This window comes from Pseudorhizobium endolithicum, from assembly GCF_902153245.2.
Lineage (GTDB): Bacteria > Pseudomonadota > Alphaproteobacteria > Rhizobiales > Rhizobiaceae > Neorhizobium > Neorhizobium endolithicum.
The window spans coordinates 387,672-443,238 of sequence record NZ_CABFWF030000014.1 but is presented as its reverse complement, the minus strand read 5'-3'; the positions used below and the strand labels follow the sequence as shown (position 1 = coordinate 443,238).

At 63.8% G+C, this 55,567-nt stretch carries 54 protein-coding genes, 1 tRNA gene, 1 pseudogene and 2 riboswitches (2 of these 58 only partly in view); of the genes and pseudogenes, 40 read left to right on the top strand and 16 right to left on the bottom strand.

Annotated elements, in window-relative coordinates; genetic code table 11:
- A pseudogene (locus RTCK_RS17265) lies at positions 1 to 631 on the top strand (P1 family peptidase) (it extends 370 nt beyond the left edge of the window).
- Here RTCK_RS17265 and cobD read toward each other — a convergent pair.
- A complete protein-coding gene (cobD, locus tag RTCK_RS17260) occupies positions 621 to 1,646 on the bottom strand; it encodes a threonine-phosphate decarboxylase CobD (RefSeq protein ID WP_142593758.1) in 1,026 nt (341 codons plus the stop codon). The pseudogene RTCK_RS17265 and the gene cobD sit on opposite strands and share 11 nt — an antisense overlap.
- A 7-nt stretch (positions 1,647 to 1,653) precedes the next feature.
- On the opposite strand from cobD, the gene cbiB reads away from it, so the two are divergent.
- Positions 1,654 to 2,622: an adenosylcobinamide-phosphate synthase CbiB gene (gene cbiB, locus RTCK_RS17255; protein ID WP_142593698.1), complete on the top strand. Its 969-nt coding sequence runs from the start codon at positions 1,654 to 1,656 to the stop codon at positions 2,620 to 2,622.
- On the opposite strand, the gene RTCK_RS17250 is transcribed toward cbiB, so the two are convergent.
- Genes RTCK_RS17250 through RTCK_RS17235 form a run of 4 tightly spaced genes read right to left on the bottom strand, consistent with a single transcriptional unit; the run spans position 2,606 to position 5,622 of the window.
- A complete protein-coding gene (locus tag RTCK_RS17250; protein WP_142593697.1) occupies positions 2,606 to 4,063 on the bottom strand; it encodes a cobyric acid synthase in 1,458 nt (485 codons plus the stop codon). The two genes, cbiB and RTCK_RS17250, sit on opposite strands and share 17 nt — an antisense overlap.
- Before the next feature lie 2 nt (positions 4,064 to 4,065).
- Positions 4,066 to 4,680, bottom strand: coding sequence for a cob(I)yrinic acid a,c-diamide adenosyltransferase (gene cobO, locus RTCK_RS17245; RefSeq protein ID WP_142593696.1), 615 nt, complete (start codon positions 4,678 to 4,680; stop codon positions 4,066 to 4,068).
- Complete coding sequence (locus RTCK_RS17240) at positions 4,677 to 5,435, bottom strand: CbtA family protein (protein ID WP_142593695.1); 759 nt, start codon at positions 5,433 to 5,435, stop codon at positions 4,677 to 4,679. Before RTCK_RS17240 ends, cobO begins: the two co-directional genes overlap by 4 nt.
- A 10-nt stretch (positions 5,436 to 5,445) precedes the next feature.
- Entirely contained in the window at positions 5,446 to 5,622 is a 177-nt protein-coding gene (locus RTCK_RS17235) for a CbtB domain-containing protein (protein ID WP_142523695.1), read from the bottom strand.
- Positions 5,623 to 5,658: 36 nt separating this feature from the next.
- A riboswitch (cobalamin riboswitch) is annotated at positions 5,659 to 5,851 on the bottom strand.
- 60 nt (positions 5,852 to 5,911) lie between these two features.
- Positions 5,912 to 6,119, top strand: a riboswitch (cobalamin riboswitch).
- A gap of 115 nt (positions 6,120 to 6,234) precedes the next feature.
- Between RTCK_RS17235 and RTCK_RS17230 the strand changes: the two genes are divergently transcribed.
- The 7 genes from RTCK_RS17230 to RTCK_RS17200 are packed head-to-tail and all read left to right on the top strand — an operon-like array spanning position 6,235 to position 14,412.
- On the top strand, positions 6,235 to 6,612 hold the full coding sequence (locus tag RTCK_RS17230) for a DUF1636 family protein (RefSeq protein ID WP_142523694.1): 378 nt from the start codon (positions 6,235 to 6,237) through the stop codon (positions 6,610 to 6,612).
- Entirely contained in the window at positions 6,609 to 7,646 is a 1,038-nt protein-coding gene (gene cobW, locus RTCK_RS17225) for a cobalamin biosynthesis protein CobW (protein WP_142593694.1), read from the top strand. Before RTCK_RS17230 ends, cobW begins: the two co-directional genes overlap by 4 nt.
- A gap of 11 nt (positions 7,647 to 7,657) precedes the next feature.
- A complete protein-coding gene (cobN, locus tag RTCK_RS17220) occupies positions 7,658 to 10,981 on the top strand; it encodes a cobaltochelatase subunit CobN (protein WP_142593693.1) in 3,324 nt (1,107 codons plus the stop codon).
- A complete protein-coding gene (cobG, locus tag RTCK_RS17215; protein ID WP_142593692.1) occupies positions 10,978 to 12,291 on the top strand; it encodes a precorrin-3B synthase in 1,314 nt (437 codons plus the stop codon). The genes cobN and cobG overlap by 4 nt, the downstream gene beginning before the upstream one ends.
- Entirely contained in the window at positions 12,288 to 12,917 is a 630-nt protein-coding gene (locus RTCK_RS17210; RefSeq protein WP_142593691.1) for a precorrin-8X methylmutase, read from the top strand. Before cobG ends, RTCK_RS17210 begins: the two co-directional genes overlap by 4 nt.
- A complete protein-coding gene (locus RTCK_RS17205; protein ID WP_142593690.1) occupies positions 12,914 to 13,651 on the top strand; it encodes a precorrin-2 C(20)-methyltransferase in 738 nt (245 codons plus the stop codon). Before RTCK_RS17210 ends, RTCK_RS17205 begins: the two co-directional genes overlap by 4 nt.
- The gene (locus RTCK_RS17200) at positions 13,648 to 14,412 is read left to right on the top strand and encodes a precorrin-3B C(17)-methyltransferase (RefSeq protein WP_142593689.1); all 765 of its coding nucleotides are present in this window, start codon (positions 13,648 to 13,650) and stop codon (positions 14,410 to 14,412) included. Before RTCK_RS17205 ends, RTCK_RS17200 begins: the two co-directional genes overlap by 4 nt.
- On the opposite strand, the gene RTCK_RS17195 is transcribed toward RTCK_RS17200, so the two are convergent.
- A complete protein-coding gene (locus tag RTCK_RS17195; RefSeq protein ID WP_142593688.1) occupies positions 14,391 to 15,143 on the bottom strand; it encodes a cobalt-precorrin-6A reductase in 753 nt (250 codons plus the stop codon). The genes RTCK_RS17200 and RTCK_RS17195 overlap by 22 nt on opposite strands.
- 1 nt (position 15,144) lies before the next feature.
- Between RTCK_RS17195 and cbiE the strand changes: the two genes are divergently transcribed.
- The 3 genes from cbiE to cobM are packed head-to-tail and all read left to right on the top strand — an operon-like array spanning position 15,145 to position 17,557.
- Positions 15,145 to 16,395 carry a precorrin-6y C5,15-methyltransferase (decarboxylating) subunit CbiE gene (cbiE, locus tag RTCK_RS17190; protein ID WP_142593687.1) on the top strand — a complete coding sequence of 417 codons (1,251 nt, stop codon included), beginning with the start codon at positions 15,145 to 15,147 and terminating at the stop codon, positions 16,393 to 16,395.
- A complete protein-coding gene (locus RTCK_RS17185; protein WP_185928032.1) occupies positions 16,392 to 16,778 on the top strand; it encodes a cobalamin biosynthesis protein in 387 nt (128 codons plus the stop codon). Before cbiE ends, RTCK_RS17185 begins: the two co-directional genes overlap by 4 nt.
- Positions 16,775 to 17,557, top strand: a complete 783-nt coding sequence (cobM, locus tag RTCK_RS17180) for a precorrin-4 C(11)-methyltransferase (RefSeq protein WP_142523684.1) — start codon at positions 16,775 to 16,777, stop codon at positions 17,555 to 17,557. Before RTCK_RS17185 ends, cobM begins: the two co-directional genes overlap by 4 nt.
- On the opposite strand, the gene RTCK_RS17175 is transcribed toward cobM, so the two are convergent.
- Positions 17,533 to 18,642: a cobalt-precorrin-5B (C(1))-methyltransferase gene (locus RTCK_RS17175; RefSeq protein ID WP_142593685.1), complete on the bottom strand. Its 1,110-nt coding sequence runs from the start codon at positions 18,640 to 18,642 to the stop codon at positions 17,533 to 17,535. The genes cobM and RTCK_RS17175 overlap by 25 nt on opposite strands.
- A gap of 53 nt (positions 18,643 to 18,695) precedes the next feature.
- Between RTCK_RS17175 and cobA the strand changes: the two genes are divergently transcribed.
- Positions 18,696 to 19,487, top strand: coding sequence for a uroporphyrinogen-III C-methyltransferase (cobA, locus tag RTCK_RS17170; protein WP_142593684.1), 792 nt, complete (start codon positions 18,696 to 18,698; stop codon positions 19,485 to 19,487).
- Entirely contained in the window at positions 19,484 to 20,806 is a 1,323-nt protein-coding gene (locus RTCK_RS17165; protein WP_142593683.1) for a cobyrinate a,c-diamide synthase, read from the top strand. The genes cobA and RTCK_RS17165 overlap by 4 nt, the downstream gene beginning before the upstream one ends.
- Positions 20,807 to 20,847: 41 nt before the next feature.
- Here RTCK_RS17165 and RTCK_RS17160 read toward each other — a convergent pair.
- Positions 20,848 to 20,934, bottom strand: a tRNA-Ser gene (locus RTCK_RS17160).
- Between the two features lie 290 nt (positions 20,935 to 21,224).
- On the opposite strand from RTCK_RS17160, the gene rplU reads away from it, so the two are divergent.
- From rplU to RTCK_RS17140, 4 genes are all read left to right on the top strand, one after another.
- Positions 21,225 to 21,536: a 50S ribosomal protein L21 gene (gene rplU / locus RTCK_RS17155; protein WP_142593682.1), complete on the top strand. Its 312-nt coding sequence runs from the start codon at positions 21,225 to 21,227 to the stop codon at positions 21,534 to 21,536.
- 37 nt (positions 21,537 to 21,573) lie between these two features.
- Positions 21,574 to 21,843, top strand: a complete 270-nt coding sequence (rpmA, locus tag RTCK_RS17150; RefSeq protein ID WP_142593681.1) for a 50S ribosomal protein L27 — start codon at positions 21,574 to 21,576, stop codon at positions 21,841 to 21,843.
- Between the two features lie 133 nt (positions 21,844 to 21,976).
- Positions 21,977 to 22,618, top strand: coding sequence for a GNAT family N-acetyltransferase (locus RTCK_RS17145; protein ID WP_142593680.1), 642 nt, complete (start codon positions 21,977 to 21,979; stop codon positions 22,616 to 22,618).
- The gene (locus RTCK_RS17140) at positions 22,615 to 23,193 is read left to right on the top strand and encodes a GNAT family N-acetyltransferase (RefSeq protein ID WP_142593679.1); all 579 of its coding nucleotides are present in this window, start codon (positions 22,615 to 22,617) and stop codon (positions 23,191 to 23,193) included. The genes RTCK_RS17145 and RTCK_RS17140 overlap by 4 nt, the downstream gene beginning before the upstream one ends.
- Positions 23,194 to 23,231: 38 nt before the next feature.
- Here RTCK_RS17140 and RTCK_RS17135 read toward each other — a convergent pair whose 3' ends face one another.
- Positions 23,232 to 24,095 (bottom strand): endonuclease/exonuclease/phosphatase family protein, encoded by an 864-nt coding sequence (locus RTCK_RS17135; protein ID WP_142593678.1) that lies wholly within the window; start codon positions 24,093 to 24,095, stop codon positions 23,232 to 23,234.
- Positions 24,096 to 24,191: 96 nt separating this feature from the next.
- Here RTCK_RS17135 and obgE point away from each other — a divergent pair, with 96 nt between their 5' ends.
- From obgE to RTCK_RS17085, 10 genes are all read left to right on the top strand, one after another.
- Entirely contained in the window at positions 24,192 to 25,250 is a 1,059-nt protein-coding gene (gene obgE, locus RTCK_RS17130; RefSeq protein WP_142593677.1) for a GTPase ObgE, read from the top strand.
- The gene (proB, locus tag RTCK_RS17125; protein WP_142593676.1) at positions 25,247 to 26,422 is read left to right on the top strand and encodes a glutamate 5-kinase; all 1,176 of its coding nucleotides are present in this window, start codon (positions 25,247 to 25,249) and stop codon (positions 26,420 to 26,422) included. Before obgE ends, proB begins: the two co-directional genes overlap by 4 nt.
- Positions 26,415 to 27,701 carry a glutamate-5-semialdehyde dehydrogenase gene (locus RTCK_RS17120; protein ID WP_142593675.1) on the top strand — a complete coding sequence of 429 codons (1,287 nt, stop codon included), beginning with the start codon at positions 26,415 to 26,417 and terminating at the stop codon, positions 27,699 to 27,701. Before proB ends, RTCK_RS17120 begins: the two co-directional genes overlap by 8 nt.
- 43 nt (positions 27,702 to 27,744) lie before the next feature.
- Entirely contained in the window at positions 27,745 to 28,344 is a 600-nt protein-coding gene (locus tag RTCK_RS17115) for a nicotinate-nucleotide adenylyltransferase (protein WP_185928031.1), read from the top strand.
- A gap of 65 nt (positions 28,345 to 28,409) precedes the next feature.
- A complete protein-coding gene (gene rsfS, locus RTCK_RS17110) occupies positions 28,410 to 28,877 on the top strand; it encodes a ribosome silencing factor (RefSeq protein WP_142593673.1) in 468 nt (155 codons plus the stop codon).
- A 93-nt stretch (positions 28,878 to 28,970) separates the two neighbouring features.
- Positions 28,971 to 29,453, top strand: coding sequence for a 23S rRNA (pseudouridine(1915)-N(3))-methyltransferase RlmH (rlmH, locus tag RTCK_RS17105; RefSeq protein WP_142593672.1), 483 nt, complete (start codon positions 28,971 to 28,973; stop codon positions 29,451 to 29,453).
- Positions 29,454 to 29,606: 153 nt separating this feature from the next.
- Positions 29,607 to 30,935: a murein hydrolase activator EnvC family protein gene (locus RTCK_RS17100; RefSeq protein WP_235988739.1), complete on the top strand. Its 1,329-nt coding sequence runs from the start codon at positions 29,607 to 29,609 to the stop codon at positions 30,933 to 30,935.
- Positions 30,925 to 32,250, top strand: coding sequence for a S41 family peptidase (locus RTCK_RS17095; protein ID WP_142593670.1), 1,326 nt, complete (start codon positions 30,925 to 30,927; stop codon positions 32,248 to 32,250). The genes RTCK_RS17100 and RTCK_RS17095 overlap by 11 nt, the downstream gene beginning before the upstream one ends.
- A 66-nt stretch (positions 32,251 to 32,316) precedes the next feature.
- Positions 32,317 to 33,498 carry a divergent polysaccharide deacetylase family protein gene (locus tag RTCK_RS17090; RefSeq protein WP_142593669.1) on the top strand — a complete coding sequence of 394 codons (1,182 nt, stop codon included), beginning with the start codon at positions 32,317 to 32,319 and terminating at the stop codon, positions 33,496 to 33,498.
- Between the two features lie 27 nt (positions 33,499 to 33,525).
- A complete protein-coding gene (locus tag RTCK_RS17085) occupies positions 33,526 to 34,056 on the top strand; it encodes an RNA pyrophosphohydrolase (RefSeq protein ID WP_142593668.1) in 531 nt (176 codons plus the stop codon).
- Between the two features lie 12 nt (positions 34,057 to 34,068).
- Here the strand turns inward: RTCK_RS17085 and RTCK_RS17080 are convergent, their stop codons facing one another.
- Entirely contained in the window at positions 34,069 to 35,241 is a 1,173-nt protein-coding gene (locus tag RTCK_RS17080; protein ID WP_142593667.1) for a LysR family transcriptional regulator, read from the bottom strand.
- Complete coding sequence (locus RTCK_RS17075) at positions 35,238 to 36,125, bottom strand: NAD(P)-dependent oxidoreductase (RefSeq protein WP_142593666.1); 888 nt, start codon at positions 36,123 to 36,125, stop codon at positions 35,238 to 35,240. The genes RTCK_RS17080 and RTCK_RS17075 overlap by 4 nt, the downstream gene beginning before the upstream one ends.
- 154 nt (positions 36,126 to 36,279) lie before the next feature.
- On the opposite strand from RTCK_RS17075, the gene RTCK_RS17070 reads away from it, so the two are divergent.
- The 4 genes from RTCK_RS17070 to RTCK_RS17055 are packed head-to-tail and all read left to right on the top strand — an operon-like array spanning position 36,280 to position 39,715.
- Positions 36,280 to 37,017, top strand: coding sequence for a PIG-L deacetylase family protein (locus RTCK_RS17070; RefSeq protein ID WP_142593665.1), 738 nt, complete (start codon positions 36,280 to 36,282; stop codon positions 37,015 to 37,017).
- 11 nt (positions 37,018 to 37,028) lie between these two features.
- On the top strand, positions 37,029 to 37,982 hold the full coding sequence (locus tag RTCK_RS17065) for a VOC family protein (RefSeq protein ID WP_142593664.1): 954 nt from the start codon (positions 37,029 to 37,031) through the stop codon (positions 37,980 to 37,982).
- A 1-nt stretch (position 37,983) separates the two neighbouring features.
- The gene (locus RTCK_RS17060; RefSeq protein WP_142593663.1) at positions 37,984 to 38,655 is read left to right on the top strand and encodes a 4-carboxy-4-hydroxy-2-oxoadipate aldolase/oxaloacetate decarboxylase; all 672 of its coding nucleotides are present in this window, start codon (positions 37,984 to 37,986) and stop codon (positions 38,653 to 38,655) included.
- Positions 38,648 to 39,715, top strand: a complete 1,068-nt coding sequence (locus tag RTCK_RS17055) for a 4-oxalomesaconate tautomerase (RefSeq protein ID WP_142593662.1) — start codon at positions 38,648 to 38,650, stop codon at positions 39,713 to 39,715. The genes RTCK_RS17060 and RTCK_RS17055 overlap by 8 nt, the downstream gene beginning before the upstream one ends.
- A gap of 44 nt (positions 39,716 to 39,759) precedes the next feature.
- Here the strand turns inward: RTCK_RS17055 and RTCK_RS17050 are convergent, their stop codons facing one another.
- Positions 39,760 to 40,800 (bottom strand): class I SAM-dependent methyltransferase, encoded by a 1,041-nt coding sequence (locus RTCK_RS17050; protein ID WP_142593661.1) that lies wholly within the window; start codon positions 40,798 to 40,800, stop codon positions 39,760 to 39,762.
- Between the two features lie 289 nt (positions 40,801 to 41,089).
- On the opposite strand from RTCK_RS17050, the gene RTCK_RS17045 reads away from it, so the two are divergent.
- Positions 41,090 to 43,120: a putative bifunctional diguanylate cyclase/phosphodiesterase gene (locus RTCK_RS17045; protein WP_142523658.1), complete on the top strand. Its 2,031-nt coding sequence runs from the start codon at positions 41,090 to 41,092 to the stop codon at positions 43,118 to 43,120.
- Positions 43,121 to 43,155: 35 nt separating this feature from the next.
- Here RTCK_RS17045 and RTCK_RS17040 read toward each other — a convergent pair whose 3' ends face one another.
- The 4 genes from RTCK_RS17040 to RTCK_RS17025 all read right to left on the bottom strand — a co-directional run bounded on the left by RTCK_RS17040 (position 43,156) and on the right by RTCK_RS17025 (position 48,736).
- Complete coding sequence (locus RTCK_RS17040; RefSeq protein ID WP_142523657.1) at positions 43,156 to 43,986, bottom strand: phosphatase PAP2 family protein; 831 nt, start codon at positions 43,984 to 43,986, stop codon at positions 43,156 to 43,158.
- A gap of 524 nt (positions 43,987 to 44,510) precedes the next feature.
- Entirely contained in the window at positions 44,511 to 46,115 is a 1,605-nt protein-coding gene (locus tag RTCK_RS17035; RefSeq protein WP_142593660.1) for an acyl-CoA dehydrogenase family protein, read from the bottom strand.
- 6 nt (positions 46,116 to 46,121) lie between these two features.
- The gene (locus RTCK_RS17030) at positions 46,122 to 46,883 is read right to left on the bottom strand and encodes an SDR family NAD(P)-dependent oxidoreductase (RefSeq protein WP_142593659.1); all 762 of its coding nucleotides are present in this window, start codon (positions 46,881 to 46,883) and stop codon (positions 46,122 to 46,124) included.
- A complete protein-coding gene (locus RTCK_RS17025; RefSeq protein WP_142593658.1) occupies positions 46,880 to 48,736 on the bottom strand; it encodes a feruloyl-CoA synthase in 1,857 nt (618 codons plus the stop codon). The genes RTCK_RS17030 and RTCK_RS17025 overlap by 4 nt, the downstream gene beginning before the upstream one ends.
- Before the next feature lie 117 nt (positions 48,737 to 48,853).
- Here RTCK_RS17025 and RTCK_RS17020 point away from each other — a divergent pair, with 117 nt between their 5' ends.
- The 7 genes from RTCK_RS17020 to cas3 all read left to right on the top strand — a co-directional run.
- A complete protein-coding gene (locus RTCK_RS17020) occupies positions 48,854 to 49,657 on the top strand; it encodes a crotonase/enoyl-CoA hydratase family protein (RefSeq protein WP_142593657.1) in 804 nt (267 codons plus the stop codon).
- Position 49,658: 1 nt separating this feature from the next.
- Positions 49,659 to 50,138, top strand: coding sequence for a MarR family winged helix-turn-helix transcriptional regulator (locus RTCK_RS17015; RefSeq protein WP_142593656.1), 480 nt, complete (start codon positions 49,659 to 49,661; stop codon positions 50,136 to 50,138).
- The gene (locus RTCK_RS17010; RefSeq protein WP_142593655.1) at positions 50,125 to 51,000 is read left to right on the top strand and encodes an amidohydrolase family protein; all 876 of its coding nucleotides are present in this window, start codon (positions 50,125 to 50,127) and stop codon (positions 50,998 to 51,000) included. Before RTCK_RS17015 ends, RTCK_RS17010 begins: the two co-directional genes overlap by 14 nt.
- 42 nt (positions 51,001 to 51,042) lie before the next feature.
- On the top strand, positions 51,043 to 52,158 hold the full coding sequence (locus RTCK_RS17005; protein ID WP_142593654.1) for a C4-dicarboxylate TRAP transporter substrate-binding protein: 1,116 nt from the start codon (positions 51,043 to 51,045) through the stop codon (positions 52,156 to 52,158).
- A gap of 65 nt (positions 52,159 to 52,223) precedes the next feature.
- The gene (locus RTCK_RS17000) at positions 52,224 to 52,739 is read left to right on the top strand and encodes a TRAP transporter small permease (RefSeq protein ID WP_142593653.1); all 516 of its coding nucleotides are present in this window, start codon (positions 52,224 to 52,226) and stop codon (positions 52,737 to 52,739) included.
- The gene (locus RTCK_RS16995) at positions 52,736 to 54,043 is read left to right on the top strand and encodes a TRAP transporter large permease (protein ID WP_142593652.1); all 1,308 of its coding nucleotides are present in this window, start codon (positions 52,736 to 52,738) and stop codon (positions 54,041 to 54,043) included. The genes RTCK_RS17000 and RTCK_RS16995 overlap by 4 nt, the downstream gene beginning before the upstream one ends.
- 35 nt (positions 54,044 to 54,078) lie before the next feature.
- Positions 54,079 to 55,567 carry the 5' portion of a CRISPR-associated helicase Cas3' gene (gene cas3, locus RTCK_RS16990; protein WP_142593651.1) on the top strand. 761 nt of this gene lie beyond the right edge of the window, so only the first 1,489 of its 2,250 coding nucleotides appear in the window; it begins with the start codon at positions 54,079 to 54,081; its stop codon lies beyond the right edge, outside the window.

Here is a 55,567-nt window from a genome sequence, read left to right as displayed (position 1 = left end):
ACGCGCCCTATGCGAGATGGGCTATGCGGCCTTTCAGGCCGCCCGCACTGGCCTCTTCGAACTTGGAACGGTCGGTGCCGGGACAGGTGCGACGACCGCCACCCTCAAGGGCGGCCTGGGATCCGCAAGTGCCGTGACTGCCGGGGGCCACATCGTCGCCGCTCTCGTGGCAGTGAACGCGCTCGGCTCGGCCACCGTCGGCGACGGTCCGCATTTCTGGGCCGCCCCGTTCGAACTGGAGGAGGAGTTTGGAGGCCTGGGCTATACGCGTGAAGTGGACAATAGCATGCGGATCAAGGGATTGAGTGTCCCGGCCACGACGATCGGTGCGGTGGTCACCGACGCGGTGTTGACGAAAGCCCAGGCTCATCGTCTGTCGATCATGGCCCATGACGGCCTGGCACGCGCGATCTTGCCGGCCCATCTTCCCTTCGATGGCGATACGATGTTTTCGGCAGCGACCGGCGCCAAGCCCGTCGCGGATATGCAGGCGCTGATGGAGATCTTCCACCTCGCGACATTGGTGACGGCGCGTGCCGTCGCGCGTGGGATCTATGAGGCAACCACCCTGCCCGTGCCCAAGGCGCAATCTGCCTGGCGCGACCGCTTCGGCCCGTATTTCAAACAGTGACTTCCCACAGCGCTTGTTCCAGGCGCTGCCACTGGTCCTCGGCCGGCAGCCCGATGCGCAGATCTTCCGGACGATCGCCGAAACGGCGGATGAAGACGCCCTTTTGCCCAAGGACGTTGAATATCGTCTGGGCCTGCGGATGCCGGATGTACCGGAAAAGGGAGGTCCCACCCGCTACGGAGATTCCTCTGTCGGCCAAGAGAGCATCGAGACGGCCAGCCTCCCGATGCAGCCTCTCCCGCATAGCCGCTCGCCATGCGCCATCTGCCAGCGCCTCGCTGGCGATGTGCAGGGCCGGCCCCGAGACGGACCAGGGACCGAGTTCACCTTTGATACGTGCCGTTACGTCCGGATGCGAGATCGCGAAGCCCAAGCGGACCCCGGCCATCCCGTAGAACTTGCCGAACGACCGAAGCACGAGCAGTCCGCCGGCATCCACCGCATCGGTTACGCCGGAGTGAACCGAGACGTCATGGAACGCTTCATCAACGACCAGAAGGCCGCCCTTCCGCCGCATGCTGGCCGCCAGTTCCAGAAGTTCGGCCTTCGGTATCGTCCGACCCGTCGGGTTGTTGGGATTGACGACAACCGCGAGGTCGGCCTCCGCGAGTTGCCCCACATCCTCGACCTCCCTCACGGCGTATCCTGCCATGCGGGCGGCCCTGGCATGCTCCGCATAGGTCGGCGAGAGGATCGCCGCAAGCGATCCCCGCCGAACGAGCCGGGCCACGATCGGCAGCAGGATCTGCGTTCCCGGTCCCGCCGCCACATGGTCGGGCGTTGGTGCGCCATAAGCCTCGGCTGCCAGTTGCCTGAGGCGTTCTGCAGCCTCCGCTTCGGGCAGCCGTGAGAAAGCGCTGGCTGGTAATGGGGAATATGGATAGGAATGCGGATTAATGCCGGTGGAAAGATCGATCCAGGGTTGGGGCGCTTCAGGAAACAGCGCGCGGGCCTGGGCAAGGTTGCCACCGTGTTGAAGCGGACCGCCTGCAGATACTCCAGCCTCGAATGCCATCGGCACCATGTACCTCCTTCTCGCCTTCCTTGCCCTGTTGACCGAGCGGGTGATCGGCTATCCAGAATGGATCTACCGTCTCATCGGCCATCCCGTCACCTGGATCGGCCGGCTGATTTCAGTCCTGGACAGCGCCTGGAACAGGGATGACCACGGTTTTGGACGCCGCAAGCGGCGGGGTATCTATGCGTTGATCGTTCTGTTGACCCTGGTGATCGCCACGGCGCTGCTGACGGAACGCATGTTTGCGGCCTTTCCGCTCGGCTTTATCCTGCTGGTACTGATCGCGGCCACCCTCCCGGCGCAGAAGAGTCTCGAACATCACGTGGAAGCCGTCGCCGTGGCCCTCGAAGCCGGTGGCCTTGAAGCCGGCCGCCAGGCCGTCTCCATGATCGTCGGACGGGATCCGGACCAACTGGACGAACCCGCCGTCTGCCGGGCCGCGATCGAAAGCCTTGCCGAGAACTTCTCCGACGGCGTCGTCGCGCCGGCCTTCTGGCTTGGCGTCGGCGGATTGGCCGGAGGCGCGGCGTACAAGGCGGTCAATACGGCCGACAGCATGATCGGCCATCGCTCCGCCCGCCACGAAGCCTTCGGCTGGGCCGCTGCCCGGTTCGATGACCTCATCAATCTTCCGGCATCTCGCCTCAGCGGCGCTCTTTTCATTGCCGCCGCCTGCCTTGTCGAGGAAGCTTCGGCAAGCAAAGCCATCGATGCCGTTCGGCGGGACGCCAGGCATCATCGCTCGCCCAATGCCGGCTGGCCGGAGGCAGCTATGGCCGGCGCGCTGGGCATCGCTCTCGCCGGACCACGCAGCTACGGCGGCGAGATGATCGATGCCCGCTTCATGGGCGAAGGTGGACGTGCCGAACTCGGCGCTTCCGACATCCGCCGGGCCCTGAAGCTCGCCAGGGTCGCGGACGGCCTCCTGATCGGCCTGTTCGGGCTGGGCGCTTTGGCTATCTCGCAAATCTGAGCAATCCGGTAAGGTCGAGATGCTGTTCCATGTGGGCCGCAAGGCGGTCCAACACCGCGTCGACGCCCGCCTCATAGTCCAGGCCGCTGGCGTGTCCGCCAAGTCGCCGCAACCACGCAGCCCTCTGCCTATCGTTCGCGAAAAGCCCGTGCAGATATGTCCCCACGATCCTGCCGTCGGGGGACATTCCACCATCGGGTAGGCCACCAAGATCCGCGAAGGGACGAACGCAATCCGGGCCGGAGGTACGTCCGATGTGCATCTCGTAGCCGGACAGCGGCTCGCCGTCGAAGCTATGGCCCGCCACCGCCTCCAGTCTCTTGTCGCCGGAGAGAACGGTATCGACCTGGAGGAGGCCAAGTCCCTCGACCGTTGCCGCCTGTCCTTCGATCCCGTCCGGATCGGATATCGTCCGTCCGAGCATCTGGTAGCCGCCGCAAAGACCGAGAACACGGCCACCGCGCCGGATATGGGCGCGGATATCGGTGTCCATGCCGCTTTCCTTCAGCACGCGCAGATCGGCGATGGTCGCTTTCGAGCCTACCAGGAGGATGAGGTCGCAATCGCCCGGAATTGCCTGATCCGGCCGCACACGGATCAGTTCCACATCCGGCTCCGCGTCGAGAGGATCGAGATCGTCGAAGTTGGAGATATGCGGAAGGATAGGCACGGCGATCCGGGTTGTCGCCTTCGGCCTGAGTGCCCTCGTCTGATGAACGCCTAGCGCATCCTCCGCGGGAAGGCGCACTGCCTCGGCGAAGAAGGGCAGGAGGCCGATCGGCCGCCAGCCGGTCAGCGCACTGATTGTCTTCATCCCCTCCGTGAAAAGAGCCGGATCCCCGCGAAAGCGGTTGACGATGAAGCCCTTGATCATCCCGGCATCTTCGGGCTCAAGCACCAGCTTGGAGCCCGCCAGGCTCGCAATCACACCCCCCCGGTCGATATCGCCGATCAGGACCACCGGCACGTCGGCCGCGCGGGCAAAGCCCATGTTGGCGATGTCGTGGCGGCGGAGATTGACTTCCGACGCACTTCCGGCACCCTCTATTAGAACGAGGTCCGCCTGATCTTTCAGGATGCCGAAGCTTGCCAGGACACGCGGCATGAGCCTCGGCTTGATGAGTTGGTATTCGGCAGCCCTGGCCATCCCCTCGACGCGCCCCTGCACCACGAGTTGGGCACCGACCTCGCTTTGCGGCTTGAGGAGCACGGGGTTCATGTGGACGCTGGGCGGGACCCCGGCCGCGCGCGCCTGCAGTGCCTGCGCCCGCCCGATCTCGCCGCCATCGGCCGTGACTGCGGCATTGTTCGACATGTTCTGGGGCTTGAACGGCAGCACCCTCAAGCCTCGAAGTGTGAACGCGCGGGCAAGCCCGGCAACCACGAGCGACTTGCCCACGTCGGAGCCGGTCCCCTGAAACATGAGAGCCCGGGCGGCCACGATCAGAACTCGATGCCAGCCTGTGCCTTCACGCCGGCCTTGAAGTGATGCTTCACCAGCGTCATCTCGGTCACCAGATCCGCTGCCTCGATCAGGAGAGGCTTGGCATTGCGGCCGGTCACCACGACATGCAGATCGGGCCGTCGCGCCGTGAGTTCCGCAACGACCTTTTCCAGATCGAGATATTCATACCGCAGAGCGATATTGAGCTCGTCGAGGATCAGCAGGCCCACGCTCTCGTCTGCCATCAGTTGGCGCGCTTTCTCCCAGGCACGCTCGGCAGCAGCAATATCCCGCTTCAGGTCCTGCGTCTCCCAAGTGAATCCCTCTCCCATGGTGTGCCACAGGACCCTGTCGCCGAACACGGCAAGCGCCGGCTGCTCGCCCGTCGACCAGGCGCCCTTGATGAACTGGACGATGCCGACCCGGCGGTTGTTGCCGAGCATGCGCAACGCCAGGCCGAAGGCCGCGGTAGACTTGCCCTTGCCCGGCCCGGTGTGGACCATGAGAAGACCCTTTTCCAGGGTCTTCTCGGCCACTTCCGCGTCCTGCGCCGCCTTGCGGTTGGCCATCTTGGCGCGATGACGCTCCTCAAGCTTTTCGTCGATCTCCTTCACCGCGAGACAACCCCACCGGTCGATACGGAGAAAGCCTCCTCGCCCTGGCGGAAACGATCACGAACCAGGGCGGCAACCGCCCCCAACGCGGACCAGAACACCAGGCTGGTCGCGAAGACGGCTGCCACGAAGCGGGCATGAAGATCCGCCGGCACCGCCGTTTCATGGCTTTCAGGATGCGGCGCGCCGATCAGATGCGGTGCAATCAGCAGGACGACGGCCAGCACGGCCAAAAGCGGCGAACGCGTATACGCAAGGAGGCCGAGCGCAACCGCCGTGCAGGCGGCGGTCGCGATCCACCATATCTGGCGGGCGCCGAGATCGGCGGCCGGCATGCCGGGGAGTTCCGGCGGGAGTCCGAGGCCCGGCGCGAGGCTGAAGGCCAGGAAGCCGGCGAAGCCGAACATCATCCCCTTGCGCCAGCCGCTCAGGCCGCCGAGCGCTTCTGCCGCCGTCAGCAGGACAAGGGCAAATCCGATCCCCGCCAGCATATTGGCGGCCGCGGTATAGAAGAACCGTTCGAACCCGTTGGCCGGCGCCCATGCTTCCGGATCATGGTGGTGATCCGCAGCCGCGGCATCATGACTATGGGCCGCCCCATGACCATGGTCATGGATTTCGGCACCGCCGCCTTCGAAGGTTTCGGCATGGATGATGAGCGGGACCGTCGCGTAGCTCTGCATGACGGTGAGCAGCAGTCCGGACACAAGCCCGGCGATCACCGCCGCGAGGACGATGTTGCGAAACAATGACATATCGGAGACCTCAGTGGCAGGGGAAGGCGAGCGAATGGCGCGAGTCGTGCGCGGCGTTGTGGAGGACTTCCATCTGGGAGAAGCCGACAAAACCCACGACGAACAGGCCGAGCATGGCCGTCATGCTGAGGGGGATAATTTTCGATAGAGAAAGTCCGGCTGCTGTCGCTGCGGATTTCGTCATCATTGTCTGATCCTTTCACCCTCCACCCGAGGGTACCCGTTTCACATTACGCCGCCGGCAGGTCTCCTGGCTCGCGGATCGGACGCTTCTCCCGCCTTCCCGGATATTCTCCAGTGGCATGTTGGGACGAAACTCTCCGCCTACAGTTGCGGGGGCAGCCGCGGAATCGACGAAACTCGTCTCACCGCATTCCCTCAAGGCCTTCTCAGGCACCAACGACTGCAGGCACTATAGCCGAAAAGCGCTGACGGGCAATCGTCTTTGCGACGCATTGACATGAACGGGCGACCGGGCTTACTGAATCCCTGACGGTCCTTTTCCGGCAACGGAGAAGGCGAAAAGGGAATGCGGTGCGATCCGGATCTGCCAGATCAATGCCGCGGCTGCCCCCGCAACTGTAAGCGGAGAGCCCCTGCAGGTAAGCCACTGGATCATACCGGGAAGGCAGCAGGAGGTGACGACCCGCGAGCCAGGAGACCTGCCGTCGCATCACATGCTTCTCCGGGCGGGGTGCTCCGGATGATGCGCAGATCACTGGCGTCCGGTCCCGCCGTTCGTCCCGCGCCCCATGAGAATGATTCTGGCAGGAACGCGGCCTTGTGTGACCAACGATCCATGACCGACCCGGATGTGACCATCTTCGTGTGCACCAACTGCCGCGATGCGTCGGATGGCGATCTGCGTCCCGGTATCGGCCTGATCGAGGCCCTCCGGCAGGCAGCGACGGACAAGCCCTTGAACGTCAAACCTGTCACCTGCCTCGCCAACTGCCAGAAAAGCCCCAGCGCCGCGTTCTCGCATCGCACCGGCTGGTCCTACGTGTTCGGCCATCTGAGCCTGGAGAACGTCGAAGACCTCATAGCCGGCGCCATGATGCTGGCGGAGGACGAACGGGGTTTTCTTCCCCTCCGCGGCCGGCCGGCCTGCCTGCGCGGCGACGGCATGTCGGCCCGCATCCCGCCCTTTCACCATCACGAGGACATGCCCGCATGAGCGTCAACCTTGAACGCGTCCCCTGCACCGTCGTCACCGGCTTTCTGGGTGCAGGGAAGACGACCCTGATCCGCAGCCTCATCGAGAACCTGGACGGCAAGCGTCTGGCGATCATCGTCAACGAATTCGGCGACGTCGGTGTCGACGGCGAGGTCCTGAAGGGCTGCGGCATCGAAAGCTGCCCAGAGGAAAACATCATCGAGCTCGCCAACGGCTGCATCTGCTGCACGGTCGCCGATGACTTCGTGCCGGCCATCGACCAGATCCTGGCGCGCGAACCGCGGGTCGACCATATCCTCATAGAGACCTCCGGCCTCGCTTTGCCGAAGCCGCTCGTCCAGGCCTTTCAGTGGCCGGCGGTGAAGGCACGCGTGACGGTGGACGGAGTGATCGCGGTCGTGGACGGCCTGGCGCTGGCGGAAGGTCGCGTCGCCGACGATCACGATGCACTCGAGGCGCAACGGCAGGCTGACGACTCCATCGACCATGACGATCCGGTCGAGGAAGTTTTCGAAGACCAGATCGCCTGTGCGGATATGATCGTGCTGACCAAAAGCGACCTCCTCGACAATGCTGGGCTGTCCGCCGCCAAGGAGCGCGTGAGCGCCCACCTGCCAAGGGCGGTGAAGATCGTGGTCAGTGCAAAGGGCGCCGTGGATCCGGCCGTCCTGATCGGCCTCGGTCTCGCCGTCGAGGACGACATCGAAAACCGCAAGACCCATCACGATGACGAGCTCGACCACGAGCATGACGATTTCGACAGCTTCGTCGTCGAGCTTCCCGCAGTGAACGACGCCGGGGAACTTGCGGCAAGGATTGCAGCAACGGCCGAAGCGGAGAAGGTCCTGCGCATCAAAGGCTTCATCGACGTCGCGAACAAGCCGATGCGCCTGCAGGTCCAGGCGGTAGGATCGCGCGTGAACCACTACTTCGATCGCGCCTGGGAACCGGGCGAAACCCGGCAAGGCCGGCTTGTTGTGATCGGTGAAAGGGGCATCAACAAGTCCGCCATCGAAAGGATGCTGGCCGCCTGAGGCTTGACGACATGCACATCCTCGCCACCACATCATCATCCCTGGATGACCTCATCGAGCCGGTGGACCTCGACCAGGCCCCGGCAGATGTGGTGGTGTTGTCGTTCTCCGGCAGCGACCTGAACGGGATCTCGGCCGCCTGGAACGGGCAGGAGAATGTTTCTCTGGCGGTCGCGAACCTCGCGGAACTCCGCCATCCCATGTCGGTCGACCTCTGGCTCGACAAGACGGCATCCCGGGCAAAGCTCATCCTCGTCCGGATCCTGGGTGGCTATGATCGCTGGCGCTACGGCGTCGAGGAGCTTTCGCGGCTGGCCCGGCGAAGCGATATCAAGCTCGTGCTCCTGCCCGGTGAATGCAGCCTTCAGGACGAACGGTTGGCGGTCGCGTCCACGGTAGGTCCGGAAGAGCAGGCAGCCATCCTCTCCTGCTTCCGGGAAGGCGGGCCGCACAACATGCGCCTTCTGGCCGGCCGCCTTGCCGCCCTGGCGACGGGCCGCCAGGTCGAGCCCGCTCCTGCCGCCGCCATGCCCAGGGCAGGCGCCTACCGGCCGGGGCATGGCATCGTCGACATGACCGACCTGCTGGAGAACTTCCCTCCCGCGGCACCGCGCCTGCCGATCCTCTTCTATCGCTCCATGCTGCTCGCAAACGACACGGCACCCGTCGATGCTTTGTTTCAGACGCTCGCCAGTCGCGGCTTTGCCCCCGTTCCCATCTTCGTGGGCGGCATGAAGGAAGCGGAATCGATCTCGTTCGTGGAGCAGGCATTCGCCCGGATCGAACCGGCCGCCGTCCTGACGACCACGGCATTTGCCAGCGGCACGGACGGGGATGGAGACAGCATTTTCGATCGGACTGGTCTTCCGGTCTTCCAGGTCATCGTTGCGACGACGCATCTGACCGGGTGGAAGGAAAGCCGTCGCGGCCTGAATCCGTCCGATCTTGCGATGCACGTCGTTCTGCCGGAACTGGACGGCCGCATTCTTGCCGGCGCCATTTCCTTCAAGGACCGCAGCACGTCTTCGAACCTCATCAATCGGCCCGAGCCCGAAAGGGTCGAGGCGGTGGCAGAGCGGATCGCGTGTTTCCTCAGGCTTCGGGCGACGCCCCGCCGAGACCGCAAGCTCGTCATCATCATGCCGGATTATCCCAGCGCTCCCGGTCGCACCGGCTATGCCGTGGGTCTTGATGTACCCCGGAGCGTCCTGGAAATGTTGGGCATGCTGTCCGATGCCGGCTACATGATCGAAGACCGGCCTGCATCGCCGCGCGATCTGCTCGACCGGCTGGCGAACCGTCACGACGCGCTTATTGTCGAAACCTACGAGAGCTGGTTCAAAACGCTTCCGGAAGGCGCACGCAACAGGGTTGTTTCCGCGTGGGGTTTACCCGCGGACGATCCCGAAATCAGCCACGGGATCTTCCGGTTCCGCGCAGCCCGCTTCGGTAATATCACCGTCGCCCTTGCACCGGATCGCGGCCGCGTTGCGGACCGGCGGTCCGACTACCACCATCCCGATCTGCCTCCCCGGCATGCGCTGGTCGCTTTCGGCCTCTGGATGCGTCGGGAACTCGATGCCGATGCTATCGTGCATGTTGGTGCCCATGGGACGCTGGAATGGTTGCCGGGAAAGAATGTTGCCCTTTCGCAGGACTGCTTCCCCGAGACCGTCACCGGCGGCTTGCCTGTCATTTATCCGTTCATCGTTTCCAATCCGGGTGAGGCAGCCGTCGCCAAGCGGCGCATCGCGGCCGTGGCCTTGGGGCATCTTCCGCCGGTGCTGACCGATGCCGGCCTCTCCGGGGACCAGAAGAAACTCGAACTGCTCGTCGATGAATATGCCCAGGCCGACGGCCTGGACCGCCGCCGCCGCGACCGGCTGGCGAAGCTGATCGTCGAGACGGCTCATGAAAGCGGCTCCGCGACGGAAATGGGAATTTCGCGCGACGACGACCCGGACACGGCATTGAGCCGCATCGATGCCTTCCTTTGCGATCTCAAGGACCTCGCGATCAAGGACGGCCAGCATGTCTTCGGCACATGCGCTCCGGGCGATGAAGATCCGCTCCGGATCGCGAGCGCGACTGCCGAGCGAGAAGCCTTGCTCGCGGCACTGGACGGCGAGCATATCCGGCCCGGCCCATCGGGCGCTCCTTCCCGCGGACGCCGCGACGTGATGCCGACGGGGCGCAACCTCTTTGCGAGCGATCCGCGGACGCTGCCGACGCCGACCGCCTTCGAACTCGGCAAGAAAGCTGCCGACGAAGTGCTTCGGCGCTATCTGCAGGATCACGGAGAGTGGCCGCGCAACCTCGTCTTCGACCTTTGGGGCAGTGCCTCGCTTCGCAGCGGCGGCGAGGAGGTTGCGCAGGTTCTGGCGCTGATGGGGGCACGACCCGCCTATGACGCTGCGACCGGGCGCGTGACGGGTATCGAGGTGCTGCCCCCCGCGGTACTTGGCCGTCCCCGCGTCGATGTCACGCTGCGCATCTCCGGCCTCTTCCGGGACATGTTCCCCGCCCTGATCGCGCTGCTGGATGCCGCCATGCGTGCCATCGCGGCACGCGAAGAAGCGCCCGGCGACAATCCCCTCGCCGAAGATGCACGACGCCGGGGACGAGTGCCGCAGCGTATTTTCGGTTCCGCTCCAGGGACATTCGGTGCCGGTATAGAGGAAAAGCTCTCAGACGGCACTTGGGCGGAACGGGAAGAACTCGGTCGCCTTTATCTCGATGCCACCAGCCACTCCTTCGGCGGCATGGAGGGCGAGGCGGTGGAGGCGCGTGGCCAGTTCGCGGAGCGGGTGGAAGCAGCGGACCTTCTCGTTCACACCGGTGACGATCCTGGCCGTGACCTTCTGGAGGGCTCGGCCGATGTCGCCTTCATCGGCGGCTTTGCCGCGGCAGCGGCCGCACTCGGCAACAATGCCGACCTGATCGCGCTCGACACGACCGATCCCGCCCGCCCCCGCGCCCGCTCCATCTCGCAAGCCGTTGCCCGCGTGGTGCGGGCCCGCGCCGTGAACCCGCGTTTCATTGCCGGCCAGATGCGCCACGGCCCGCGCGGGGCCGCGGAACTGGTTGAAACGGTCGACCGTCTGATCGGTTTTGCCGAAACCACCCAGGCCATTCCGCAATCCCTCATCGAAGCGACTTACGACGCCTACCTCCGCGATGAGGAGGTACGGGACTTCCTGCTGTCCCAGAATCCGGAGGGTGCTCGGTTCATGGGCAAACGTTTTCTTTCCGCGATGCGCCGCGGCCTCTGGCACCCGCGCCGCAATGCGGTCGACGCGGAACTGGAAATGCTTGTGGCGGAGAAGGCCGTATGACCGCGCCCCCTGCCGACCTTGCACCCCCGGACATGCGCCGCGGCGCCTGCCCTGCCCTGTCTTCGCCGATGCAGACGGGAGACGGCCTTCTGGCCCGCATTGCCTTGCTGGACGCGATCGGACCGCAGCAGTTGGCAGCCATCTGCAGCCTTGCGCAGGAGCATGGCAACGGCATCATCGATATTTCCGCCCGTGGCAATCTGCAGGTGCGGGGTCTGACTGGTGAAACGGCCGGGATGCTGGACACGGACGTCCGCGCCCTGAAACTGCCGTTGCGGGAGGGGCTGGCGGTCGACCTTCCGCCTTTGGCCGGGCTGGATCCGATTGAAATCGCCGATCCTCGCTCCCTGGCGGTGGCGATACGCGAAGGAGCTCGGGGCATCGAGGGACTCGCGCCGAAAATGTCGGTGGTTGTCGACGGTTCCGGGCAGATGCGGCTCTCAAATCTTCTGGCAGATATTCGGCTCCTCGCCAGAGGAACGGAAGACGGAATTCGCTGGCAGATCCTTCTCGGAGGAACCGAAGCAACCGCACGTATCCACGGGATATTCGACCGACAGGCGGCGGTTGCCGAGACCCTGGCCCTGTTGCGCAAACTGGCCGGTATGGGCACGGCAGCGCGGGGCGGTGACCTTGCATCCGCAACGATGGCAATCGGCGGGATGCCCGAACGCCATTCATCTCCCTTCGGCCTCGTGCCACTGAAAGGCGGCAAGGCCGCTCTCGGGATCGCTCTGGTCTTCGGCCAAGTCCAAGCACGCCAACTGGCAGCGCTTTGCGCGGAAGCCGAACGTCTCGGCATATCTTCGGTAAGGCCGGCCTTCGACCATTCCCTGCTTTTCGTCGGCGACGGCCCCGCATGCGCGGAACTTGCCGCATTTGCCGCCGTGTCGGGTTTCATCACGTCTGCAGCGGATCCGCGGGCGAGCATCGCCGCCTGCCCCGGCAGCCCCGCCTGCACCTCGGCCTCGATCGACACCCATTCGCTGGCCGATGTCGCGCTGGAGGCCTTTGGCGATCTTTTCGATGGCTCCATCAAGCTGCACGTGACGGGTTGCCCGAAGGGCTGTGCTCACCCGCAACTGGCATCGCTGACGCTGTGCGGCATCGACGATGCCGTCTCGTTGACGACAGGCAAGCCCTCTGCCCCTGCATTCGCCTCCATGGCGGAAAGCCAAACCGGCTCCGCCCTTCGAATTCTTGCGGCGCTTGTCCGATCGGAACGCCGGCAGGATGAAACCTCTGCAGCATGCATCGCCAGACTTGGCGAAAGCCGGCTTGCTCTCTCCCTCACGTCAGGAAGCAAATGACCACCTACGACTACATTCGCGAGGGTGACGCCATCTACAGGAAATCCTTCGCGATCATCCGCCAGGAAGCCGACCTGTCTCCCTTCACTGCCGAACAGGCGGACATCGCCATCCGCATGATCCATGCCTGCGGTCTGGTGGAGGCAGCAGAACATTTCCGTTTCTCGCCCGATTTCGTCTCAAAGGCACGCGGTGCTCTGCACGCGGGTAAACCGATCTTCTGCGATGCTGAGATGGTCGCCCACGGCATCACCCGTGCCCGCTTGCCGGCCGACAACCAAGTAATCTGCACCCTCCGCGACAGCCGCACCATCGAACTGGCGAAGACCATCGGCAATACGCGCTCTGCCGCGGCTCTCGACCTGTGGGACGAAATGGAAGGAGCGCTGGTGGCGATCGGCAATGCGCCGACGGCCCTGTTCCGGCTCCTGGAGATGCTCGATGCCGGTGCGCCGCGGCCGGCGGCGATCATCGGTATGCCTGTCGGTTTCGTCGGGGCAGCCGAATCGAAGGAAGCCCTGATGGAAACCTCCCTCGGCATTCCCTATGCCGTGGTTCGCGGCCGGATGGGCGGCTCCGCGATGACGGCCGCCGCCATCAATGCTCTGGCGAGGGCAGGACTTTGAACACGGCGGTCAAAGGCAGACTGACAGGCGTCGGCACTGGTCCCGGCGATCCGGAGCTTCTGACCCTGAAGGCCGTCCGGGCCCTCAACGAGGCGGACGTCGTCGCATTCTTCTGCAAGAAGGGCAGCGGCGGAAACGGCCGGGCGATCGTCGACGCGCACATCCGGCCGGGCACGATCGAGATGCCGCTCGTTTATCCGGTCACGGTCGAGACCCACAAGGACGATACCGGCTACAAGGAGCCGATCGCCGCGTTCTTCGACCGCTCAGCGGAAGATATCGCCGCGCATCTGGATGAGGGCCGCAACGTCGCCGTCCTGAGCGAAGGGGATCCCCTCTTCTACGGCTCCTATATGCACCTTCACGTGCGTCTGGCGCATCGTTACGGGACCGAGGTGATCGCAGGCGTGACGGCCATGTCCGGTTGCTGGTCGACGGCCGGGCTGCCGCTCGTTCAGGGCGACGATATTCTCAGCATTCTTCCGGGCACTCTGCCGGAGGAAAAGCTGGTGGAACGTCTCGTCGACACGGATGCCGCCGTCATCATGAAGGTCGGTCGGAACCTTCCGAAGATCCGCCGCGCCCTGCAGGCCGTCAACAAGCTATCCGGCGCCCTTTATGTCGAGCGCGGCACGATGGCGAACGGTACGGCGCAACGGCTGGAGGAGCGCGATGAAGCCCCCGCACCTTACTTCTCGCTGGTCCTGGTGCCGGGATGGAAAACACGCCCATGACCGGCTCGCTCGTGGTCGTCGGGCTCGGCCCCGGAAACCCTGATCAGATGACGCCCGAAGCCGCAGCCGCCGTCGGCTCGGCTGAGGATTTCTTCGGTTATTTTCCCTACCTAGACCGGCTTTCCCTGCGCCCGAACCAGCGCCGGCACGCTTCCGACAATCGGGAGGAACTGGCGCGGGCAAGGGAAGCACTGGCGATGGCTGCGGAGGGAGGCAAGGTCTGCGTCGTTTCCGGCGGCGATCCCGGCGTCTTCGCCATGGCCGCTGCCGTTTGCGAAGCCATCGAGGATGGACCCGAACAATGGCGCGGCATCGATATCTCCGTCGTACCGGGCATTACCGCCATGCTCGCCGTCGCGGCAAGGGTGGGTGCGCCGCTGGGACATGATTTCTGCGCCATCTCGCTTTCGACCAACCTGAAGCCATGGGAAATCATCGAGAAACGCCTCATCGCTGCCGCGGAGGCAGGTTTCGTCATGGCCTTCTACAATCCGATCAGCAAGGCGCGTCCGCACCAACTGAGTGAAGCGCTCGATCTTTTGCGCCGGCATCTTCCCCCGGATGTGCCGGTCGTCTTCGGCCGGGCCGCCGGCCGTCCGGACGAGGTCATTCGAACCGTCGCGCTGAAGGACGCCTCCGCGGACATGGCGGACATGGCCACCTGCATCATTGTCGGATCGTGCGAGACAAGAACCATCGAACGTGACGGGAAATCCCCGTTGGTCTACTCCCCCCGGAGCTACAGGGGTGGCAGCATATGAGCGAGATGGTCCAGCACGCCCTCGACCGTGTCTACCGCCACGACCTCCGGCAGGAGGGGTCTGCGGATCAGCACCACGGTGATGCCCAGCGACCGGGCGGCGGCGATCTTGCCGTAGCTCGCCGGGCCACCACTGTTCTTCGCCACGATGATCTCGATGTCATGCTTGCGAAGCAGGTCCGCCTCGCTCGCCTCCTCGAACGGACCGCGATCCGTCAGGTAGACCGCGTGCGGAACGGAAAGTGGCGGCTCCACCGGATCAACGCTGCGGATAAGATATTGGTGTTGCGGCGCGGCCTCGAAGGGCACGAGCTCCTGTCGTCCGAGCGTCAGGAATATCCGTCGCGGCTTGCTACCCAGGGACGCGACAGCCTCCGCTATCCCCGGCACGTCGAGCCACAGGTCGCCGGCTTGGAGCTGCCAGGGAGGACGTCGCAATGCCACCAGGGGAACCTCGGCCATTCTTGCAGCTTCCGCCGCGTTTCCGGATATCCTGACGGCATAGGGATGCGTGGCATCGATCAGCATGGCGATGCGTTCGTCGCGAAGATAGCGCGCCAGACCCTCGGCACCGCCGAACCCTCCCACACGGACGGGAACAGGATGTGCGATCGGCGTACGGGTCCGTCCGGCGAGGGAAAGCTCGGTGGAATAGCGGGCATCGCCTGCCATGCGCTGCGCGAGGTGCCGTGCTTCCGCAGTGCCGCCAAGAATGAGGATGGAGTGTTTCACGATGCCTCCTGAATCACCTGACCATGCATCGGAAAACCGATGGCTGTCCATCGTCGGCATCGGAGAAGACGGTATCGCCGGGCTCGGCGAGAATGCTCGCGCGGCGATCGGTGCCGCCACCGTGGTCTTCGGCGGTCGCCGTCACCTGGAGCTGGCATCACCGCTGATCCGCGGCCAGGCCAGACCGTGGCCGACACCGTTCGATCCCTCCATGCGGGATGTGCTTGAATTTCGGGGAGCCCCCGCCTGCGTGATCGCGTCCGGCGATCCTTTCTTCTTCGGCGTCGGCGCCACCCTCGCACGACATCTCCAGGCAGGAGAATTTATCTCCTTCCCCGCTCCTTCCTCCTTCTCGCTTGCAGCCTCCCGCCTGGGCTGGCCGCTGCAGGACATCGAAACCATCTCCCTGCATGGCCGACCTCTCGATCTCATCCGTCCGTTCCTCCACCCCGGCCGCCGCCTGCTTGCCCTCACCTCGGACGGGCGAGGCCCGGCGGCCTTGGCCAGGCTTCTCTGCGAAACAGGATTCGCCGGATCGAAGATGACGGTCCTCGAGGCATTGGGTGGCCCCGCCGAACGTATCCGGAGCAGCGATGCCGAAGGCTTCTCCTTCTCCGGGGTAAGCGACCTCAATGTCGTCGCCATAGAGGTAGCGGCCAGCCGGTCGGCGCGCATCCTGTCTCTCGCGGCGGGATTGGATGACGACCTCTTCGAGCACGACGGACAGATCACCAAGCGTGAGATCCGGGCGATCACCCTTTCCGCGCTTGCGCCGCGTCCCGGCGAACTGCTGTGGGATATCGGCGCAGGATCGGGATCCATCGGCATAGAATGGATGCTGGCCCACCCGTCGATGCGGGCCATCGCCATCGAAGCGGACCCGACGCGTGCCGAGAGAGCCGGACGCAACGCCCATGCCTTCGGCGTTCCCGGCCTGCGCATCGTACAGGGCAAGGCGCCGGAGGCACTGGCAGGCCTCGAGGCAGCGGATGCCGTTTTCATCGGCGGGGGCGGCAGCGATCCGGGAGTCCTCGATGCGGCCTTGAGCGGGCTAAAGCCGGGGGGGCGGCTGGTTGCGAACGCGGTGACGACGGAGATGGAAGCGGTTCTGCTTGCCGCGCAGGCCCGCCTGGGCGGCAATCTTCTCCGCCTCCAGGTCAACCGGCTCGCAGAGGTCGGCTCGATGCATGGCTGGAGAGCGGCAATGCCCGTCACCCAGTGGACATGGATAAAACACGGAGAGCGGCAATGATCGTGGCAGGTTTGGGATGCCGCAGGGGAACGGATGCGGACGCCATAGCCGCAGCGCTGGCTTTAGCTTGCCGGCAGGCGGGGATCGACCTCGGTTCCATCAAGGCCTTGGCAACGGGCTCCATCAAGGAGCGCGAGCCCGGCATCATCGCCCTCGCCGAAAGGCTCGGATTGCCCCTCCACATCGTCGGTGATGACGCCCTGAAGGAGGCGGAGCCCCAAACTCGCACCGTTTCAAGGCACAGTCTCGCCAAGACCGCCTCTCCCAGCCTTTCGGAAGGCGCCGCAATCGCGGCGGTCGACGGACCGGCGGAGCTTCTCGTTGCCCGCGTTGTCGCCGAAGGGGCCACCTGCGCACTCGCCCGGGCAAGGGTGACGCCATGACCGTGCATTTCATCGGAGCGGGTCCCGGAGCCGCCGATCTCATCACCGTGAGAGGGCGCGACATCATCGCCCGCTCGCCCGTATGCCTCTATGCCGGCTCCATCATGTCGCGCGAGTTGCTGGCCTACTGCCCGCCGGGCGCACGAATCGTCGATACGGGGTCGCTCTCCCTCGACGAGATCGAAGCAGAATATGTTGCCGCCCACCGCGATGGCCACGACGTTGCCCGCCTTCATTCCGGCGACCTTTCGGTCTGGAGCGCGGTAGCCGAACAAATCCGACGTCTGGAAAGACACGGCATCGACTATACGCTGACACCGGGCGTCCCATCATTCGCGGCGGCGGCGGCGGCTCTCCGCCGGGAGCTGACCATTCCGGAGCTTGCGCAGAGCCTGGTGCTCACCCGCATCTCCGGCCGCGCCTCCAGAATGCCGGAAGGAGAAACCCTTGCGGCCTTTGGTGCCACAGGTGCCACGCTTGCCATCCATCTTGCAGTGCATGCGCTCGATCGCGTGGTATTGGAACTGGCGCCCGTTTACGGGAGGGATTGCCCCGTGGCCATTGTCGTCAAGGCGACCTGGCCGGAGGAGCGCATCATCACGGGCACCCTTGGCGACATCGAGGAGAAGCTCGCCGCCGAACCTGTGGAACGAACCGCGCTGATATTCGTCGGGAAGGCCCTCGGCGAGACGGGCCTGCGTGAAAGCCAGCTCTACAATGCCGACTATGTACGCCGCTTCCGTCCCGGATGGCCTCAGGACGACGAGGCGTGCGAATGACCGGCCGGCTTGAACGGCGTCCTGCCCCTCAACCGTCCCTCCCTGTCGAAGACCAGGATCTCGAGAGCGATGTCGGAGCCGCCCAAGGCCTTTGCCGCGGTCTCCCAGGCACGATCCGCAACCCGACCGCCGATATCCAGACCCGCGGCTTCCGCTTCGTTGAACGCACCCGCGACAGTATTGGCGAAAGCGATCCTATGCGCCACCTCGTCGGAGGCTCCCGCCTCTCGGGCAAGCGCGGACAAGGCCTGGAGATCGGCAAGCCCACGCTTCGAATGGACATCCAGCATGCCTTGGGCGAGCTTGGTCATCTTAGCCACCCCGCCTGCGATCGTGACCCGTGGGACGGGATGGCTGCGGAGGTACTTGAGCATGCCGCCGACGAAGTCCCCCATGTCGATCAGCGCGATCTCCTGCAGCCCGTGATGTGCGGCAACCGCTTTTTCGGACGTACTCCCGGTGGACCCCGCTACGTGGGTGATTCCGGCAGCCCTTGCCACGTCGATGCCGCGCCAGATCGAGTGGATCCAGGCCGCGCAGGAAAAGGGGATGACGATCCCGGTCGTGCCGAGAATGGAGATCCCTCCCAGGATGCCGAGCCGCGGATTGAGCGTCCTTTCCGCCAGCCTCTCCCCGTCGACCACGGATATCTCCACCTCGAGATCGGCCTTTGGCCCGGCAACTTCCGCAAGAGCCGCGGCGATCATCTTGCGCGGTACCGGGTTGATGGCAGGCTCTCCGACCGGCAGCGGCAGACCGGGCCGGGTGACCGTACCCACTCCGCCTCCCGCCTTGAAGATGATGCCCGAACCCCGTTGCCCGCGGCGCACGGTACTCATGATGAGGGCCCCATGCGTCACGTCAGGATCGTCTCCGGCATCCTTGACGACGCCTGCGCGGGCAAAGCCTTCTCCACGCTCTTCGAGCGCCAGCGCAAAGGACGGCCTCTGTCCCCCCGGCAGCGTCACCTCGACCAGCGACGGGAACTCGCCGCTCAGCAAGGCGCAGCAGGCGGCCTTGCTGGCCGCCGCAGCACAGGTTCCGGTGGTCCAGCCACGGCGCAGGTTCTTGCATTCCACATCCATGCACGTTTCTATAACTCTGCCGGCTGCGACCGTCACCGGCAAAAGGTTTCCGCATGACATTGAGTGATACCATTGCCGCCGTCTGCGCCGCGAGTCCGGCTTTGGAAGCCGGACATGTCTGGCTTGCCGGCGCAGGGCCTGGCCATCCCCGCTATCTGACACTGGAGGTGGCCGACGCCCTCTCCAAGGCAGATTGCGTGGTGTACGATGCCCTGGTTTCCCCCGAGGTTCTCGCCTTTGCCGGGGATGCGGAACTGCTTTTTGCGGGCAAGCGGGGAGGCAAGCCCTCGGCAACCCAGGAGAACATCACCGCGACCCTGATCGAGTTCGCGCAAGCGGGGCGCAAGGTTCTGCGGCTGAAGGGCGGGGACCCTTTCGTCTTCGGCCGGGGCGGCGAAGAAGCCGAGGCTTTGGCGAAGGCTGGCATTCCCTTCCGCATTCTTCCCGGCATGACGTCCTCGCTCGCCGCCCTCGCCTCCGCCCGCATTCCCGCGACGATGCGCGGGGTGAGCCGCTCGATCACGCTGGCGACCGGCCATGCCGCCGGAACGGACGACGATCTGGACTGGCGGGCTCTGGCTAGGCTCGGCGAGCCGATCATCGTCTATATGGGCCTCAGGATGATCGGTGAAATCAGCCGGCTTCTGATGGAGGGCGGGCTTCCTGCCGAAACGCCGGTGGCTGTACTGATGTCAGCAACCACGCCCGACGAGCGGCTCCTGGTGGCCACGCTCGCGACGGTCGAGGCGGAGGTGGAGCGGCAGAACTTTGCCGCCCCTGCATTGATCGTCATCGGAGACATCGTTTCGATGCGGGACGTCCTCACGGCGGACAATCAGCGATGACGGCCCGCGCCCTGATCATCGGAGCACCCCGGTCCGGCTCCGGCAAGACGAGCGTCACCATCGGCTTGCTGCGAGCGTTTGCCCGCCGCGGCGTCAGGGTCCGCGGCGTCAAGACCGGGCCGGATTATATCGATCCGGGGTTCCACGAGGCCGCCACGGGAACACCGGGCCTCAATCTCGACAGCTGGGCCATGGAGCCCGCGCTGCTTCGCCATCTGGCGATCGGGCAGGCGAGCGGCGCCGAACTCCTGCTGATCGAAAGCGCCATGGGTCTCTTCGACGGCATTCGCAGCGAAGCGAACCGGACAGGCGCGGCTTCCGACCTCGCGCGACTGTTCGGCATTCCGGTGCTGCTTGTCCTCGACGTCTCGGGGCAATCCCAGACGGCCGCAGCGGTCGCCTATGGTTTCGCCCATTACGATCCGCAGGTGAGGATTGCCGGCTGCATCCTCAACCGTGCAGGTAGCGAACGCCACCGCGCGCTGTGTACGGACGCCCTCCGCGACATCGGCCTGCCGGTCCTCGGCACAGTTCTGCGCGACCCGACGCTCATCCTGCCGGAGCGGCATCTGGGACTGGTCCAGGCGAGTGAACATCCCGAGATGGAAGCCCATATCGACCGGTTGGCGGATGCAATGGAAGCATCGCTCGATCTGGACGCCATCTTGGCTGCTGCCCAGCCTTTCGATGTTCCTGCGGGATCTGCCGAGAAGGCCATGGATCCTCCGGGCCAGCGCATCGCCCTGGCACAGGACGCTGCCTTCACCTTTCTTTATCCGCATCTTGCGCGGCACTGGCGCTCAAGCGGCGCGGAACTTGTGCCGTTTTCGCCCTTGGCAAACGAAGCACCGCCAGGCGACTGCGATGTCTGCTGGCTTCCCGGCGGATACCCCGAACTCCATGCCGGGCGCCTTGCCGCCGCCGAAAATTTCCGCTCAGGACTGGCACGCTTCGCCGAATGCCGTCCCGTTCACGGCGAATGCGGCGGCTACATGGTGCTGGGTGAGACGCTGGAAGACGCCGAAGGGGTGACGCATCGGATGACGGGCCTCCTTTCCCACGGCACGAGCTTTGCCAAGCGTAAGATGAACCTCGGCTACCGGCAGGCGACGCTCCTTTCGGACTGCTGTCTCGGCCGGCACGGAGAGACGATCCGCGGCCATGAATTCCACTACGCGCGGGTGGTGTCGCCCGGCACGGACCAGCCGCTTGCCGATATCGCCGACGGGCTCGGAAAATATATCGGCCCCTCCGGCAGTCGCCGCAATCGCGTCACCGGCAGCTTCTTCCACGCGATCGCGAGGGGTGTTCGGCGGTAACGGCTTCGATCTCAACTGGGGACTGAACACCATCAAGCAGATGGAGAGGGTGGAATTCGAACCCACGATACGGTTGCCCGTATGCCGCATTTCGAGTGCGGTGCTTTCGACCACTCAGCCACCTCTCCGCTTCGCTGGTCGGCGCTTTTGAAGCGCGGGCTGTCTCATAGCGATGAAAGATCGGGCTGGCAAGCACCAAATCCCGGCCGGACAATCCTTTTTCCTTGACAGTTTCCCTTGCCTCGCCTATGCCCACGATCGATCAGGCGTGGAAGGGATTCCGTGCCTCTTTCTTTTGTGCGCAAGCCATAATGCGGCGCGCATATCCACCGGCGGAAGGCTTATGCGGACCGCTCAACGACTGACAAGAAGACGGCCGTCCCCGGACAGAGCCGGAACGAACATGAAAGGATAAAAAATGTTCGCAGTCATCAAGACCGGCGGGAAGCAGTACCGCGTTGCAGCCAACGATGTGGTCACCATCGAGAAGCTCGACGCCGAGGCCGGTTCTACGATCGAATTCAATGAAATCCTGGTCGTCGGCGAAGGCGCCGATGCCAAGTTCGGCGCCCCCTTCGTTTCGGGTGCGACGGTCAAGGCCGAAGTGGTCGAACACAACCGCGGCAAGAAGGTCATTTCCTTCAAGAAGCGCCGCCGGCAGAATTCCAAGAGGATTCGCGGCCATCGCCAGCACCACACGGTTGTCCGCATCACGGACATCCAGGCTTAAGTCGATCAGGATTTTCTAAGGTTTAAGGAGAAGACCAATGGCACACAAAAAAGCTGGCGGCTCGTCGCGCAACGGTCGCGATTCCCAGTCTAAGCGCCTTGGCGTGAAGAAGTTCGGCGGCGAATCCGTCATCGCGGGCAACATTATCGTGCGCCAGCGCGGTACGCAGTGGCATCCGGGCGCCAATGTCGGCCTCGGCAAGGACCACACCATCTTTGCGCTTACCGCCGGCAACGTGAACTACCGTACGAAGGCCAATGGCCGCGTCTACGTGTCTGTAATGGCGAAAGCGGAAGCAGCGGAATAAGCCGGTAGCGCTCTAAAACAGCCGGCGTCTCATCGACCCGGCTGGCACCACCAGGTTTCAGTCCAGAAGAAAGGGAAGATGGGGCGCCACCCAACTTCCCTTTTTTTCTTTTGATCCAAAGGAGGACTGAACCATGCAAGGCGAATTGTTGAGGGTGAGCCAATCACGGCCACCCGAGGAACGGAGGCCCGAGCGGTCTCCCGAGCGGTCAAGGAGCGATTGCCCTGTCTTACTGTCGCAGAGACTGGTTCTCCGCGCCCCCCATGAAGAAGACATCGACGCCCTTGCCCATCTCGCCAACAATGCCAACATCGCGACGATGGTGTCGCGCATGCCGCATCCCTACACGGCAAGAGACGCAGCCGAGTTTGTGCGACGCACGAAAGACGGCGGGATCGGCAAGTGCGTCTATGCCATCACTCGAGGCGACAACGGCGCCTTTCTCGGCTGCTGCGGGCTGGAGCCGCAGGAAGACGAAAAGACGGTCGAGATCGGCTACTGGCTGGGCGAGCCCCACTGGAACCGCGGCTATGCCACGGAAGCGGCGCATGCGCTGATCGACATGGCGTTCCGAACCCGCGACATCGACCATATCGATGCGCGCTGCCGGGTTACCAACGTAGCCTCCAGGCGGGTGATCCAGAAATGCGGCTTCCAGTTCCAGAGCTCCGGAATGGTGGGCTCGCTCGCGCTCGGCGGCATGGTGCCGGTCGAATGGTTCCGGCTCGACCGGAAGACCTGGATGTCGCTCAGGAGCTGGGGAGAACTGAGATGACGTCCGCGCTTCTCGAACGCCCTCCGGCGGAGGTGAGGATGCCGGGCCCCTGCCCCGTCGTCACCACCCCTCGCCTCGTCCTGCGCCCGCACCGGTTGACGGATGCCGACGGCATTGCCGAATCCCTTGGCGATTTTTCGGTAGCCCGAATGCTTGCGCGCGTGCCACAGCCCTATCATCGCCAGGATGCGCTTGATTGGCTGCAGATCCAGCTTTCCGGGTCAGCCCCTGGTTGGGCAGCCGCGATCACCATGGGTGACGACGTGCATGTCGGCATGGTCGGGATCGAGCAGCGCGGCCGGTCCTGGCGCATCGGCTACTGGCTGAACCGCTACTACTGGGGACGCGGCATCATGACGGAGGCGGCCGGCGCCCTGCTCGACCGCTTCTTCCGGCGAATGCCGGATGTCGTCGTCGCGTCCGGAGCCTTTGCGGACAACGCCGCATCCCTGACCATCCAGCGCAAGCTGGGTTTCCGGGTCACCGGATGCAGCGAGATGTTCAGCCTCTCCCGCAACGGGATGGTGGCACATATCGACACGCGTCTCCGGCCGGAAGACCTGCGCCGGCCATGACACCCCGGCAGTGCCGGCGGGTCTGCCCGCCGGCCTCCTCAGTCGATCTCGATCCAGACCGGAAAATGGTCGGATCCCGGCGCCTGATGATCGATCCGTGCCGAGCGGAGGCGCGGCACCAGTTGCGGGCTCACGAAGCAATGATCCAGATGCATCCTCACCGGACCCTCGCCCGGCGGCTTCGCCCAGGTATGGCTCCCCTCCTTTGCCGTACCCAGATGGGCAAGTGCGTCAAAGGCATGCCCGTCTCGGGGTACCCTGCGATAGTAGCTGTCGCTCCGCCCGACCATCTCCAGATATTCGGGGCTTTCCGGGACCATGTTGAAATCACCCAGCATAACGAAGTCATCGGGGAGCGGCGGATCCGGAAAGCCGAACTCGGCGGCCCCGGTCAACGCCCCTCCTTCTTGGACGAAGTTCAGCGCCCGCTCCTTGAGGAACCGGATCTGCTCGATCCGTTCGTCGGGCGAGACATGGTCGAGATGAACGGAATAGACCCGCAGCGGCCCCGACGGTGCGGCGATCACCGCTTCGACGGCGCCCCTTTGCAGGTTGAGCTTATCAAAGGTCCGGTGGCGCGGCAGAAGCAGGTGCCGCACGGCAAGGATCGGCCAGCGCGACAGGATCATGTTGCCGAACTGAAATCGCTGGCCACCTTGTCGCCCGTCGGTCTCCCCGCCGTGGAGCAGGATGTCGCAAGCGGCGCCAAAGCTCTGGTAGTAGGCAGGGAAAAAGCCGGCCATCCGGGAGACGAGGTCCACGTGCCCGTTCCTCGGGAAGCCGCGTGTCACCTCCTGCAGCGCAAGGATATCGGCGCCGGCAATGCTGTCGGCTATGCGCTGCAGATTGAACGCCCCATCCATCCCGACACCGTATTGTATGTTATAGGTCACCAGCTTCATGATAGTCTTTGACCTCCGCCTGAACCGCCTATATCGAACCCGGCAATGTTCCAGTCCTAATGGAATTGTCGCCCACACGAAACCGACGGCAGCAAGATGAAATTTCTCGACGAAACCAAGGTCTATATTCGCTCCGGCGATGGCGGGGCAGGAGCGGTCTCGTTCCGTCGGGAGAAGTTCATCGAGTTCGGCGGGCCGGACGGCGGCGACGGAGGCCGCGGCGGCGACGTGTGGATCGAGGCCGTCAACGGCCTCAACACCCTGATCGACTTTCGTTACCAGCAGCATTTCAAGGCGAAGGTGGGCATGCACGGCATGGGCCGCAATCGCACCGGCGCCAACGGCGACGACGTGACGCTCAAGGTGCCTGTCGGCACCCAGGTCTTCGAAGAAGACAACGAAACGCTGATCGTTGACCTTACGAAGGAGGGGCAGCGTTTCCGGCTCGCCAAGGGCGGCAATGGCGGCTTCGGCAACGCGCACTTCAAGTCGTCCACGAACCAGGCGCCTAACTGGGCCAATCCGGGCCTCGAAGGCGAGGAAAAGACCATCTGGCTGCGGCTGAAGCTGATTGCCGACGCCGGCCTCGTCGGTCTTCCCAATGCCGGAAAATCGACCTTCCTCGCAACGGTGACGCGAGCCCGCCCGAAGATCGCCAACTACCCCTTCACGACGCTGCATCCCAATCTGGGCGTCGCCACCATAGACGGGCGGGAATTCGTGCTTGCGGATATTCCGGGGCTCATCGAGGGCGCGCATGAGGGGGTCGGGATCGGCGACCGCTTTCTGGGGCACGTGGAACGGACGCGGGTACTCCTGCACCTCGTTTCAGCGGTCGAGGAAAAGGTGGGCAAGGCCTATACGACCGTAAAGCACGAACTGGACGCCTATGGCGGCGGGCTTGCCGACAAGGCGGAGATCGTAGCTCTGTCGCAGATCGACGTGCTGGACGAGAAGGAACTGAAGAAGAAGGCCAAGGAGCTGGAAAAAGCCTGCGGGCGCAAGCCCTTCCTCATCTCGGCGGCCACCGGCCGGGGTATGACGGAGGTCTTGCGCGCATTGCGTGACGTGATCGTCGATACCGCAGGTGACGACACGGCACTACCCGATCGCAGCAGCCACTGGATGACCGACAGCGACGGAGACGACGAATGAGCGTGTCGCGAAAGCCCCTGGCCGCGCACAGACGGATCGTCATCAAGATCGGTTCCGCGCTGCTCGTCGATCGCGGCACGGGCCTGAAATCCGCCTGGCTGGAAGCCATCTGTAGCGACATCGCAGCCTTGAAGGCGAGCGGTATCGAGGTTCTGGTGGTATCTTCCGGCGCCATTGCGCTCGGCCGCACGGTCCTTGGCCTGGCTCCCGGCGCCTTGAAGCTGGAGGAGAGCCAGGCCGCGGCAGCCGTCGGTCAGATCGCCCTCGCGCGTGCCTGGTCCGAGAGCCTGTCCCGCGATACCCTGGTTGCCGGGCAGATCCTCCTGACGCTGGGTGATACCGAGGAACGGCGCCGTTATCTGAACGCACGCGCGACCATTGGCCAGTTGCTGAAGATGGGCGCGGTGCCGATCATCAACGAGAACGATACGGTCGCCACGTCCGAAATCCGCTATGGCGACAACGACCGGCTCGCAGCGCGCGTCGCTACGATGACGGGTGCCGACCTCCTTATCCTGCTTTCGGACATCGACGGGCTCTACAGCGCCCCGCCGCATCTCGACCCGGAGGCCCGGTTCCTGGACACGGTCGCGGCGATCACGCCGGAGATCGAAGCCATGGCGGGTGGTGCAGCCTCTGAGCTCTCCCGCGGGGGCATGCGGACCAAGATCGAGGCCGGGAAGATCGCGACGGGCGCGGGCTGTGCGATGATCATCGCATCGGGCAAGACGATCCATCCCCTGCGTGCGATCGATGAGGGCGCAAGATCATCCTGGTTTGCACCGTCCGGCACGCCGGTGGCAGCGCGGAAGACCTGGATTGCCGGACAGTTGCAGCCCGCCGGCGAACTGACGGTGGATCATGGGGCGGAAGCCGCCCTGCGCAGCGGCAAGAGCCTGCTTCCCGCGGGTGTGAAATCTGTCACCGGTGACTTCCATCGCGGCGACACCGTGGCAATCGTCGGATTGGACGGGCGCGAGCTCGCGCGCGGTCTTGCCGGCTACGATGCCGACGAAGCGCGGCTTATCGCCGGCCGCCGGTCGGCCGAGATCGAGGCCATCCTCGGCTATCCGGGACGAAGCGCCGTGATACATCGGGACGACCTCGTGATGACCGCTGCAGCCGGCGGCGGCGCGCAACAGAGTTCTTTGGAGGAAGCCACCCATGCTTGAGCTGGTCACGACGAAGACGGACGATATCGCGATGTTGATGGACGGCGTCGGCAGGCGCGCCAGGGCGGCAGCCCGTCATCTGGCAACCGCATCCACCGAGGTGAAGAACCGGGCGCTGAACGCCATGGCCGATGCACTCATCGCATCGAGCACCGACATATTGGCCGCCAACGCCGAGGATCTGCGCGCCGTGGACGGCAAGGGGCTGCAGCCGTCCTTCATCGACCGTTTGACGCTGACGGAGACGTCGATCGCTGCCATGGCCGATGGCCTGCGGGAGATCGCCGAGCTGGCGGACCCGGTGGGCCAGGTGATCGCCGCCTGGGACCGTCCGAACAGGCTCAGGATCGAACGGGTGCGCACGCCGCTCGGCGTCATCGGCGTGATCTACGAGAGCCGTCCCAATGTCACGGCCGACGCGGGTGCCCTCTGCCTCAAGGCCGGAAACGCCGTCATTCTTCGCGGCGGCTCGGATTCGCTGCATTCGTCGCGCGCCATTCACCGGTGCCTCGTGGAGGGCCTGAAGTCCGCCGGCCTGCCCGAGGATGCCATCCAGATCGTCCCCACAAGTGACCGTGCGGCGGTGGGCGCCATGTTGACCGGCCTCAACGGCGCAATCGACGTCATCGTGCCGCGCGGCGGCAAGAGCTTGGTCGCGCGCGTCCAGAACGAGGCACGCGTACCGGTCTTCGCGCACCTCGAAGGCCTCTGCCACATCTATGTCGACGCCTCCGCGGACATTGGAATGGCAAGGCGCATCGTCGTCAATGCGAAGATGCGACGGACCGGCATCTGCGGTGCTGCGGAGACGCTGCTCATCGACAGCGCGGCGATCGGAACCCACCTGATGCCGATCCTGGAGGGCCTGACGGAAGCCGGCTGCGAGATTCGTGCCTCGGCTGCCGTGCTCAAGGTGTATCCCGGCCTGAAGCCGGCGACGGAGGAGGACTGGCGGACGGAATATCTCGACGCGGTCATTTCCGTCGCCATCGTTGATGGCATTGCCGGGGCCATCGCCCACATCAACACCTACTCCTCCAATCATACCGAGGCGGTGATCGCCGAGGACCCGAAGGTGGTGGGACGATTCTTTACCGAGATCGACTCCGCGATCCTGTTACACAATGCCTCGACACAGTTCGCCGATGGCGGGGAGTTCGGCATGGGCGGCGAGATCGGCATCGCGACGGGCAAGATGCATGCGCGCGGCCCTGTCGGCGTGGAGCAGTTGACCTCCTTCAAGTACCGGGTGCACGGCACCGGTCAGATCCGGCCTTAGTCATCTGGTGGCGGAAGAACCGGTCGATCGGCGATACCTGTCCATGCCGCACGTGGAACGCGGCATGGTGGTCGGCCTGTTCGGAGGATCCTTTAATCCGCCGCATGAGGGCCATCTCCTGGTGAGCGAGATCGCGCTCCGGCGGCTTCGCCTCGACCAGCTGTGGTGGATGGTGACGCCCGGCAATCCGCTGAAGAGCAAGTCGGGCCTGGCGCCTCTCCAGGAGCGGATCGCCATGAGCGAGCGGCTGGTCCGGGACCCGCGGATCAAGGTGACGGCGTTCGAACAGTCGCTGGGTGGACCCTACACTGCCCATACCCTCGCCCACGTAAAGGCCCGCAATCGCGGCATCCATTTCATCTGGATCATGGGAGCCGACAGTCTTCGGACCTTCCACCTCTGGCAGGAATGGCAGTCGATCGTCCGCACGTTTCCGATTGCCGTCATCGATCGCCCCGGCTCCACCCTGTCTTTCCTCTCGTCGAATATGACCCGCACATTCGACTATGCGCACGTGGACGAGGACGACGCGGGCGCCCTATGGAAGAAACCGGCTCCCGCATGGACCTTCCTCCACGGTCCCCGCTCCACCATCAGTTCCACCAGCCTTCGGCTGGCCGGGGCCGGCAATCCCCGAACCTGATGGATGATGCGTCGCCTATCTTGAAAGATCGTCGCTTCGATGCCACCTTTGTTTAGCGCATCCGGATGCTCAGATTCGCTGACAGTGCTGTAGCTGTTACCTGGAAGAAAGGAAGAACCCTGACAACAGTGCACACCAAGGGAAAGATGCCTGGCATCCTCCCGCAGAGCCTGGAACGTGGCGCCGATGCCGCCGCCCGTGCTCTCGAACTGGTCCTCGCAAGCCTCGAGGACTCCAAAGCAGAAGACATCGTCACCATCAACATCGCCGGAAAATCAGCGCTTGGAGACTACATGGTCGTGGTCACCGGACGATCGAACCGGCACGTCGCGGCTATCGCAGATCACCTCATCTCTGACCTGAAAGACGAAGGGTTGGGTACGCCCCGCGTCGAGGGTCTTGAAGCCGGTGACTGGGTACTGATTGACACCGGTGACGTGATCATCCATGTGTTCCGGCCCGAAATCCGGGAGTTCTACAACATCGAGAAGATGTGGGCGGCTCCCGATCTCGAGGACGGCACGTTGCACTAAACGGCGTTCTGACGCCGTTGAACCCGTCGACGGACGGCCGGCCGTAGGCCTTGGCCGCAACGTTCGAAGTTTGGCTCAATCAGGCGGATGGATATGCGGATCAGTCTTTTTGCCGTGGGACGGTTGAAAGCCGGACCGGAAAAGGATCTTGCCTCCCGCTATCTCGACCGCTTCGCGAAGGCCGGCCCTGCTATTGGGCTGGAATTCGGCCGCGTCATCGAGGTTCCGGAAAGCCGCGCCGGAAGCGCCGATACCCGCAAACGGGAAGAGGCGGCGGCCCTGGAAAAGGCCTTGCCTGAAGGGGCGCTGTTGGTGCTGCTGGACGAACGGGGCCGATCCCTGGACAGCGAGGCCTTCGCCGCCAGGATCAGTCAGTTTCGCGACGGCGGCAAGCGGGACATGATAATCGCGATCGGAGGCGCCGACGGACTTGATCCGGCGCTTCGGGAACGATGCGATGCCGTCCTCAACCTGGGTGCGATGACCTGGCCGCATCAACTTGTTCGTGTCCTTATCGCAGAGCAGCTATACCGAGCCGTCACGATCCTGTCCGGCCACCCCTATCATCGAGCGTAAGTTGCCATGCCAAGAAGGAGTGGCTGTGGCCATGGGCGGCAAATCAGCTTACCCTTCGACAAGGCCACGATCGGGGCACGTATGAGACGACAGCTAAGGCACTTCATCGGTCGGACGCTGCCCTTGGCGAGGGCTGTTGCAGTCGTTGCGCTCATGTCTGCATTCGTCCCCGATGGTCAGCCTCCCCATGCGCAACTGCTGGAACAGCCGGCCGGCCCGCCTGATCCTGCTCTGGGATTGGAGCAGAAACGGGACGAAGCCCGTAACGAGCTGGACGATCTCAGCAAGACGATCAGCGTGTCCCTCGACAAGGCGGCGGCGATTGAGCAGAACATAGCGGAACTGGAGAAGACCAGCGCCAATCTGCGTCAGGCGCTCATCGATTCTGCTGCACGCCGCAAGGAATTCGAGCAGAAGATCGATGAGAGCGAAGAAAGGCTCGCGAGGTTGCGGCTGAGGGAGGAGGAGATACGGACCTCGCTGCGCGGGCGACGCGATGTGCTGGCCGAAGTCCTCGCAGCCCTGCAGCGCATGGGCCGCAATCCGCCACCCGCGCTTCTGGTCACGCCGGAGGATGCCCTGGCATCCGTTCGAAGCGCAATTCTCTTGGGCGCAGTCGTGCCCGGCATGCGGGCGCAGGCGGATCGGCTGCTGGCGGACCTGCAGGCTCTCTCGAAGCTCCAGGCCGATGCCCTTGCGGAAAAGACCTCCGTCGCCGCCACGATCGCCAGCAATCTCGAAGAAGAAAAGCGCATGGACATGCTGCTGGCGGAGAACGAGAAACTCAGCCGGGAGAATGCTTCCGAACTCGAGGCTGAGCGCAAGCGCTCGGAAGAGCTGGCCGCGAAGGCTACCTCCCTCGAAGGCTTCATACGGTCGCTTGAGGATGAAATCTCCTCCGTGCGGGAGGCCATGGAGCAGGCCCGCCTGGAGGAGGAGCGCCAGCGCCAGCTTTCCGAGGAAGAGCGCGAGCGTGCAAGACAGCGGGCCGAAAGCGGACTGCCCGACAAAAACCGTATTGCCCCCGCATATGCGTTTTCGAGCCTCAGGCAGAAGCTTGAGCTTCCGGTGACGGGCGAGATCTTGCGCTCGTACGGCGATGCGGACGGGACGGGACATTCTGCCGTGGGTATGACCGTGGCCTCAAGCCCAGGTGCAGTGGTAACGGCGCCGGCGGACGGATGGATTGTTTTTGCCGGAGCTTTCCGGAGCTACGGGCAGATGCTCATCCTCAATGCCGGAGACGGTTACCATCTCGTGCTTGCGGGAATGGATGAAATAAGAACACGTCAGGGACGTTTCGTTCTTGCCGGCGAGCCGATCGCGGTGATGGGTCACGAAAGAGTGGCGAGCGCTACGGCCTTGACGCTGGAAACGGATCGTCCAACACTTTACATTGAATTCAGGAAGGACGGAACTCCGGTCGATTCGAGACCGTGGTGGACCGCTAAGGATATCGGAAGGGCACGAAATGATTCGTAAGGCTTCTCTTGTGATCGTCGGTGCGCTGATGGGTGCGACGGCCATGAGCGTCATCTACTCGGCGGGAGTGCCAGCACAGGCTGCCGGCCCTTCGACCTACAAGGAACTGTCCATTTTTGGGGACGTGTTTGAGCGCGTCCGCGCACAATACGTCACACCGCCGGACGAGGAAAAGCTGGTCGAGAATGCCATCAACGGCATGCTCACCTCGCTTGACCCGCATTCCAGCTTCCTGAATTCCAAGGACGCCGAGGATATGCGCACGCAGACCCGCGGCGAGTTTGGCGGCCTCGGGATCGAGGTCACGATGGAAAACGAGCTGGTGAAGGTCATCGCTCCCATCGACGACACGCCCGCTTCGCGCGCAGGCATCCTCGCAGGGGACCTGATCGCCGAGATCGATGGCCAAGCGGTTCGCGGCCTCAAGCTCGAGGAAGCGGTCGAGAAGATGCGCGGCGCCGTCAACACGCCGATCAAGCTGACGATTCTGCGCGAGGGTGCGGATAAGCCGATCGAGCTCAGCGTGGTTCGCGAAATCATCGCCGTCCGCGCGGTCAAGTCGCGCGTCGAGGGCGACGTGGGCTACCTCCGGGTGATCTCGTTCACCGAGAAGACCTATGACGACCTCGAAAAAGCGATCCAGAAGATCAAGGCGGAAGTTCCGGAAGACAAGCTCAAGGGCTATGTCCTCGACCTGCGTCTTAACCCGGGCGGCCTTCTGGATCAGGCAATCAACGTTTCCGACGCCTTCCTGGAGCGTGGCGAGGTCGTTTCGACCCGCGGCCGCAACGCCGATGAAACGCGCCGCTTCAACGCAGGCCCCGGCGATCTGACGGACGGCAAGCCTGTCGTCGTCCTGATCAACGGCGGTTCCGCATCGGCGTCGGAGATCGTCGCAGGCGCATTGCAGGACCTGAAGCGGGCCACCGTCCTCGGCACGCGCTCCTTCGGCAAGGGCTCGGTGCAGACCATCATCCCGCTTGGCGAAAGCGGCGCACTCCGGCTGACGACCGCGCTCTACTACACGCCTTCGGGCACCTCCATCCAGGGCACCGGCATCAACCCCGACATCAAGGTGGAGCAGCCGCTTCCCGAGGATCTGCAGGGCAAGGTCCGTGCGGAGGGCGAATCCAGTCTTCGCGGTCATATCCCCGGTCAGAACGAGACCGAGGAAGGCTCCGGTTCTGTGGCCTATGTTCCCCCGGAGGCAAAGGACGACGTGCAGTTGAACTACGCGCTGGACCTGCTCCGGGGCAACAAGACCGATCCGGCTTTCCCGCCGAGCCCCGACAAGGCGGCAGCCGTCAAGAAGTAAAGCCAGGGAGCCGGATCGTCAGACCGGCTTCTTCTCCTTTGGAAGGCCACCTGCGGACATTTTTTCGTGGAACCTGATCTTCATGCTCCGCTCGGACAGAACAGGCCGGCAGGAAAACGGCGCCGCTTTCGCATTTCGGTTCCCGTAGCGGCGGGATTGGTGACGGTCGCCGGAGTCCTGGGGCTCTCCCTCTACACGATGCAGGACGAGCCCGCTCTACGCCGGACCGCCCAGGTTCCCACGCCTGTCCCTGCTGCGTCCGCGGTAGAGCCGACCTCGGGCGACGGACAGACGCAGGCTTCCCGAAGAAATAGCGCCGGGCCGGGAGCAAATGTGGAGCGAACACTCACCGACGACGGTAGCGTGGTGAACAAATATTCGCCCCGCAGCCATGACGGCAGCGGCCCTCTGATCATCGAGGCGTCTCGGATCGGGCAGGATCCCCGTCTGGCCGGCACGGCGAACGAAGACCTGCTGGAAGATTCGCCCTATGGCCCCCTGCCCGCTGTGAGCTCGGTCGGGCTTCGCCCGATGGACCATTATGCCCGCCCCTGGTCGGGCGCCCGCGGTACCCGCATCGCCATCATCGTCGGCGGCCTCGGTCTCAGTCAGACCGGCACCCAGCGTGCGATAGAGGAGCTGCCTTCGGAAATCACCCTCGCATTCGCAGCGAGCGGAAACAGCCTGCAGCGCTGGATGCAGACCTCCCGCCGGCAGGGCCATGAAATCCTCATGCAGATCCCCATGGAGCCGTTCGGATATTCCCCAAGCGAGGCTGATCCAGCGACCTTGCTGGCCGATGCGCCTGCCGAGCAGAACATCGACAGACTTCACGAGGCGATGGCAAGCATCACCGGGTATACGGGCATCATGAACCACCTTGGCGGCAGACTTCTGTCCGAGGCCGGCGCGCTCGAACCGCTGCTGCGTGACATCGCCTCGCGCGGCCTGATGTTCGTCGACGACGGCACCTCCGCCCGATCCGCCAGCGGCAGCATCGCAAAGGCTGTGGAACTGCCCCACGTCTTTGCAGACATGGTTCTCGACACGGAGCTGGACAGATCGGCAATCCTGAAAAAGCTGGACGATCTCGAGCGTCTCGCCCTGCGCAAGGGCAGTGCGGTGGGGACAGCCTCCGCCTTCGAAGAATCCGTGCAGGCGATAAGCCAGTGGGTGCAGGAGGCCAGTGGCCGTGGCATAGAGATCGTCGGCGTGTCGGCGCTTGCGGAAGATCCGGCAGATTATTGATCGGGTCGCAGTTTGAAGGAAAGCACCATGACCGGTAACGCCCCAGTGAAAGCGGATGACCTTCCCTACCGGCCCTGTGTCGGGGTTATGGTGCTGAACGGGGAAGGACTCGTCTGGGCCGGCCGCCGCATCGCGGAGGGCAATACGGAGTATGACGGTTCCCCGCAGCTCTGGCAGATGCCCCAGGGAGGCATAGACAAGGGAGAGGACCCGCTCGCCGCGGCCTATCGCGAACTTTATGAGGAGACCGGGATCCGGACCGTTTCGCTGCTCGGGCAATCGCGCGACTGGATCAACTACGACCTCCCTCCGCATCTGATCGGCATCGGCCTGAAGGGCAAGTATCGCGGTCAGACCCAGCGCTGGTTCGCCTTCCGGTTCGAGGGTGACGAAGCCGAGATCCGGATAAATCCGCCGCCCGGAGGACATGCAGCCGAATTCGATGCCTGGGAGTGGAAGTCCATGGACGAACTGCCGGGGCTGATCGTCCCCTTCAAGCGCGCGGTATACGACCGGGTGGTTGAGGAGTTCGCGCATCTGGGAAAGCAGGCCGCCTGACCTGTGCCTGCCTCAAGCCGTCGGCACGAGGTCGGCGATCAGGTCCATCATCCGTCGCTGCATCTGTGTCGGGTGCCACTTGTCGCGGTAGGTGAGCCCGATCGGGCGGATCAGATGGTCGGTCGCAAAGGGTAGTTGCACCAGAAGCCCGTGATCGCATTCGGACTGCGCCTGGTAACGTGAGATACAGCCGAGATGCGTGCTTTCCGTCAACAGCCCGCGCATCAGGAGAAGCGAGCCAGATTCGACCAGCCGCTGTGGCGGTTCCTTCCCCGCCGAGGTGAAGATCGTCTCGAACCGTGCGCGTGTTGGCGTACCCTGTCGAGGCACGACCCACGGGAAATCAAGAAGATCGTCGATGGTCAGATTTGTCTGTCGCGCCAGCGGATGATCCGGCCGTGCCAGAAGGGCAAGCCTGTCGTCGAACAGCCGCTCCTGGACGACGTCGCCGATCGGAGCCGGTTCCCGGAGAGCGCCGACGAGAAAATCCAGCGAACCTCGCCGCAAGTCACCCAACAAGGCGTCGTAGGTTCCGTCGATGATGCGCACGGCAAAGGTAGAATACTGCTGTCGAAAGCGTGCCAGCGCGCGCGGCAGCAACACGGACCGGGAGAGCGGCATCGCGCCGATGACGACGGACCCTGCCTCACCCCCGTCGAACTCTGCCAGTTCGGCGTCGGCCTGATCGAGTTCATAGATGGCGAGCCGTGCCGCCTGTGCGAGGGACTGGCATAGGCGGCTGGGCAGGATGCCGAAAGAAGTCCTCTCGAACAGGCTGCGCGCAGCCTCCTGCTCGATCTGTGTGACGGCCCGGTGGACGGTAGGTTGCGCAAGGCCCAGCCGCCGCGCTGCAAGGGTGAAATTCTCGCTTTCGCTGACCGCGATCAACGCCTGCAGCTGCGCGTAGGTTAAGGAGATGCGCAGTCGCGGCGAGATATCCGCCAGGATGGGATCGAGCAGCCCGAAGGCACGTTCGACTCGCCGGAGCAGAACCTCGCCGCGCGGGTTCAGAAAGAAGCCATGCCGCGTCCGTTCGAAGAGCGGCCCTGCGCCGCGCTCGAGCTTGCTGATGGCCTGGGTAACGGCAGGTTGGGAAAGGTGCCATTTCTCCGATGTCGTCGTCAGAGACTTGAGCTCCGCCACGGCGGAAAAGAGTCTGAGATGCCTCAGATTGCGCGGAATCATAGGCTCCTCAGCACCATGTCAGATCGCCGCGCCAGATCGTTCTCGCCCGGATCGAGGCCGAGGTCCGAGATCGCCCGTTGCCATTCCACCGTCCCGCTGCTCATCCAGTCGGGCAGGCCGAACTCCCGCAACGTCACACAGACCTCCTCGACCTCCGCCGCACGACGGGCACCGTGAACCATCATCCGTTCCAGGTTGTAGGCGCCCCGCGCCCTCCAGTCGATGCCCGGATCGGAAGCCTGCAGCGAGGCAAGGACCGCATCCTCGACACCTGCCCGCCGCGCCGCCAGAAGGCACTCCGCCGTCAGTGCCTCGAGACCCTTGATGATGACCGAGCGCAGCATCTTGACGCTGGAGGCGTCGCCGATCTTCGTTCCGGTTATCTTCGGGCGCATGTCCAGCCGTTCGAGCAGGCGGGCTGCCTCTTCCGCATGGGGACCGGCCAGCAGGAGCGGCACCTGGTGGCGTTTCGGATAGACCGGCGCCATCACCGCGACATCGACATACCGTGCACCGGCCGCCTCGATCACCTCCGCCGCCTTCTGCTTCGTCTGCGGCGCACAGGAATTGCAGTCGAGCCAGTAGGCGCCGGGGGCAAGATGGGACGCGACGGAGCGTGCCGCCTCCAGCGCCTGGTCCGCCGTCACGAGGCTGAAGATCACACCGGCTTCCGCGAGAGCCTCGTTCGGGTCACGGATCGCCTCGACACCGGCATCCGCACAGCGGCGAAGAACCGGGCCCGCCGCCGTTTCGTCACGGAGCTTCACATCGTAGGCACAGACACGCGGCATGGGGGACGGCTCCCATCCCCCTGCGATCGCATGGCCTGCTTCGCCGAAACCGACGAACGCAATCTTTGGATACTCTGCCGCTGTATCAGCCATTTGCCTCTTCCTCCGTTGGCAGGCAACTCTCGCAAACAGAAGCGCTCAAATCCAGCATCTATAGCAAATAGTTATAATGATCGGCGGTCTTTCCATTTGATCTGGATAGGCTGACGGAACAAGCCTAACCTGAGAGAAATTGCGGGAGGTATCCATGCCGGCGGACAATAAGACAGCTTTGGTAATCAGCGCCCATGCGGCCGACTTTGTTTGGCGGTGCGGCGGCGCGATCGCGCTTCACGCCGAACTCGGTTACAACGTGACGGTGGTGTGCCTCTCCTTCGGGGAACGCGGCGAGAGCGCCAAGCTCTGGAAGCAGGAGGGCATGACCCTCGACCGCGTGAAGAGCGCCCGCCGTTCGGAATCGGAGCGCGCAGCCGAAGCACTGGGCGTCCATGACCTCGTCTGCATGGACCTCGGCGACTATCCGCTGGAACTGACCCGCGACAACAAAAACGAGCTGGTGGACGTGATCCGCAAGGTCCAGCCGCGCTTCATGCTCAGCCACTCCCAGTACGATCCCTACAACACCGACCACATGTACGCCACGCAGGTGGCGCTCGAATGCCGCATGATCGCCCAGGCATGGGGACACAATCCTGGGCAGAAGGTCCTGGGCGCTCCCCAGCTCTATCTGTTCGAGCCGCACCAGACGGAGCAGATGGGCTGGAAGCCGGACACCTTCCTCGACATCACCTCCGTCTGGGCAAAGAAGCGCGCAGCCATCGAGTGCATGGAAGGCCAGGAGCACCTTTGGGAATACTACACCCGCGTCGCGATCAACCGCGCCAACCACTTCAAGCGCAATTCCGGCGGACAGTCGGGTGGTCGCGACTGCAAGTATGCGGAAGGCTTCCAGTCGATCTTTCCCCGTACCGTCGATGAACTGTGACGGAGGCGGTGATGGAGCTTTGCCACGACATAGCCCATCTCGCTCATGTCGAGATGTACACCGACAAGTTCGAGGAAAGCCTCGACTTCTTCACCCGCGTCTATGGCCTCAAGCTCTCCGGCCGGGATGAAAACTCCGCCTATCTGCGGGCGTGGGACGACTATGAATACTGCTCGCTCAAGCTGACACGGTCGCATACGACGGGCGTCGGGCACATAGCCTACCGCGCCTCCAGTCCCGAGGCTCTCGAGCGACGCGTGAAGGCTGTCGAAGCATCGGGATACAAGGTGTATGGCTGGATCGACGGCGATCCTTCCCATGGCAGGGCCTTCCGTTTCGAGGATCCCTTCGGCCACATCTTCGAGATCTATTGGGAGACAGTAAAATACCGGGCAGCCGGAGAGGACGTACCGGCCCTGAAGAACACCGCCTCCGCCTTTACCGGCGCCGCGCCCCGCCGCCTCGACCACCTGAACCTCCTGTCGTCCGACGTTTCCGAGTTCCGCCGCTTCATGCAAACCTGCCTCGGCTCGCGCGTCACGGAGATGATCCAGCTCGACAACGGCCGCATCGGCGGCTGCTGGTTTACCGTGAACAACAAGACCTACGACCTTGCCTGCACGGAAGAACATGGCGGCGGTGTCGGGCGGCTGCATCACGTGACCTATGCCACCGACCAGCGCGAGGACATCCTTCGCGCCGCCGATGTCTTTCTGCAGAACGGCGTCCACATCGAAACCGGGCCGCACAAGCATGCGATCCAGGGAACCTTCTTCCTCTATGTCTGGGAGCCGGCCGGCAATCGCGTCGAGCTTGCCAATGCCGGTGCGCGCCTGATCCTGCAGCCCGACTGCGAGACCGTCGTCTGGACCGAAAGCGACCGAAAGAAGGGCCAGGCGTGGGGCCTGAAGACGATCGAGAGCTTCCATACCCATGGTACGCCGCCCGTGAAAAAGGAGCACTGACATGGCCGTCGTGGTTCAAAACATCGAAAGGGCGAATCCGGCGGTCATCGATCGTCTCGCAGCGGCCGGCGTGGCGACGGTTCATGAGGCACAGGGCCGCCGCGGCTGCCTCGCCTCGTACATGAGGCCGATCTATTCCGGCGCCCAGGTCGCCGGTTCGGCGGTGACCATCTCGGCCCCCCCTGGAGACAACTGGATGGTGCATGTCGCGATCGAGCAGTTGCGGGCGGGGGATATCCTCGTGCTCGCCCCGACATCGCCCTGCGACAACGGCTATTTCGGCGACCTGCTTGCCACCTCCGCCAAGGCGCGCGGATGCCGCGGTCTGATTATCGACGCCGGCGTCCGCGACATTCGCGATCTGACGGCGATGGGTTTTCCTGTCTGGTCGAAGGCGATCTCCGCACAGGGCACGGTGAAGGAGACCCTCGGTTCGGTCAATATCCCAATCGTTTGCGCCGGAGCCGCGATCGAAGCAGGCGACGTGATCGTAGCCGACGACGACGGCGTCGTTGTCGTCAAGCGGGAGGAGGCCGAAACAGTCGCTGCCGCTGCGGAACGACGGCTGGCGGCGGAGGAGGCCAAGCGCAAGCGCCTCGCTGCCGGTGAGCTTGGCCTCGACATCTATTCCATGCGGGAGCGCCTGGCCGAGAAGGGTCTGAAATATGTCTGACCCCTATGGCGACGGCATTCCCTGCCTCTGGATGCGCGGCGGCACGTCGAAAGCCGCCGTCTTTCTTGCCGCCGATCTGCCATCCGATCCGAAGGAACGGGATGCCCTGCTGCTCAAGGTCATGGGATCCCCCGACAATCGGCAGATCGACGGCATCGGCGGCGCCGATCCGCTGACATCGAAGGTGGCCATCCTTTCGCCGTCGACGAGGCCCGATGCGGATGTCGACTATCTTTTCCTTCAGGTCTTCGTGGATCAACCGGTCGTCACGGACGCCCAGGGCTGCGGCAACATCCTTGCCGCGGTCGGCCCGGCCGCGATCGAACGGGGCCTGGTCGCCGCTCGGGACAGTACGACGCCGGTGCGTATCCATATGCTGAATACCGGCGAGGTGTCGCTTGCGCAGGTCGCCACCCCCAACGGCAAGGTGACTTACCGCGGCGACGCAACCATCGACGGCGTGCCGGGAAGCCATGCCGCCATACCGCTGCTGTTCCAGAACACCGAAGGCTCCATGTGCGGCAGCCTTCTGCCATCCGGCCGGGCCCGCGACACGATCGAAGGCGTCGAGTGCACGATGATCGACAACGGTATGCCGATCATCCTTCTGCGCGCGTCCGATTTCGGCCTTTCAGGCTCGGAAAGCCGTGAGGATCTGGACGCTGATGCCGGATTGAAGGCACGGCTGGAGAGTATCCGGCTGGCTGCCGGGCCAATCATGAACCTCGGCGATGTGACGGAGAAATCCGTACCCAAGATGACGCTCGTGTCTCCCCCGCAGACCGGAGGGACGATCAGCACCCGCAGTTTCATCCCGCACCGCTGCCACGCCTCCATCGGCGTCTTCGCGGCCGTCAGCGTCGCAACTGCCTGCACTCTTCCCGAGTCGGTCGCGGCCGAAGTCGCACGTCTGCCGGCGGACGGGCGCTTTCTGGTCGATCACCCGACCGGTGCGGCCGAGGTTCTCGTCAGCCGGAACTCCGAAGGAAAGATCGAAGGCATCGGCACCCTGCGCACCGCGCGCAAGTTGTTCGACGGCCGGGTCTTCCCCATCTCGTAAATTCCATCCTGCTGCAAGACGTGGCAGCAGGATGAACAACCAGCCTATACCGCCTTGGTGATCACGCCGTAGACGATGTTGCGGTTTTCCCCGAAGGTGACGCTGGCGGTATCGTCGCGGCCTTTGGTGGCATCGATGATGTCCCACATGTCGGCCTTCGATCGCAGGAGCAGCGCCCAGTCCATGAAGGTTTCCATGTAGCCGTCGACCACGATGTCCTGCGCGAAGTTCGCAAAGAGGAAGCTCCCTCCCGGCTTCAGCATCTTCAGGCAGGTCTCCGTGAGGCGCACTGCCACCTTCCGCGAGAGATAGTCGTAAAGGCCGGCAGCGTAGATGAAGTCGAACTGCCCCAGCCGCTCGGGCCGAGCCAGAACACTACGGACGGAGCCGTCCATTGCCTCGACGGAGGTTCCCGCGAAATCGCGAGCGATGGATCCGACGCTGAGAGGATCCTGGTCGAGCGCCACCCAGCGCTTCAACGCACCGGCTTGAAGGGCCTCCGAGCGATTGGCCTCCCGGAGGTGACCGGCGGCGATTGCCAGCACTTCGGTGGCCGGTCCCCGAGCGCGGGCAATATCGTCGACATAGCGCGTCAGGAGATCGCGTCTCTCGCGCACGGCAACCGACGACGAAGCGTCGCGCGTATAGCCGTAGAGGGCCTTGCCGACCGCTGAGGCGCCCGCCACCTCGCCCGCTATGCTTTCGTGGCCATAGATGAAATCCAGAAGTTGCGCATCGCCGGAATACCCACGCGGCTTCTCGAAGGACCACCGCGTAAAAGGATCCTGCCGGAAGTACTGGGAAAGCGGATGGCGTTGCACCACCGGGATCAGATCCCGCCAGACATCCAACGGCAGCTTGCTGCGCGTTTCATGCAGCGCCCGCGCCAGATGGTCGATGACCTCCCCCGGCGCCATGCCGTTGCTGATGCGCTGCTGCGTAAGCTGGAGGGTGATGACCAGTTCTGCCAGCCCCTCCGACCGCGCGCGGTCATCGGTTGTATTCGATTGGCTGGTAATTTCATGAAGAAGCAAATCCGACGTAATAAGGCTTTCGCCGTCTGCCACGAAAGAATACTCGTTCACAACAAACTCCATTTTACTAATATACGCAAACACGCTGCTCCGAGAGTACCGGAGCAAACTCCCCGACACTTGGGACAGGACAGCAACCGGCTTGCCACTTAGGCATTTTTGCCAGTTTCGAACAATCCCTGATTTTTGTTTAGCAAAGAATTAATCCTGCTCTCCTAACCTTCGCCCTTAGACCTTCTGCGGTTTCGGCACAGGGGATAAAGTGCATGTGTCGATGGCCTAGGAATGGCTCGGAAAAGCGGTGCCTGCTGCAGAACCGGGCACACCAACGGATTGGTGCATGATGCACATTTGGAAAGACCCGGTGGAATTCGGGTCACGGGATAGATCAAGTCTTCCCGCATTGGCGGACCTGCGGGCTCTACATCGGGAGCAGGGCGACACGACGCGCCGGCACGGGATCAGGCAGGGCCTGTGGATCGCCGTCGTCACCTATCTGCTTTTCTGCGTGACCGACGTCCTGCTTATCCCCGATGTGGCGCTCTATACGATCATTTCCCGCTTCGCGGTGGCTGTTGCGGTGCTGGCCCTCATGGAGGCGCAGGTCCGCATGGATGCATCGACATCCTGGATGGACAAGACCTGCGCGGTTGCACTGGTCCTCGGTTATCTGGGCTGGCTCGTGCCTTCACTGATGACCGCCGAAACGGAGAACCTGTCGCACTACCTTATCTACGGCAACATCTTCATGATGGGTGCCAATCTCTTCTTCAGCCTGCAGTTCCGGCTGTCGCTGCTGTCGTCGAGCATCATGCTGGCGGCTTCCTTCGCCGCCCTCTTCCATTTCGCTCCCGACGACTTCGCCTACCAGATAACGCTCGGGACCTTCTTCGTGTCCTGTTTCGTCTTTACCTCCTACGTCAACTGGAAGCTTCAGGAGGAACGGTTCAAGGTGTTCGTGAATGCCCTTGAAGCCAGGAACCTGCAGCGGGAGACGGTCGAGCGGGGCAAATCGCTCCTGCGGCTTTCCAATACCGACTACCTGACGGGGCTTGAAAACCGCCGTTCAATCGACCATCGCCTCCGGGAGCACTGGCGGCAGTGGCACCAGGAAGGCCAGGACTTCTGCATCCTGCTCATCGACGTCGATTTCTTCAAGCGCTACAACGACTTCTATGGCCACCAACGCGGCGACCGCTGCCTCATACAGGTCGCAGATGCCTTGAACCGGGTCATCCAGACCCATGAGGGGGCGATCGGCCGCTTCGGCGGCGAGGAGTTCGTCGTGGTTGCGAAAGCAGGCTGCGAAGAAAAGGTCGCACGCCTTGCGGAAGAACTGCGGCAGACCGTAGAGCAGATGGAACTCCCGCATGAGGAGCGCCGGGACGGGCTTTCCATCGTCACCGTCAGCATCGGTGCCGCATTTACCGGGACATACGCTCCGTCAAAGCTCGAAAAGATCATCGACCAGGCAGACCGCGCGCTTTATACGGCAAAGGCAGATGGCCGCAATGCGGCGCGGATCTACAATCCCGCCAGCGCCAGAGCGCGGGATGTGACGGAGAATATCGCTGCCCTTCTCAAGATTGCGATAGAGAAGGAACTGGCAACCCTCGTCTACCAGCCGATCCAGGACGTTCGTACCGGCCGCATCGGTTCCGTGGAAGCATTGATGCGATTGCAGATGCTCGACGGAAGCGACATTCCGCCCAGCCTCTTCATTCCCGTGGCGGAGCGGACCGGCCGGATCATCGAACTCGGCAACTGGGCGATCCGCAAGGCCTGCAGCGATCTGCTCGCCACCAACCGGGTCAACACGGTCAGCATCAATGTCTCCCCCATCCAGCTCAAGGCGCCAGGCTTCGCGGCGTCGGTGGCGAGCATTCTGGCGGATACGGGCGTGAACGGGAAGCGCCTGGCTTTCGAGATCACCGAAGGGCATGACCTGGATATCCATTCCGATGTCCTGCGCTGCATTACCGATCTTCACACATTGGGCATCGCGATCTGGCTGGACGATTTCGGCACCGGTTTCGCCGGCCTTTCATGGCTCCGACTGATCGATTTCGACCTGGTGAAGATCGACCGGTCGTTCCTGCACGCCAGTGACACCGCCGAAGGATACATGATGCTGCAGAACATCGTGCGCCTGCTCCGTGACCACGGCGCCGATATCTTGATCGAAGGAATCGAGACGCCTGAGCAGTTGGAACTCGTGCGAAGGCTCGGCATCAGCCAGGCGCAGGGCTTCCATATCGGCCGACCGGCTTCCGTGCAGCAAATGAAAGCATCGCTTACGGCCATCAAAGATGCGGCAGCCCCCGCACCGCGTCGCACACGGGCAAGCCGGCTGAAGGTGGCACAGTCCTAGATCCGCGCCGCCTCCGTTAACCGGTTGCTTTCGCCTCAGACCGGCTTCGCAAATCCAACGCCGCCGCGCATGGCCTCCCACAGGCCCGCGAGAACGCGCCTTCCCGTCTTCCGGCGCAGACATCCGTCCCTGTCGTAGAAGAACATCATTCGACGCCGTGCGAACACATGGGCGAGCCACAACGTGAAGGCAACGCCGACGGCCCAGCCCATCAACGTGTCGCTCGGCCAGTGTGCGCCGACGAGCTGCCGTGAGATGCAGATCAGCGCACCGACGGGGATGAACAGCGGGCGCAGCCGCGGGAAGACGAGTGCGAGCGACATCGCCATTGCGCCGGCGGTCGCGGAATGTCCTGAGGGAAAGGCTGCAAAATCAGAATCGAAGGTGAAGGGCTGGAATGAGAAATATCCATGGGTATCCAGAAGGCTGGGCCGTGCCCTCCCGATCATGTTCTTGACCAGAGATGCAGTCAGGCCGCCGCCGGCGACCGAGAGGAATATGAAGGCGGCTGCGGCCGCGATGGAATTCGCACCGACGACCACGCGCCTGCGCAACCGGCTGGACGGAACGAAAACGCTGAGGATGAGCAGGACACCCGTAGTGACCAGGATTTCCACGCCTTCGCCGAGATCGGTGATCCACTTGGCGACAGGCCTCAGTTCGGAAGGAAAATCCTTCATCCAGAGCCCCAGCGGGTGATCGGCGCCCCACATCAGCAGGACCGAAAGCAGCAAGTAGATCGACACGATCATCCCGGGCCGTTCAAGGGGCGGCCGGTGCTGCGGAAACGAGAGCGAGGCAGGGGAGAAGACGCGCTCGAATCCTGCGGCCATCCGGCGCCTGCTTTCGCTCAATGCCCTGTTCATGGTTCCTCCGGCAACTCGGGATAATGCTGATAGGAACATATGGCCCCGCGCGCAACGCCCAACTCGTCCTCCTTCCCGATCATCCGGGTCCGCGTGTGCATGGAACCTGCGCATTGTCTCCTTGTTTGCCTTCCAGCAGATACAGGAGAACCTCGTCATGAAAATCCTCGTTTTCAGCTTGGCTGCGATTCTCGCGGCCGGTCCCGCCTTCTCCCAGACAGGCGCCAGCGGAACCGGGGCCGCGGAAACTGCACCCATGCCGGATACCAATGCAGGCGGCCCCGTCGGGAGCACGGCCGTGCCGAGAGGCAATACGACCACCACGACCCAAACCGATCCGAACCGGTCGGGTACGACAGCATTGCAGGATTGCGAAACTATGCCTGGAACGTCTGCTCAGGTCCCACCGCAGGGCGGCAGCGACAATCCTCAGCCGCAGGAACGTTGTCCCGATTAGTTCCCGCGATGGAGTCTTCCACATCGAGGCGACATGTCCGGAGCATTGGCGTCCTCAGGTGCGGAGCCTACATCCGGAGGGATCCCATGCCGTCCGGATAGCCGCCCCCCTGTCCCGTCCACCTGACGGTCAACCACGCGGAAAGGGCGGCCCATCCGGAACCGAGATATTCGTCGGCTCGCCAGAAGGCCTCCTCCGGCCGGTCCCGCAGGGACATCATCAACTCGGCGAAAGCTTCAAACTCATCGAGCACGTCCAAAGCGTCGCCCACCTCCTGCGGATGACGATCGCGAAGCGAGGCCAACTCGCTTCGCGCTTTGGCCAGGAACGCCTTGCATCCGCTCCCCCCGTCGCGCCAGAGCCTGCGGGTCAGGAAGTCCAGCGCCTGCATGCCGGTCGTGCCCTCGTAGATGGTCATCACGCGCGCATCCCGCAGGTACTGCTCGAGCGGCCAATCTCGGGTATAGCCCGCCCCGCCGAGCACCTGGATGGCGGCATTGGCGACGTCGAACCCCGCTTCCCCGCCGAAGTTCTTTATCAACGGAAGCATCCAGGCGCAGTAAGCGTCGATCTCGCGACGCCTGTCCGGACTGATCTCCAGCCGGGCGAGATCCATGGCCGACGCCAGTTCCAGAACGGCCAGCTGCAGGACCTCTGTGCGGCTGCGCATCGCGCTCAACTGCCGCCGGACATCCGGGTGGCCGGAGATCGGCACGGCCGGTTGCTCCGGATCCCCACCCTGTCGCCGTTCCTGGGCATAGCGCTCCGCAATATCCACCGAGGCGGATGCCAGCCCCAATCCCTGGCAGGCGGTTTGCAGCCGCATCAGTTCGATCATCCTGAAGAGCTGCGGCAGTCCCCTGCCCTCTGCGCCGACGAGCCAGCCACGCGACTTCTCGAAACGCAGGGCGCATGTTGGCGATCCCTGCAGGCCCATCTTGTCCTCGATCCGATCCACCGTGATGCCGTTGGACGAGCCGTCGACCGTGTCCGGAACCAGGAAGAGGCTCAGCCCTCTGACCCCAGGCTCCGTGCCTGTCCGTGCGAGCAGGCAGTGGCCGATGCGTTCGGTAAGGTCGTGGTCGCCGAAAGAGATCCATGTTTTTTGGCCGCTGATCTGCCAGCGGCCATCCCTTTGCTCCGCGCTGGTCCGGATGCGGCCGACATCGGAACCGGCATCGCTTTCGGAGACGCAGATCGTCGCCGCCCATTCGCCTGCGGCAAGCTTCGGAACCCATTCCCCCGCGAGTTGTTCATCCGCGATTTCGGCCAGCAGATGCGCTGCCGCCCGTGACGCGCCCGCGGCCATCATCAGTGCGACGCAGCCGCGCTCGAAGAGCGGCGCGCAGGCGGCCTGCACCGTGAGCGGCAATTCCTGGCCGCCGTAGCGATCGGGAAGGTCCATGGCGAGCCACCCCGCCTCGGCATAGCCCCGGAAGGCGTCCCGAAACCCGTCGGGGGTCTTCACCCGTCCGTTCAAGAGTCTGGCCCCGTGGCGATCACCGACGCGGTTGATCGGCGCGAGCACCCGCTCCGAAAAACCTGCCGCCTGCTCCAGGATCTCGGCGACCGTGCCATCGTCGCAATCCGGCCGTGCCTGTTGGAGCAGCCGCCACCCCGGCGTTGCCGCGAGCGCTGCAAGCGTCCGCTCGACCTGGTCAGCGAAACTCATATCCGGTTACTTCGGTTGCATCCGTATCGCGCCGTCAAGACGGATCACCTCACCGTTCACGTACTGGTTTTCGATCAGGAACCGGACTGCATCAGCAAACTCCGCAGGATCGCCGAGACGCGGAGGATAGGGAATGGAGGCGCCGAGGCTTTCCTGCGTCTCTTGCGGCAACCCGAGCAGCAGCGGCGTCAGGAAGATGCCTGGCGCAACCGTATTGACGCGGATTCCGAAGCGGGCAAGTTCGCGCGCGGCCGGCAAGGCCATCGACAGGATGCCGCCCTTGGAGGCGGAATAGGCCGCCTGGCCCACCTGTCCCTCGAAGGCGGCGACCGAAGCGGTGTTGACGATCACGCCGCGTGCCTTGTCGTCGCGCTCGGCCGTTTCCGCCATCCGCTCCGCCGCGAGCCGCATCATGTTGAACGTGCCGATGAGGTTGACGCGGACCACCCGCTCGAATTCGGACAAAGGCAGCGGCCCGTCCGGCCCGAGAATTCGGCCCGCGGCCGCGACGCCGGCGCAATTCACCAGGATGCGCAGTCCGTCACCCGCCTTCGCTGCGATTTCGACCGCCTTGTTCGCATCCGCTTCGCTGGCGACGTCTCCCGTCACGGCCACGCCACCGATGGCGCTCGAGATCTTCTCGGCCGCCTCGCCGTTTCTGTCGAAGACATGAACCACCGCTCCCAGGCGCGCGAGCAGGCGGGCGGTCGCCTCTCCGAGGCCGGATCCGCCCCCCGTCACGATCGCGCTTGATCCTTCGATCTTCATGCCGCAAGCTCCTTCTTCATCCGGATTACGCCAGGCCCGTCACCATGAAGGACATCGACGAGGTCGGCACGATGGGCAAGCACGGCGCGCTGGTTGATCGAACCCTTGTCCGTCACCTCACCCTTCTCGAACCGCAGCGGCTCGTGCATCAGCATCACCCGCATGATCCGCGTCGCCGAACCTGTCGCCTGCCGCTGATGCTCCGCCAGTCGTTCCGAGATCGCAGCCCTGACGGAAGGATGAGCCAGTATCTCCTCGTCCGCCATCTCGCCCTCGCCCGTAACAAGTGCCCGGAGCGCCGGCATGAACGGCACGAGCAGCGCGCCGAGTTCGTTGCGGTTCTCGCCGGTGATGACCGCATCCCGCACCAGCCCGCCGAACTGGTTCACCAGTTGTGCCCTGAGAACCCCCACGCTGACCCAGGTGCCTGTCTGCAGCTTGAAGTTCTCCGCCGTCCGCCCGTCGAAATAGAAGCCCTTGCGGGGATCGCCGGGCTCCGCGAACTTCACGGCGTCTCCAATGCGGTAGAAACCTTCCTCGTCGAAGGCCTCGGCCGTGAGCTTCTCGTTGCGCCAGTAGCCGGGCGTGACGTTCGGCCCCTTGAGGCGGAGTTCGTACCTGTCGTCAAAGGGAACGAGCTTCATGGTGACGCCCTGGGCCGGAATGCCAACATTGCCGGGTCGGTCCTGCGGTTCCGTACAGAACAGCGCGAACGGCGCCGTCTCCGTCGAACCGATCCCCGTGCAGAGCGGCACCCGCTGGCCGGTGGCCTGTTCGGAGAACCCCAGGAGAGCGTCCCAGGTATGCTGCGCCATGCCGGCACCGGCATACATCAGCATCTTCAGGTCCTTGAAGAAGTTCGCCCGCAGCCCCTCGTCCTCGCCCATGGCCTGGACAAGCATCTCGAAGCCCGCAGGTACGTTGAAGTACCAGGTCGGCGAGATCTCGCGCAGGTTCGCGATCGTCTGGCCCATCAACCCCGGCGTCGGCTTGCCCCTGTCGATATAGTAGGTCCCGCCGTTGTAGATCGCGATGTTGAAGCACTTGTTGCCGCTCGCGGTATGGTTCCAGGGCGCCCAGTCGACAAGGATCGGCGGTTCCTCGCGGAAATACTGGTAGCAGTCCGCGACCATCTCCTGATTGGAACAAAGCATGCGCTGCGTCTGGATCACCGCCTTCGGCGAGCCGGTGGTGCCCGACGTGAACAGGAACTTTGCGACTGTGTCGGGCCCGACCTGATCGAATGCCCGATCAACGAGAGATGTCGGCTCGGTCTTCAGGATATCGTCGAAGCTGAAGGTATCCCCTCGGCCCGCGGGCATGTTCCGAACACCGGCAAGCGCTATGTCTGAACCAAAGGCGGCATCCACCGCCTCGCGGAACGCCCCGGCGTTCTCGGCGAATACCATCCCCGGCGTGATCTGCCCTGCAATGTCCTGCAGCTTGGCAAGGCCGCTCGGATTGAGCGCATAGGCCGGAGCGATCGCAGCCGACGGAATACCCACATGCTGCGCACCAAAAGCCAGCAAGGCGTGAGGGATCGAGTTCTCGGAGAGGATGACGAGCGGCCGGTCTGCCGAAAGCCCGAGATCGAGGAGGAACTGTCCGATGCGCCGAACCTGATCGAGCGCCGCCCCGTAGGTGATGGTCTGCCACGCCCCGGTCCCCTCCCGGTCCGCCATCCAGACACGGTCCGGAACCATCTCCGCCCAGGAGACAAGCCGCTCGTTCAGCTTGTCGGGATAGGGACCAAGCGGGTCCTCCCGCCACACCAGGATCTCGCCGCTTGGACGGGTCTCCCACCTGATCACAGGCGACCACAGCTTCGCATCACGCACGGCTTTGGCGGCCATGGCATCTCCTCCCAGAGATCGATACTCCCGATTTTTGTTTACAAGGAAACAATCTCCTCGTAAACAAATAAAAGAAAGGCGGGAGTCCCTCCTGCGGGCAATGGAGATTCGGAAGGAATGGCCGAACAGGCGGCAAGCAGTTTCGTGACCTACGAGCTTCAGGAGGACGTTGCCCATATCGGGCTGAACCGACCGGAAAAGCGCAATGCCATCAGCGACGCATTCATAGAAGCGATTGCGGGGGCAGTCGCCCGTGCCGAAAGTGAAGCGAAGGCAGCCGTACTTTACGGTCATGGCGACCATTTCTGCGCTGGTCTGGATCTTGCGGAGCATGTCAGGAAGAGCCCCATGGAAGGCGTCCGCAGCTCGCGTCGCTGGCACGCCGTGTTCGGCGGGATCGAGCACGGTACGATTCCCTGGATATCGGCCCTGCATGGCGCGGTGGTCGGCGGGGGCCTCGAGCTTGCCGCCGCAACGCATGTGCGGGTTGCCGAACGCTCCGCCTTCTTCGCCTTGCCGGAAGGGCAGCGCGGGATTTTCGTCGGCGGAGGCGGCTCGGTCCGGGTAGCGCGTCTTGCTGGCGCTGCCAGGATGACCGACATGATGCTGACCGGACGTGTCGCCACCGCCGAGGAGGCCGAGCGGTGGAACCTGGTTCAATACGTGGTGGAGACGGGCACGGCCCGGGCGAAGGCGCATGAACTGGCCATGATCACCGCCAGCAATGCCCCCATTTCCAACTATGCGGTCATCAACGCGCTGCCGCGGATTCAGGATATGGCGAAGGAAGACGGCCTGTTCGTCGAATCCTTCATCGCCTCCTTCACCGCGACGAGCCCCGAAGCGGAGGAAAGATTGCGCGCATTCCTGGAGAAGCGCGCAGCCCGCGTGAGGGCACCAGGTGCCCTGGAAGGTGGATGAGATGGATATTTCCTCCCGGCGCATCGACAGGGTCGATGTCGGCAAGCTCGCCGGATCCCTCGGGTTCCTGCTGCGCCTGGCACAGCTCCAGGCCTTTGAAGACTTCTTCTCGGAAAATGGGCCGCGGGGGCTGAAGCCTGGCGAATTTTCGGTCCTGTGGGTGATCGACAGGAACCCCGGCATCCGGCAGAGCGTCCTTGGCCAGCGCCTGATGATCAAACGCGCCCACATGACGAAACTGATCAGGGCGCTCGAGGATCTGGGCCTGGTGTCGCGCCGCACGCCGGATTCGGACCGCCGGGCGGTGGAACTGACGCTGACGGCGAGCGGGCGCAAGGCCGTGGCCGCATCCGGTCCCGAATTCTTCGGCTATGAGGAAACCACCGGCGGGTCGCTCAGCGCGGCCGAAAGGTCGCAACTGATATCCCTTCTGCAGAAGTATGTCGGGCTGGAGGAGGGGGCGCGTGATGAACGTCGATGAACTGATCGCCATCGACATCCACACGCATGCGGAGGAGCCCTGCTGCGGGCCGCGCGACGACGGCTATGACGAGTTCCAGGCCGGCATGGCCCGCTATTTCAGGAATCCGGCCGGTGCCAGGGGTATGCTGCCCACGGTGGAGGAAACCGCGGCCTACTATCGCGAGCGCCGGATCGGCTGCATCATTTTCCCGGTCGATTCCGAGCGCGAGACCGGTTTCCGGCGTTACGAGAACGAGGACGTCGCCCAGATCGCTGCCGCGAATTCCGACATCATGATCCCGTTCGCCTCGATCGATCCCGCAAAAGGAAGGCTGGGAGCCCGTGAGGCGCGGCGGCTGGTGCGGGAATTCGGCGTCAGGGGCTTCAAGTTCCACCCGACCATGCAGGCGTTCTACCCCAACGACCGCAGCGCCTACCCCCTGTACGAGGCGATCGCGGAGGAAGGCGCCATCACGCTCTTCCACACGGGCCAGACTGGGGTCGGAGCCGGCATGCCCGGCGGCATGAACATGCGCCTCAAGTATTCCAATCCCATCTATCTCGATGATGTGGCTGCCGACTTTCCCGACATGCCGATCATCCTCGCGCACCCGTCCTTCCCTTGGCAGGAAGAGGCGCTTTCCGTCGCGACCCACAAGCCCAACGTCTTTATCGATATGTCCGGCTGGTCGCCGAAATACTTTCCGCCGATCCTGGTGCGCTACGCCAACACGATCCTGAAGCACAAGATGCTCTTCGGCTCCGACTGGCCCGCCATCACGCCGGACAGGTGGCTGTCGGATTTCGAGACCATCGAGATCCGTAACGAGGTTCGCCCGCTGATCCTCAAGGAGAACGCCCGCAAACTCCTGAATCTATAGAAATGCCATCCGCAACATGTTCTGAACTGGGAGGAAATGAACATGAGACGCATGCTAGCATTTATGACGGGAATCGCGGCATTGGCCGCAACCGCCGCAGACGCACGTGAACTCCGCATTGCCCCCGGCGCGCCGCCGGCCCATCCATCCCACAGCCATCTCTACTCGAAGCTTGCCGAACTCCTTCCGGAAGTCTCCGGGGGTGCTCTCACCGCCCAGATTCTTGGCCCGGAGGTCGTGGGGCTCGGCCAGATGAAGGACGGACTGCAGAGCCAGCTTGTCGAGATCGGCAACCTGTTGCCGCTCTACTTCCCGGCGGACCTGCCCAATATGTCGCTCGCGGGCGAACTCGCCCTTTCCGGGCGCGAGCCGCACGCCATGGCGGCGGCGATGACGGAATACATGGTCACCTGCGACAGCTGCCAGGAGGAGTTGAAGAAGTTCGGCGTCATCTATCTCGGCTCCGGCTCTTCCGACGTCTACGCTCTTCTAACGAACAGGCCGGTGCGGACGGCAGAGGACGTGAAGGGCCTCAGGCTGCGCAGCGGTGGCGCTCCGTTCTCCAGATGGGCCGAACACTTCGGCGCGGTCCCCGCCAATATCGGGGTCGGAGAGACCTTCGAATCCATGTCCCAAGGCGTCATCGACGGCTCGATGGCATCCATCGGCGACCTGTTGTCGTTCCGTCTGGTCGAACTCGTCAAGAACATCACCTTCGTGCCCCTCGGCACCTATCACGCGACTTCGGACTTCACGGTTGCCAGCACGACATGGGAAAGCCTGTCTCCCGAGGAGCGCAAGCAGCTAACGACCGCGGCCAACCAGGCCAATGTCACCTTCACCCAGAGATGGGGCTACGAGATCGCCGCGGAGGCCAAGGCCGCGGCCGAGAAGGCGGGTATCCAGTTTGTGGAGCCGGACCCGGAACTCGTAAAGGCCGTCGAGGCCTTTGCCGAGGCGGACAAGGAGACCGCGGCGAAGGTAGCCCAGGAACGGTTCGGCTTCACCGATGCCGCCGAGCGCGTGGCACGTTTTTCCGAGCTTGTTGAAAAATGGACGGGCATCGTGAAGGACACGGGCGGAGATCCTGAAGCCATCGCCCGGCGCCTGGACGAGGAAGTGTGGAGCAGGGTCGATTTCGCCACCTACGGCATGTAGCGACGAACCTGCGGAGCTCTGCTCCGCAGGCAACCTCCACCTGAACACCCACGCTGGTAGTCGTCATGCCGTTCATCTCCCGTCTCGCCGACAAGCTCTCCCAGGCGCTCGCCTTTCTGGGTGCCGTCGGCGTTCTCGCAATGATGGTCCATGTCTGCGCGGACGTCCTGTCGCGCACGCTCACAGGCGCTTCCCTGCCTGCTACGGTAGAGATCGTATCCTACTACTACATGGTCCTCGTCGCCTTCCTGCCGCTCGCCTGGGTCGAGCGAAGGAACGCCATGATCTCCGTGGAACTGATCGAGTTTCTCCTCACACCGCGCTGGCGGCAACTCTCTGACATGTCGATCGCCATCTTCGCGGTCGCCGCCTATGCGGTCATGGCCCATGCAAGCTGGCTCACCGCGGTCAAGAACTATGAGACCGGCACGTTCGTAGTCGCTCTGCAGACGAAGATCATCACATGGCCCGGCTATTTCCTGCCCCCGGCCGGATTTGCGCTTGCCGCCGTCGTCATGGTGATCCGCCTGCTGGATCTGATTGCCGGAAACCGCCGCGACGGTGAGGAGACCGAAGCATGAGTGTCGAGGTCGGCCTCTACGGCGTGGGCATCCTTCTGCTGCTTCTGCTGCTCCGCGTTCCGGTGGCGCTCGCGATGATCGCCGTCTCTTTCGGCGGCATAGCCACGCTTCTGGGCTTCAGGCCGGCGCTCGGCATCGTCACCTCCACGCCCTACAGCTTCGTCGCCAGTTGGACGATGAGCGCCGTGCCGATGTTCCTGCTGATGGGCTTCGTCGCCTTCCATGCAGGGCTGACTGGCAGTCTTTTCGGGGCGGCCAAGGCTCTGCTCTGGCGCGTTCCCGGAGGACTGGCGATTTCCTCCATCCTCGCCTGCACCGGCTTTGCGACGGTATCCGGCTCCTCCATCGCCTGCGCTGCAGCGATGGGAAGGATCGCGATACCGGAAATGGTGGCGGCCGGTTATCGGCCGAGCTTCGCGGCAGGATCGATCGCCGCAGGGGGTACCATCGGTGCGCTCATTCCGCCGTCGATCCTGATGATCGTCTACGGTGTCTTCGCCGAGACATCCATCACCCAGGTCTTCGTGGGCGGGATCGGTGTCGGCCTCCTGACCGCCCTGTCCTATTGCGCGGTGGTGATGGTATTCTGGTGGCTGCGGCCGGATATCGTGCCGCGCCGGCTCGCCGCCGGATTTGCGGATGCCGGCGGCTTGTCCGCCATCCTCAGGATATGGCCCGTCGCCATCCTTGTTTTCCTGGTTTTCGGCGGGCTGTTTTCCGGATACTTCACGGCAACCGAAGCGGGAGCCGTAGGCGCAGGCGGCGCGATCATGCTCTCGGCGATCACCGGCAGGCTGACCTTGCCGGTGATCCGCGTCTCCCTTCTGGAGACGCTGACGACCTGCGCCTCGCTCTTCATCATCGGCATCGGCGCCTCCATGTTTACCCGGTTCCTGGGCATCACCGGCCTCTCCGGCTTCATCGGCTCATTCGTCGCGAGCTCCGACCTCGGCTACGCGGAACTGATGACGATCATCGTCGTCATCTACCTCATCCTTGGGATGTTCATGGAGCCGTTCGGCGCGATGCTGATCACCCTGCCCGTCTTGCTGCCGGTGTTGAAGGCGGAAGGCATCAGCCTCGTCTGGTTCGGCGTCTTCGTCGTCAAGATGCTGGAGATCGGCATGATTACGCCGCCGGTCGGCCTCAACGTCTTCGTCATCAAGAACGTCGCGTCCCGCTACGTCACCGTCGTCCAGGTCTTCCGCGGCATCGTTCCCTTCCTCTTCGCCGATCTGGTCGTGGTCGCATTGATCATTGCCTTCCCCTGGTTCATCCTCGGCCTTCCGCAATGGCTGCTGTGAGTTCGGGGATGGTTTGGCAGCGAAGGGAAAGCCGGATGCTCTACTTCGCCCATACCGGGAACGCTCTCGACAAAAGCGACTGGCAGCTCCTCCCGGATCACCTGCGCACCGTCGCTGAACTTGCCGCCCAAATGGCGGCACCGCTGGGCCTGGAGAAGGCTGCCTTTCTGGCCGGCCTGTTCCACGACCTCGGAAAGTATGCCCCGGCCTTTCAGCGACGGCTGGAAGGCGCGGAGATCAGGGTGGACCATTCGACGGCGGGGGCACGCCTGCTGCTCGGAGAACTCGTGTCGGGGCGGGACAAGGGCATCGCCGACCTGATCGCCTATTGCATCGCCGGGCATCATGCCGGCCTGCCGGACCGTCACTCGTCATTGCCATCCTGCCTGAACCTTCGCCTGAAGAAGGATACCGAGCCGCTCGACGAAGCGTGGAGAATGGACCTGCGGGTCGAGACGACGGATCTTGTCCCCTCCTTCGTCTCCGGGATCAGCACCGACCGCGAAACCGCAGCCTTCCAGTATTCCATGATGACGCGGGCCATCTTCTCCTGCCTCGTCGATGCAGACTACAAGGATACAGAAGCCTTTTATGCCCGGCTCGACGAGCGGCAGCCGGACCGTAGGTGGCCGACGCTTCAGGATCTTCTGCCTCGGCTCCTCACTGCCTTCGACACGCATATGGCAGGCAAGGCAAACAGCGATACCGAACTGAACCGCCTGCGCGGCCGCATCCTTTCGCACGTCCGCGGAAAGGCCACCGACAGGCCCGGACTCTTTACCCTGACCGTGCCCACCGGCGGAGGCAAGACACTGGCTTCGCTCGGTTTCGCGCTGGACCATGCGAAAGCGCACGGGCACACGCGGATCATCTATGCCATTCCGTTCACCTCCATCATCGACCAGACGGCGGCGATCTTCCGCGACATTCTCGGCAACGAGAACGTGCTTGAACACCATTGGGCGATCGAGGACGACAAACTGGATCGCGAGGAGGACTGGAAGAGCCGCGACAAGCTGCGGCTTGCCATGGAGGACTGGGCTGCGCCGGTCGTGGTAACGACGAACGTGCAGTTCTTCGAAAGCCTCTTCGCGGCGAGGACGTCGCGCGCCCGCAAGGTGCACAACATCTTCAACAGCGTGATCATTCTCGACGAGGCACAGATCATACCAAGACACCTGCTGCTGCCCTGTCTGCGGGCGCTGGACGAACTGGCGCTCAACTACCGCTGCACGATCATCCTCTGCACGGCCACGCAGCCGGCTCTCGACCAGCGCCGGCTGCCCGGTGGTCTGCCGCTCGAAGGCCGGGAACTGGCACCCGATCCGCAGCGCCTGTCGGATACGCTGCGACGGACGAGGATCATCCAGACAGGGCCGATGAGCAATGATGACCTCGTGGCCGCCTTGCGGGAGGAGGAACAGACGCTGGTGATCGTCAACAGCCGCAAGCATACGCTCGAACTCTACCATCAGGCCCGATCAGCCGGGCTTGCCGGCCTCGTGCACCTGACGACCCGGCAGT

Coding starts and splice junctions, on each gene's coding strand:
- cobD (WP_142593758.1), bottom strand. CDS start 1,646: ATGGCATTCGAGGCTGGAGTATCTGCAGGCGGTCCGCTTCAACACGGT.
- cbiB (WP_142593698.1), top strand. CDS start 1,654: ATGTACCTCCTTCTCGCCTTCCTTGCCCTGTTGACCGAGCGGGTGATC.
- RTCK_RS17240 (WP_142593695.1), bottom strand. CDS start 5,435: ATGTCATTGTTTCGCAACATCGTCCTCGCGGCGGTGATCGCCGGGCTT.
- RTCK_RS17235 (WP_142523695.1), bottom strand. CDS start 5,622: ATGATGACGAAATCCGCAGCGACAGCAGCCGGACTTTCTCTATCGAAA.
- RTCK_RS17230 (WP_142523694.1), top strand. CDS start 6,235: ATGACCGACCCGGATGTGACCATCTTCGTGTGCACCAACTGCCGCGAT.
- cobW (WP_142593694.1), top strand. CDS start 6,609: ATGAGCGTCAACCTTGAACGCGTCCCCTGCACCGTCGTCACCGGCTTT.
- cobN (WP_142593693.1), top strand. CDS start 7,658: ATGCACATCCTCGCCACCACATCATCATCCCTGGATGACCTCATCGAG.
- cobG (WP_142593692.1), top strand. CDS start 10,978: ATGACCGCGCCCCCTGCCGACCTTGCACCCCCGGACATGCGCCGCGGC.
- RTCK_RS17210 (WP_142593691.1), top strand. CDS start 12,288: ATGACCACCTACGACTACATTCGCGAGGGTGACGCCATCTACAGGAAA.
- RTCK_RS17200 (WP_142593689.1), top strand. CDS start 13,648: ATGACCGGCTCGCTCGTGGTCGTCGGGCTCGGCCCCGGAAACCCTGAT.
- cbiE (WP_142593687.1), top strand. CDS start 15,145: ATGCCTCCTGAATCACCTGACCATGCATCGGAAAACCGATGGCTGTCC.
- RTCK_RS17185 (WP_185928032.1), top strand. CDS start 16,392: ATGATCGTGGCAGGTTTGGGATGCCGCAGGGGAACGGATGCGGACGCC.
- cobM (WP_142523684.1), top strand. CDS start 16,775: ATGACCGTGCATTTCATCGGAGCGGGTCCCGGAGCCGCCGATCTCATC.
- RTCK_RS17175 (WP_142593685.1), bottom strand. CDS start 18,642: ATGGATGTGGAATGCAAGAACCTGCGCCGTGGCTGGACCACCGGAACC.
- cobA (WP_142593684.1), top strand. CDS start 18,696: ATGACATTGAGTGATACCATTGCCGCCGTCTGCGCCGCGAGTCCGGCT.
- RTCK_RS17165 (WP_142593683.1), top strand. CDS start 19,484: ATGACGGCCCGCGCCCTGATCATCGGAGCACCCCGGTCCGGCTCCGGC.
- rplU (WP_142593682.1), top strand. CDS start 21,225: ATGTTCGCAGTCATCAAGACCGGCGGGAAGCAGTACCGCGTTGCAGCC.
- rpmA (WP_142593681.1), top strand. CDS start 21,574: ATGGCACACAAAAAAGCTGGCGGCTCGTCGCGCAACGGTCGCGATTCC.
- RTCK_RS17145 (WP_142593680.1), top strand. CDS start 21,977: ATGCAAGGCGAATTGTTGAGGGTGAGCCAATCACGGCCACCCGAGGAA.
- RTCK_RS17140 (WP_142593679.1), top strand. CDS start 22,615: ATGACGTCCGCGCTTCTCGAACGCCCTCCGGCGGAGGTGAGGATGCCG.
- RTCK_RS17135 (WP_142593678.1), bottom strand. CDS start 24,095: ATGAAGCTGGTGACCTATAACATACAATACGGTGTCGGGATGGATGGG.
- obgE (WP_142593677.1), top strand. CDS start 24,192: ATGAAATTTCTCGACGAAACCAAGGTCTATATTCGCTCCGGCGATGGC.
- proB (WP_142593676.1), top strand. CDS start 25,247: ATGAGCGTGTCGCGAAAGCCCCTGGCCGCGCACAGACGGATCGTCATC.
- RTCK_RS17120 (WP_142593675.1), top strand. CDS start 26,415: ATGCTTGAGCTGGTCACGACGAAGACGGACGATATCGCGATGTTGATG.
- RTCK_RS17115 (WP_185928031.1), top strand. CDS start 27,745: ATGCCGCACGTGGAACGCGGCATGGTGGTCGGCCTGTTCGGAGGATCC.
- rsfS (WP_142593673.1), top strand. CDS start 28,410: ATGCTCAGATTCGCTGACAGTGCTGTAGCTGTTACCTGGAAGAAAGGA.
- rlmH (WP_142593672.1), top strand. CDS start 28,971: ATGCGGATCAGTCTTTTTGCCGTGGGACGGTTGAAAGCCGGACCGGAA.
- RTCK_RS17100 (WP_235988739.1), top strand. CDS start 29,607: ATGTCTGCATTCGTCCCCGATGGTCAGCCTCCCCATGCGCAACTGCTG.
- RTCK_RS17095 (WP_142593670.1), top strand. CDS start 30,925: ATGATTCGTAAGGCTTCTCTTGTGATCGTCGGTGCGCTGATGGGTGCG.
- RTCK_RS17085 (WP_142593668.1), top strand. CDS start 33,526: ATGACCGGTAACGCCCCAGTGAAAGCGGATGACCTTCCCTACCGGCCC.
- RTCK_RS17080 (WP_142593667.1), bottom strand. CDS start 35,241: ATGATTCCGCGCAATCTGAGGCATCTCAGACTCTTTTCCGCCGTGGCG.
- RTCK_RS17075 (WP_142593666.1), bottom strand. CDS start 36,125: ATGGCTGATACAGCGGCAGAGTATCCAAAGATTGCGTTCGTCGGTTTC.
- RTCK_RS17070 (WP_142593665.1), top strand. CDS start 36,280: ATGCCGGCGGACAATAAGACAGCTTTGGTAATCAGCGCCCATGCGGCC.
- RTCK_RS17065 (WP_142593664.1), top strand. CDS start 37,029: ATGGAGCTTTGCCACGACATAGCCCATCTCGCTCATGTCGAGATGTAC.
- RTCK_RS17060 (WP_142593663.1), top strand. CDS start 37,984: ATGGCCGTCGTGGTTCAAAACATCGAAAGGGCGAATCCGGCGGTCATC.
- RTCK_RS17055 (WP_142593662.1), top strand. CDS start 38,648: ATGTCTGACCCCTATGGCGACGGCATTCCCTGCCTCTGGATGCGCGGC.
- RTCK_RS17045 (WP_142523658.1), top strand. CDS start 41,090: ATGATGCACATTTGGAAAGACCCGGTGGAATTCGGGTCACGGGATAGA.
- RTCK_RS17040 (WP_142523657.1), bottom strand. CDS start 43,986: ATGAACAGGGCATTGAGCGAAAGCAGGCGCCGGATGGCCGCAGGATTC.
- RTCK_RS17035 (WP_142593660.1), bottom strand. CDS start 46,115: ATGAGTTTCGCTGACCAGGTCGAGCGGACGCTTGCAGCGCTCGCGGCA.
- RTCK_RS17030 (WP_142593659.1), bottom strand. CDS start 46,883: ATGAAGATCGAAGGATCAAGCGCGATCGTGACGGGGGGCGGATCCGGC.
- RTCK_RS17025 (WP_142593658.1), bottom strand. CDS start 48,736: ATGGCCGCCAAAGCCGTGCGTGATGCGAAGCTGTGGTCGCCTGTGATC.
- RTCK_RS17020 (WP_142593657.1), top strand. CDS start 48,854: ATGGCCGAACAGGCGGCAAGCAGTTTCGTGACCTACGAGCTTCAGGAG.
- RTCK_RS17015 (WP_142593656.1), top strand. CDS start 49,659: ATGGATATTTCCTCCCGGCGCATCGACAGGGTCGATGTCGGCAAGCTC.
- RTCK_RS17010 (WP_142593655.1), top strand. CDS start 50,125: ATGAACGTCGATGAACTGATCGCCATCGACATCCACACGCATGCGGAG.
- RTCK_RS17005 (WP_142593654.1), top strand. CDS start 51,043: ATGAGACGCATGCTAGCATTTATGACGGGAATCGCGGCATTGGCCGCA.
- RTCK_RS17000 (WP_142593653.1), top strand. CDS start 52,224: ATGCCGTTCATCTCCCGTCTCGCCGACAAGCTCTCCCAGGCGCTCGCC.
- RTCK_RS16995 (WP_142593652.1), top strand. CDS start 52,736: ATGAGTGTCGAGGTCGGCCTCTACGGCGTGGGCATCCTTCTGCTGCTT.